Below are 57493 nucleotides of genomic sequence, written 5' to 3' on the forward strand. Positions count from 1 at the left end.
GATTGATCGAACTGCTGCTCAGCACACCGGCTGCAGCAATCACCAGAACAGCAACCAAGCAGATGATGAAGATGGATCGCCGCCGGCGCCGAGACCGCCGACAGAGATCTGCATGCAGGGCGGCCACATCGGTTCCCAGCCGCTCGGCGACCGCACGGGCATCGGCGTCTGACAGCAGCAACCTCACGGCACCGCTCCGGGATCTGAAAGTGGCACGTCCACGAACGGATGAAGCGTCCACTCCTTCAACGCAATGCCATCGAACCAAAGCACACCACGCGGACACTCGCTGCCTTGATAGCCAATTTTCAGCGTATGGCTAGGCTTACGGCTACGTGGCGGCGCGATACTCAGTGCCAGTCCGGGAGCGCCGTCGCTGTGCGTGACCGGCTCTACCTGCACTTGCAGCGTCAACGAAAATTCGCTGATTTGCGATAGCCGCAGCGCACGCAATTGGCAGACCGGAATGGTGAGCATGGCCTCCGTTCCGGCCTTAGCCGTTTCCTCACCATCCACGCAGCGAACCTCCATGTCGCATGCGGCCGCCGCAGCATCCACCAGTGCGGCGTGCCGCTGGCGGCACCGCTGTTGCGCTCGTCGGACAGCCTGATCGAGCAGCTCCACAAAGGCGTCCAGCGAATAGGTCGCGCGTGCCATCTACGACTCCGTCAGCCAGATCGGCTTGCGCTTGAACCCGACGTGGTAGCACAACCATTGCAGCACTACCTGATGTTCGCCCAGCTGCAGGATATTGAAGCTCTTCTCGATCCCGACGATCGCCCCCTTGGGCGCTTCGCTGAGGCAGCGATTGAGCAGCTGCTGCGCGGCCTCGACCTGCTCGGCGGTCTGCATCTTTGCCGGGTTGTCGCTGCCGACGACGATGCGCTTGATGTAGCTCACTTCTGACAAATCGATCATCGGCAACGACTCGGTTGATGGAAAGGTGCAGGACTCAACAGCGACGCTTAGAGCACCGGCACAGGCGCGGCGACTTTGCGTGGCGCTGCGGCGGTCTGCAGGATGTCGAGCACGCGCGACAGCCCTTCGGGCGTGCCGCGATCTTCGGCGTGCAATGCGACGTGATACTTGGCCGAGTTATCCGAAGAGCGCGTGTTTTCCTTGTGGCTGGACACAGAGCCCTGCACGTTGACCTTGGCCTTGAACACGCCCCAGCCGACGCTTGCCTCCAGATCCACCTTGAGGCTCTTGTCTTCGGCTTCCTTTTCCGAGAACGAGGATTTGACTTCCATGTCGAAGGTCACATCCACGGTCTGAATGCTCAGATTGGGAACGTTGACCAAGGTCAGCAACGGCACAACGATCTCGACTTCCTCCTCGGCCATCCCGGTACCGCTGGGGTCTTCGACCGGGCGCTTGAACTTGAACTGCGCGGTCCGCGTGCCCCCGTTTCCGTTGGGATCGGCAGGGTCGGTCGGCGGCAGGAAGCCGATGACCTTGATGAAGTCGGCGGTGGCGCGGGCCAGCATGACCTGCGCATCGCAGGCTGCACGCAACGGGGCGCCGATCAGGTCCGCCATCGGCAGGCCCTTGAATTGGTCGGACATATTGACGATATCGCTCATGGTGTTCTCCTGAAGAGTGGTTGTTTGGTAAAAATCGATGACGGTCGGAATCAATCTCCCTTGACCGTTTTGAACACGCCTTGCGACTGCGCAAGGCGATTAATGAGACGTGCCACGCCTTCGGTCGGCTCGCTGCCTTCCACGCGCAACACGACATGCACCGCACTGTGACGCGCACTTTTTGCGTTGGAGCCGAGGTCGATGCCGATCTGGCCGGGCAGCGCTGGCGGCTTGGGATGCCAGTCCTCGACGGCGGCTGGAACCGCCAGCGACGCCGGCAACACGGTTTCGTCCAACTCGCTGAGTTCGCCGAGTTGTGCATCGAAGCTGATCTCTACGTCCTTGATGCGCAGGACGTTGGACGACACCAGCGGCAACAGCGGTGCGCGATACAGGTCTTCGTCGTTCTCGCCCGCTTCCGGGTGCTGCGACGGCAAGCGGATCAGGACGCTTCTGGGACGGTTGTCCTCGTCGAAGAACGCGCTTAGGTTGGCCATCTGGTGCTGTTCGATCCGGTCCTGGGCGTCGATGACCGCGCCGGCCAGTGCTTCGATCAGATCGTTGAGGGATATTTGCGCCATGTCGGGTTCGCTGGTCGGAGATGTCGCTGGGCCGGTACCGGCTCAGACCAAGTCGGGAAAGGAATCCACGCGTGCCAGCCATCCCTTCAGAAACTTGCCAAGCGCCGGTCGCGCGGCGACCAATCTCTGGTAGTAGTCTTTGCGGCCGGCCTTGTAGCGTGCATACAGGTCCTGCTGGTTACTGGATGCCAGCGCGGCGAAGGTCGCCGGTCCCATCCGCCCGTCCGCCACCAAGGCGCCGCCGGTCTGGCCATTGAGCACGGTCTGCAGCAGCTTGATCGCGTTGGCGCCGGCGTTGACATAGAAGTCGAACAGGATGTTGGCCAACGGCTGCAGTGCGATCTGGTCGGCGCGTAGCCGGTCCCAGTACTGCGTCTTGTAAATGATCCCGGCCTGGGCATCGGTCAATGCGCGCAGGTTCGCCAGGCTTGGCTCCACGCCCAACAGGTTCTGGGCGCAGGCCTTGAAGGTCAGTAGCGTGATGCCCTTGTTGGTGGCCCCGCCCGGATCGGCGGGATCGTTGACGAAACCGCCCTCGTGCTTGAGCAGGGTCGGAAAGAACGCGTTGAAGTCAGCCATCGGCGCCACCTGTTGAGTTGATCGGTGGCGCCAGTTTCCGCATCGGCGCAATGGCCTGACATCGGCCGTTCACCGATACTACCGAGCCTGAAAGCTGATTCATCCCGGCCCCCGGCAGGGGCCACCACGATCGCGTTTTCTGGAATACTGCCCCCCATGAACGAGCTCAACCATTTACTTGAAAACAACCGTGCCTGGTCCGAGCGCATCCACCGCGAGGATCCGGAATTCTTTTCCAAACTGTCCACCCAGCAGACGCCCGAGTACCTGTGGATCGGCTGCTCGGACTCGCGCGTGCCGGCCAACCAGATCATCGACATGGCGCCGGGCGAGGTGTTCGTCCATCGCAATATCGCCAACGTGGTGGTGCACACCGATCTGAACTGCCTGTCGGTGATCCAGTTCGCCGTGGACGTGCTCAAGGTCAAGCACGTGCTGGTGGTCGGCCATTACGGTTGCGGCGGCGTGTTTGCCAGCCTGACCCAGAAGCGCATGGGCCTGGTCGACAACTGGATCCGCCACGTCACCGATGTGGCCGACAAGCACGAGGCCTGCCTGCACGATGCCGGCGACCTGTCGCTGCAGCACGCGCGGCTGTGCGAGCTCAACGTGCTCGAGCAGGTGGTCAATGTGTGCCGCACCACCATCGTGCGCGATGCCTGGGACCGCGGCCAGCAGCTCTGCGTGCATGGCTGGGTCTATAGCCTGCGCGACGGACGTGCGCATGACCTGGGCATGTCGATCGACCGCCCCGAGCTGCTGCAGGAACGCTACGACGCGGCACTGGTCCAGATCCAGGCCGATCACGCCGAACGCTGAGCCGCACCCGCACACCGTCTCACCGCGGCGCCCATCGGCGCCGCAGGTTGGCTATGCTGGACGCCTTCTTTGCCGAGGAACGTCGATGCTGGTCCCGCCGATCAACCTGCATGCCTGGATCGAGCAACACCGCCACCTGCTCAAGCCGCCGGTCGGCAACAAGTGCATCCAGCAGGACGGCTTCATCATCATGGTCGTCGGCGGGCCCAACGCGCGCACCGACTATCATTACGACGAAGGCCCGGAGTGGTTCTTCCAGCTTGAAGGGGAGATGGTGCTCAAGGTGCAGGACGAAGGCGTCGCGCGCGATATTCCGATCCGCGCCGGCGAGATCTTTCTGCTGCCACCGAAAGTGCCGCATTCGCCGCAACGCGCCGCCGGCTCGATCGGCCTGGTGATCGAGCGCGAGCGTCTTGCGCACGAGCAGGACGGCTTGCAGTGGTATTGCCCGCAGTGCAACCACAAACTGTACGAAGCGATGTTTCCGCTGCACAACATCGAAACCGATTTTCCGCCGGTGTTCGATCACTTCTACCGGTCGCTCGCGTTGCGCACCTGCGCACAGTGCGGACACCTGCACCCCGCGCCGGAGCGTTATGCCACGCTTGACGCCTGAATCGGCGCTGGCATGCGCCCGCAACGAGCCGGTGTAACGCGATGCGATTGACCTGGGTTAGCGCGCCATCGGTGTCATCAGTGCTTGCCGGCGCCACTGGCTTGCATTGGCTGGGCGCTACCGGACCCAAGGCGCCGCAAACGGCATGACCGGCACATCGCCAGCAGATGTTTGCAGCAACCGCTCGTCGCGGATGCGCCGGTCCGATGCGCCAGTCGGCCCTCGTGGTCTGCTGGGCCGTTCGCGCGCACCGACATCTGCACCATGCTGCGCACCCTGATCGACCTCAAACCGCGCGACGTGCCGCTGCGCGTCGCGCTGCGCAATACCGCCGCAGTAATGTTGCCGTTGGCGCTCGGCGTGGCGACCGGGCAGGTCGCGGCCGGTCTGGCCGTGTGCACCGGCGCGCTCAACACCATGTTCACCGACCAGCCCGGCCCATATCGTGCACGCCTGCAACGCATGTTGATGGCCGCGCTGGCAGCAGGGCTGGCCGCGCTGCTCGGCATCTGGGTCGGCCACCACACCCCTGCGCTGGTCGTTGCCGGCTTGTTGCTCGGCCTCGGCGGCGGCTTGCTGGTGGCGCTCGGCCCGGTGGCGGCGCGGGTCGGGCTGACCAGCATGATCCTGTTGGTGATCAGCGCCGATATGCGCCTGCCGGTGGAACAGGCACCGGGCGTGGCAGCGTTGATCTTCGCCGGTGGCTTGCTCCAGGTCGTATTGGCATTGGCCGCATGGCCGCTGCAACGCTATCGCCCGGAGCGCTTCGCACTTGCCGATCTGATGCGGCAACTGGCGGGCATCGCACGACAACGCCCGGAAGCCAGCGCAGCGCCCCCTGCAACGCAGGAAGTGCTCGATGCGATGGTGATGCTGCACGGCGAGCATCGCTCGCGCGCGATCGCCGTACAGAGCTTTCGCATCATCGCCGAGCTCTGCGATCGGGTGCGGCTGGAGCTGCTGTCGCTGGCCGATGCCGACACCCGCCTGACCGACTCGCAGGCGCGCGCTGCGATCGAGCGCGTGCTCGAACGCAGCGCGATCGTGCTGGAACAACTCGCGTATGCGATGACGATGGGCGAAGATCCGGTCGCCGCCAATGCCTCGATGACCGGCTTCGACGATCTGGTCGCTGCGCTGGCGCACCTGCAACACGACAATGCCGATACCCGCGAGCGCCGGCTGGTGCGTGTGGCGGTGGCGCGCGCGCAAGGCCTGGGCGGCCAGTTGCGCGCACTCATCCGCAACGCGCATTGGGCCAGCAGCCGTGGCGAAATCCAGGCGCAATTGGCCGAAGCGCGCCTGCCTGCGGCACTCAGGCCCGCAGCGACCTGGGCCACGCTGCGCGCCAATCTGGATCTGTCGTCGGTGGCGTTCCGGCATGCGGTGCGCTGTGGCGTCTGTCTGGCGCTGGCGATCGCCTTCCAGCGCTGGCAGCAGATTCCGCACGGCTTCTGGATTCCGATGACCACCGCCATCGTACTCAAGCCGGATTTCGGCGGCACTCTCAGCTTCGGCGCCTTGCGTGTGGCCGGCACCTTCGTCGGTTTGCTGGTCGCCACAGTGCTGGCGCATCTGGCGATGGATGGCGCCAGCATCCGCATGCTCCTGCTGGCAGTGTTCTGCCTGGGCTTCCGCTTGTTGACGCAGGTGAACTACGGCATCGGCGTGGCGTTTTTGACCGGCATGCTGGTGCTGCTGTTGTCCTTCGAGGGCGTGGCCCCGGGCGAGGCCGTCGGTGCGCGCCTGCAGGCGACGGTCGCCGGCAGCGCATGGGCGTTGATCGCCTACGCGCTGTGGCCCACGCGCGAGCGCCGGCATATCCGCGCTTCGCTGGCGCAGCTGTTGACCGCCTACCGCGACCATCTACGCAACTTGTTGCTCGGCCAGATGGAGGATCTGAGCGATACCCGCGCCGCCGCGCGCGTGGCGCGCACCAATGCGCAGGCCTCGATCGAGCGCCTGCGCGGCGAGCCGCGCAGCCGGCGCAATCTGCACGAACTCACGCTCGCCGAATCGCTGCTGGCCAACGGTAACCGGCTGATTCGCGCCACCTTGTCGCTGGAAGCGGTGCTGCGCGATGGCCACGCCTTGCCCACGCTCGAAGCGCTGCCCGCCTTTGCTGAACAGGCCGACCAGGCATTGTCGGAACTGATCGACTGCCTGATCCACGGCGGCATTCCCGCAGCAGCCACCTTGCGTAGCGCCGAGCGCGGCCTCTCCGATGCATTAGCCGCCTTGCCCGATGGCTCGCCCAGCACCGCTGCACTGGCCGACACCGTCGACCGCATCACCGACATTATTGGCACGTTGACCCATCTATTACGCCCTGCCCGACCAGCCTCCGCCGATGCCTCGGCCGAGCCACCAGCCGTGCATGACGGTGCACACGATGCCGGCAGGTAAACTGCGCCACTAACCTGCGTTGCGAGCCTAGTGATGACCGACCCGCTGTCCCGCGCCCATGCCGTTGCACTGGATGCCGCCGACCCGCTGCGCCACCTGCGCGATGCCTTCGTGTTCCCGCAGCATGGCGGCCAGGACCAGACCTATTTCGTCGGCAATTCGCTGGGCCTGCAACCGCGTGCCGCACGCGCGATGGTGGCCGAGGTGCTCGACCAGTGGGGCGCACTCGCAGTGGAAGGCCACTTCACCGGCCCCACCCAGTGGCTGACCTACCACCAGCTGGTACGCGATGGACTGGCACGCGTGGTCGGCGCGCTGCCCGGCGAAGTGGTCGCGATGAATACGCTGAGCGTCAACCTGCACCTGATGATGGCCAGCTTCTACCGTCCCACGCCAGAGCGCGGCGCGATCCTGATCGAAGCCGGTGCGTTTCCCTCCGACCGCCATGCGGTGGAATCGCAACTGCGCCTGCGTGGTCTGGATCCGGCCACGCAGCTGATCGAAGTGGAAGCCGACGAACCCAATGGCACGCTGTCGATGGACGCGATCGCCGCTGCCATCGCGCAGCATGGTCCACGGCTTGCGTTGGTGCTGTGGCCCGGCATCCAGTACCGCACCGGCCAGGCGTTCGAGCTGGGCGACATCGCGCGGCTGGCACGCGCACAGGGCGCGGCGGTGGGCTTCGATCTGGCGCACGCGGTCGGCAATATCCCGCTGACGCTGCACGACGATGGCGTGGATTTCGCGGTGTGGTGCCATTACAAATATCTCAACGCCGGCCCCGGCGCGGTGGGCGGTTGTTTTGTGCACGAACGCCATGCCAACAGCGATTTGCCGCGCATGGCCGGTTGGTGGGGGCACGAGCAGCAGACCCGTTTCCGTATGGACCCGCAATTCGTGCCCTCGCCCGGCGCCGAAGGCTGGCAGCTGAGCAATCCGCCGGTGCTGGCGCTGGCGCCGCTGCGGGCGTCGCTGGAGCTGTTCGATCAGGCCGGCATGCCGGCGCTGCGTGCGAAATCCGAACAACTGACCGGGCATCTGGAGCAGCTGATCCATGCCCGCGTGCCGCAGGTGCTGCAGATCCTCACCCCGGCCGAGCCAGCGCGACGCGGCTGCCAGCTGTCGTTGCGGGTGGCCGGTGGACGTACGCAAGGACGTGCTCTGTTCGAATATCTGCAGTCGGTCGGCGTGCTTGGCGACTGGCGCGAACCGGACGTGATCCGCATCGCACCGGTGCCTTCCTACAACCGTTTCTGCGATCTGCACCAGTTTGTGGAGCAGGTGGAACGCTGGGCTGCCGGCTGAGCGCGACGCGTACACAGCGGCGCGGTAAGGCACAGGCACCCACAGATTTCTCACTTTCACTCAGCTGACCACGCCTCGCACCGGCGCTGGTCGCGCCACTCTCATTTCCTGCCGGCATTCGCGTCCGGCCGCTGCTGGATATCGCATTGAACGCAGTCTCTCCTCGTTCCCTGACATTGATCGGTGCCGGCCTGGCCGGTTGCCTGCTGGCCATCCTGCTGTCGCGTCGCGGCTGGCAGGTCACTGTGTACGAGCGCCGCGGCGATCCGCGCATCAAAGGCTACGAATCCGGCCGCTCGATCAACCTGGCATTGGCCGAACGCGGCCGCCATGCGCTGCGCCAGGCCGGCGCCGAAGAGGCGGTGATGGCCAAGGCGGTGATGATGCGCGGGCGCATGGTGCATCCGTTGGTTGGGGAGCCGCAGCTGCAGCGCTATGGGCGCGACGACAGCGAGGTGATCTGGTCGATCCACCGCGCCGCGTTGAATGTCGCGTTGCTGGATCTGGCCGAACAGTCCGGCGCACGCGTGCATTTTTACCGCCGCCTGCACACCGTGGACTTCGACGCCGGCTACGCGCGCTTCATCGACGACCGCGACGACCAGCCGCACGAAATCCATTTCCAGAGCCTGATCGGCAGCGATGGCGCCGGTTCGGCGTTACGCGCGGCGATGCAACGCAAATCGCCGCTGGGCGAGCGCACCGAATTCCTCGATCATTCGTACAAGGAACTGGAAATTCCGCCGCTGCCGGGCGGGGGGTTTCGCATCGAGCGCAATGCGCTGCACATCTGGCCGCGCGGGCGCTATATGTGCATCGCACTGCCCAACGATGGCGGCACCTTCACCGTCACGCTGTTTCTGCCCAACGCGGGTGAGCCGAGCTTTGCCACCACGCGCACCGGCGACGAAGCGCTGGCCTTGTTCGCGCGCGATTTCCCGGATGCCTTGCCGCTGATCCCGCAACTCAAGGAACATTGGGAAGAACATCCGCCCGGACTGCTCGGCACCTTGACGCTGGACCGCTGGCATCTGGATGGTCGCGCCCTGCTGATCGGCGACGCCGCGCATGCGATGGTGCCTTTCCACGGCCAGGGCATGAATTGCGCGTTCGAAGATTGCGTGGCGCTGGCACAGCAACTGGACACGCACGACGACCTGGAAACCGCGTTCGCCGCGTTCGAAGCCGCACGTCGCGACGATGCGGCCGCGATCCAGCAGATGGCGCTGGAAAACTACCTGGAGATGCGCGACCGCGTCGACGATCCCGACTTCCTGCTGCAGCGCGCGCTCGAACAGCAACTGCAGGCGCGCTGGCCCACCCGTTTCGTGCCGCATTACACGATGGTGACCTTCCTGCGCACGCGTTATTCGATCGCCCTGGCGCGCAGCGAGATCCAGCGCGAGATCCTGGTCGAGGCCACACGCGGGCATACCGACCTGTCGCGCATCGACTGGGCAGCGCTGGAAGCGGTCGTGCATGCGCGTCTGCAGCCGCTGGAAGGCGCGCACTGATCCGCCTGCACAGGCCGGCGTCAGCGTGCCGGCGTGCGGATGAGAGATACTAGGCAGCACCGGCGGCGCGCTCCACAGCGCGCCGCAGATCTGGATTTCATACGGCATGGCTGACAGCTTTCTCTTCTACGACCTGGAAACCTTCGGCCAGGACCCGCGCCGCACGCGCATCGCGCAGTTCGCCGCGGTGCGCACCGATGCGCAACTGCGCGTGATCGAAGAACCGATCAGCTTCTTCGTACAGCCGGCCGACGATCTGCTGCCCTCCCCGTACGCGACCATGGTCACCGGCATCACCCCGCAACACGCACTGCGCGAAGGCGTGAGCGAGGCCGAAGCGTTCGCGCGCATCTCCGAGCAGATGAGCCGGCCGCAGACCTGCACACTGGGCTACAACTCGATCCGCTTCGACGACGAATTCGTGCGCTGCGGGCTGTTCCGCAATTTCTACGACCCATACGAGCGCGAGTGGCGCGGCGGTAATTCGCGCTGGGATCTGCTCGACGTGTTGCGGCTGGTGCATGCGCTGCGCCCGGATGGCATCGTCTGGCCGCAGCGCGAAGACGGCGCCACCTCGTTCAAGCTCGAACACCTGGCCGATGCCAACGCGGTGCGCGAGGGCGATGCGCACGAGGCGCTGTCGGACGTGTACGCCACCATCGGCATGGCGCGCAAATTCCAGCAGCATCAACCCAAACTATGGGACTACGCACTGCGCCTACGCGACAAGCGCTTTGCCGCCACGCTGCTGGACGTCATCGCCATGCAGCCGGTGCTGCATATCTCGCAGCGTTATCCGGCCTCGCGCATGTGCGCCGCCGCCGTGCTGCCGTTGACGCGCCATCCGCGCATCGACAGCCGCGTGATCGTGTTCGATCTGGACGGCGACCCGGACGTGCTGTTGCGCTTGAGCCCGGACGAGATCGCCGACCGACTGTATATCCGCGCCGCCGATCTACCCGAAGGCGAGCAGCGCATTCCATTGAAGGAAGTGCATCTGAACAAGTCGCCCGCGCTGGTGGCCTGGCAGCATCTGCGCGAGGCGGATTTGCAGCGCCTGGGCGTGGACCGCGACGCCGTGCTGGCCAAGGCCGCACGCCTGCGCGAACTCGGCCCCGAGCTGGCTGAAAAGGTCCGCCAGGTGTATGGCAGCGAGCGCGCTGCGGCGCCAGCGGTCAACGATGCTGATGCATCGCTCTACGACGGTTTCCTCGCCGAAGGCGACAAGCGGCTGCTGGCACAGGTGCGGGCCAGCGCACCGGCCGAGCTTGGCGCGCTGGAATCGCGCTTTCGCGACCCACGCCTGATCGAGCTGCTGTTCCGTTACCGTGCGCGCAACTGGCCGCAGACGCTTTCGTTCGACGAGCAGGAACGCTGGAACGCGTACCGCCGTCAACGCCTGCTCGAAGACCGTGGCCTGGGCGAAGTCACGCTCGATCAGTTCCATGCGCAGATCGCGGATTTACGGCTTGCTCACTGCGACGATGCTACCAAACAGACCCTGCTCGATCAGCTCGCCGCCTGGGGTTCGGACCTCCAACGCACGCTATGACCACTTATTTTTCCGACGCCAGCTTCAAGTTCTTGCGCGCCCTGGCGCGCCACAACGACAAGACCTGGTTCAATGACCACCGGCATCAGTACGAGGCGCATGTGCGCCAGCCGTTTCTGCAGCTCATCACCGATCTGCAGCCGGCGCTGGCCGAGGTCAGCGAACACTATCGCGCCGATCCAAAGACCCAGGGTGGCTCACTGTTCCGCATCTATCGCGATGCGCGGTTTTCCAACGACAAATCGCCCTACAAGAACTGGCAGGGCGCGCGGCTGTTTCATGCACGCCGTCGCCAGGTGCCGGCGCCCTCGTTCTATCTCCATCTGCAGCCGGGCGAGAGCTTTGTCGGCGCGGGGCTGTGGCATCCGGAGCCGGACACCCAGCGCAAACTGCGCCAGTTCATCTTCGACAATCCCGCCAACTGGAAAGCAGCCGCGTACGAACCAAAACTGCGCCGCAAATTTGCATTGGACGACAGCGAGAAACTGGTGCGTGCACCGCGCGGGTTTCCCAACGATTTCGAATTCATCGACGATCTCAAGCATCGCAACTGGGCCTATCTGCGCCACCTGGACGACGCCACCATGACCGGCCCGCGCCTGCGCCAGACCGTCGAAGCGGATCTGGTGGTACTGGCGCCGTTTGTCGATTACCTGTGCGCCGCGCTGGACCTGGAATTTTGATGCAGCGCAGCGCGCGCGGAGCGATCGAAGCTGCGCCGTCAGTCAACGGCCGGTGGCGGTGTTTCGCTGCGCATTCGCAGCCATCGATATCGTCGCCGCCATCAACCGCACCGGAAGGGGAACCATGAAAAAGCGCTGGCTGCTACTGCCCTTACTGGCCGTGCTGTTAGTGGCCGGTTACGTGGTTGCCGGCCCGTACCTGGCCATTCGCGGGATCAGCCAAGCGATTGCCGATCGTGATGCCGGGCAACTGGAGCGCCACGTGGATTTCCCCAGTCTGCGGGTCAACCTCAAGGCGCAGCTGGACGATTACCTGATTCGCCAGGCCGGCAGCAGCCTGCAATCGAGCCTGTTCGGCGGATTCGCCTTGCAGCTTGCCAGCGGCATCAGCGGTGCGGGCGTGGACACCCTGGTCACGCCACTGGGCATCGGTGCGCTGCTGCAGGGCCATAGCGTCTGGAATCGCGTCAGCGGCGATACCGTCAATGCCGATACCTATGCAGCGCCATCGCCTGCGCGCCCGCTGCAGGCTGCCGAACAACGCTTCGAATCCAGCCGCCGCTTCACTGCCACAACGCACACTGCGACCGGCGCACCGGTGGTCTTCGTGCTGACCCGGCAAGGCCTGCGCTGGCGACTGACCGACATCCAGCTGCCGCTGGCAGATACCGCGCCGCCGACCCGGTAACAGCGAAACGCAGTGCCGCCGCGCATGTCGCGCAGCGCAGATCTCGCAACAAGACGCTGCCGGCAGCCGCCTGACATCCGGCCTCAGGCAAACCGCCAGGCCCGCTCCATCCATGCCGCCTGCAGCCGCGACATCGGCGCTCGCAACTGCCGGCGCGCCGACCATGGCAGCGTCGCCAGCACCTGCTCGGCCGTCTGCGGGGTGCGCTTGCCATTCCAGGCGTAAAGCACCTGATTGCGCGGATCCGCCTCGGCAAGCAACAGCACGTGGCCTTCGAAGAGCGCACGCAGCTGCGCCAGATGATCGGCCACCGGCACGGCGTAGAGATTCAGCGCCAGCACACCGCCCGGGGTGAGTGCAGCGCGGCAATCGGCGTAGAACTCGGGTGTGCGCAATGCCGGCGGAATGCCGTGCGCATCGTAGGCATCCAGCAACAACAGGTCGTAGCGGCCGACGCGGGAGCTGATCCACTGCGCACCGTCGCCGTGGGTGACCTCCAGCCGTGCATCGTCACGCGGCACGCCAAACGTATCGCGCAACGCCAGTACCTGCGCATCGGCGTCCACCGCCTCGGTGCGCGTGGTGCGCAGATAACGGTGGCAGAACGTGGCTTGCGCGCCGCCGCCGAAGCCGATGATGCCGATGCGCGCGGGCTGCGGCTGCAGCCACAGCGCGGCCAGCATGCTGCGGGTATACGGCAGCAGCAACCAATGCGGCGCCCAGCGCGCCATGCGCGTCTGCACGGTGTCATCGGCGAAAGACAGCTCCAGCGTGCGCCAGGTGGCGCGCACCGCGGCGGCCCCGGGCGTGCGCGGTGTATCGCTCATCTGCTCGGCGGGTCGTTGGCCACGCCATGTGGCACATGGCCGGCCGCCACGTGCTGGTGTTGCCGCGCGCTATCGATGTTGTGCTGCGAATCGTCAAAGAAGATATCCGCGCCAAACGCTTCCAGGAACGGCCCCTTGTGCCGCCCGCCGAGGAACAACGCCTCGTCCAGACGCACGCCCCACTCGCGCAGGGTACGGATCACCCGCTCGTGCGCCGGTGCCGAGCGCGCGGTGACCAGCGCGGTACGGATCGGCGACGCCTCGCCGGGCGGAAACGCCGACTGCAGCGCATGCAGCGCCGACAGGAAATTACGGAAGGGCCCGACCGATAACGGTTCGCGTGCGCGCTCGCGCTCATGGCGTCCAAACGCCTCCACGCCCTGCTCCCGCGAGATGCGCTCGCTCTCGTCGCCGAAGATCACCGCATCGCCGTCGAAGGCGATACGCAGCTGCGTGGACAAACGGCTTTCGTCGTTGTCCACGATCGCCGCCGCAGCCTCGGCACGCTCGCCCGGTGCGCGCGGCATGATGGTCGCCGCCGCGATGCCATGGGTGAGCGCTCGCCGCACCGACTCCGGATTGGCCGACAGAAACAGATCGGTACCGAACGGCTTCACATACGGCCAGGTCGGCTCGCCGGAGGTAAAGGTCGCGCGCACGATGCCCAGGTTGTAGTGCTGGATCGAATTGAAGATGCGCAAGCCTGTATCGGCAGAATTGCGCGACAGCAGAATCACCTCCACGCGCGGGGTGTCTTCGGGCACGTCATGGTTGAGCGCCAGCAGCTTGCGCACCACCGGAAAGGCCACGCCCGGCTCCAGGATGTCGTCCTCGTGCTCGCGCTGGAACGTCGAATACGCCTCCACGCCGTCGGCCTCGAACAGCGCATGGCCTTCTTCGAGATCGAACAGCGCACGCGAGGTCACCGCGACGGTCAGGAGCCTGGGGGAGTTGTCGGTCATTTGGGGGCCGGGATTCGGGAATCGGGAGTGGGGAATTGGTTGAAGCAGTAACCGGAAGTCGGGACTTAATCGCGCATCCGCGCAGCATCGTAGCGCGTGCGCGCGATTCTAAAGACTACGTGCCGTGCTGCTGCCGTTTCCAATCCCGAATGCCCAATGCCCAATCCCCGCCCCTCACACCGCGAACTGCTCGCTGAAAATGCGTTCTTCCAGATTGTGTTCGGGATCGAACAGCAGCGTCACCTGGCGCTGCGTGGATTCGCGGATGGTCACTTCGACCACGTCGCGGATCTCGTGCGAGTCGGCGGTGACGCTGACCGGGCGCTTGTACGGGTCCAACACGCGGAAACGCACCTCGGTATCGGCCTTGAGGATGGCGCCACGCCAGCGACGCGGGCGGTAAGGGGCGATCGGAGTCAGCGCCAGGGTATGCGAACCCAGCGGCAGGATCGGCCCATGTGCGGAATAGTTGTACGCGGTGCTGCCGGCCGGGGTGGCGACCATCACGCCGTCGCCGATCAGCTCGGCGATGCGGGTCTGGCCGTTGAGGTCCACGCTCAAATGCGCGGCTTGACGGGTCTGCCGCAACAGCGAGACCTCGTTATAGGCCAGCGAGCCTGCGCTGGTCCCGGACTCGGTCTGCACCAGCATTTCCAGCGGACGCAGGTAGGCGGGCTCGGCACGTTGCAGGCGCGCGAGCAGATTGTCTTCGTCGTCGCGGTAGTGGTTCATCAGGAACCCGACCGAGCCCAGCTTCATGCCGAACACCGGCTTGTCGGAAGCACCATGCCGATGCAGGGTCTGCAGCATGAAGCCATCTCCGCCCAGGGCGCACACGATGTCGGCAGTGTCCAGCGAATGGTCGCCGTAGCGCTGCACCAGACGTGCGCGCGCGGTCACTGCCGGTTCGGCAGGACTGGCAAGAAAGGCGATGCGAGGTGGTGCGTTCATCGTTGACTCCAATACATGCGAATCAGCATACCCCAGCCCTGTGCCGGGCTTGTTGGGGGCCGCCCCCTGCCCTCGTATACCTGTCCGCGCCTGCGCCTGCGCGATCAAGGGAGACCGACGAGCCGGCGTGCGGCAGCCAAGCGGCGCGGACACGACCGATAGCGCAACGCGCACCCCGGGCCGGCAGACGCGACCCGGGCGACCTTACGCCGTCAACCGCCACGCCCGATGAATCCGCGCATGCCGTTCGAAATCCGGATCGATGGTACGCGGGCTGATTTCCTCGCACTGCGCGAACTCGGCCACCAGCTCCTCGTCCAGCTTGAAGCGACGGAAGTTGTTGGAGAAATACAGCACCCCGCCCGGCGCCAGCCGCGCCACTGCCGCACGCAGCAGGCGCACGTGCTCGCGCTGGATGTCGAAGTCTTCGGCGCGCGCGGAATTGGAGAAGGTCGGCGGGTCGCAGAAGATCACGTCGAAATGCGCGCGCTCGGCTTCCAGCCAGGCCAGCGCATCGGCCTGCACCAGCTTGTGCTTGCTGCCGGCCTGCCCGTTCAAGGCCAGGTTGTCGGCGCACCACTGCAGATAGGTGCCGGACAGATCCACGCTGGTGGTGGAGCTGGCGCCGGCCACCGCCGCCTGCACGCTGGCCACGCCGGTGTAGCAGAACAGGTTGAGAAAGCGCCGCCCCCTGGATTGCGTGGCCATGGTGCCGCGCAACGGGCGATGGTCCAGAAACAGGCCGGTGTCCAGGTAATCGAACAGATTCACCCGCAGCAAGGCGCCGTGCTCGCGCACATTGATGACCTCATTGCGCTGCTCGAAGCGGCCGTACTTGCTGCCGCCCTTGCCACGCTCGCGCGATTTGAGCGCCACGCGCTCGCCCGGCACCTCGAACACCTCGCGCGCGGCGGCCAGCAGTTCGCCCAGACGACGGCGCACATCGGCTTCGGGAATCGTCGCCGGCGCGGCATATTCCTGCACATGCAGAAACACGCGGCGATCGCCATCGGCTTGCTGATAGACGTCGATGGCAGCGGAATATTCCGGCAGATCGGCGTCGTAGGCGCGGAAGCATTCGATGCCTTCGCGCGCGCGCCACTTCTTGAACTTCTGCAGATTCTTGCGCAAACGGTTTGCGACCATCTGCGCACCTTCGCTGAGCGCGGTCGGTGCGGCCAACGGGGTGCGCCGCGGCACCGCGATCGGGTCGCAGACGATCAACGCGCATTCGATCGCGCCGTTGAACAGCTGATACTTCTTGCCCGCGCGCAGCCCGGTGGCATAGGCCAGCTCGGCATTGCCGCACAGCAGGCTGGCCCGCCATTGCGGCACGGCGCGCTGCAAGGTGTCGCCCAGGCGGCGGTACAGCGCCGCGTCGGCCGCCAGACGCTCGTCGTAAGGCGGATTGCACACCACCACGCCGGTGGCCTGCGGCGGAGTCTGCAGATCGCCCACCTCACGCACGCCGAACCAGATCGCCTCGGCCACGCCGGCCACATGCGCGTTCTCCTTGGCCGCGCGGATCGCATGCGGATCCATGTCGCTGCCGTGGATCACCTGCTTGAGCGCGGCGCGGCCGAGACTGTCGCGCTCGCGCGCGTCGCTCACCAGCTGCTGCCAGCCCTCGCGGTCAAAGCCGCGCCAGCGGCTGGGGAGATCACTGCCATAGCGCTGCAGCCCGGGCGCGACGTCGGCGGCCATCAGCGCGCCTTCGATCAACAAGGTGCCGCTGCCGCACATCGGATCCAGCAGGCCACCGCCCTCGGCGTACGCGCGCGGCCAACCGGCGCGCAGCAACACCGCTGCGGCCAGGTTTTCCTTCAGCGGCGCTTCGTTCTGCGCCATGCGCCAGCCGCGCCGATGCAGCGGGCCACCGCCCAGATCCACCGAGATGGTGGCGCGGCCCTTGCGCAGCGACAGGTTCAGGCGCAGATCCGGGCTTTCCACATCCACCGACGGGCGCTCCAGGCCCTGCCGGCGCATGGTGTCGACCACGGCGTCCTTGATCCGCTGCGCCGCGTAACGCGCGTGCGTGATCGCAGTGCCGGAGACATGCGCATCCACCGACAGCGTGTGGCCGACGGACAGGTGCTCGTCCCACGGCAACGCGGACACGCCGGCATACAGCGCGTCCTCGTCCGGGCAATCGAACTCGCTCAACGGCCACAGCACGCGACTGGCCAGGCGCGACCACAGGACGGCGCGTTGCGCGTCACGCATGTCGCCCTCGACGTTGACGCCGGAGATGGTGGCGGTGGCCTTGCTGGCGCCGAGCGACAGCAGCTCGTCGGCAAGCAGGTATTCCAGGCCCTTGGCACAGGATGCGAAGAATTTCACGTAGGCAGGTATCGATGGAGACGCCGGCCGTCGTGGCGAGCGTGAGAGCAGGACGCTGGGCCGGCGCCGTGGAGGGCAATGCCGTGGCCGCTGCGGGCGGGGCGCAAATGGTCGGCCATCGGCGCCGGCTTTACCAGCCCGGCGGCCGCATCGCCCGCTGCGCGGTTCACCACGGTGCCAGCCGCCACTGCGCTTGCGCGGTATCCAGGCGCTGCCGCAGCCCCAGCCGCTGCAGGAACGCGGCATCGTGCGAAGCGACGATCAGTGCACCGGCATAGCTGCGCAGCAGCGCTTCGATCGCGTCCACCGAGGCCAGATCCAGGTGGTTGGTCGGCTCGTCCAGCAAGAGCAACTGCGCCGGCTGCGCCCGGTACAGCGCGCAGGCCAACGCCGCCTTGAGCCGCTGCCCGCCGCTGAGCTGGCCGGTGGGCAGGTCGGCGCGTGTCTGATCCAGTCCCAGCAACGCCAGGCGCAGCCGCTGTGCATGGGCCTGAGCGCCCGGGTCTGCATCCTGCAGGTGTGCAGCGGCCGAACGCGCCGGATCCAGCAACCCCACGTCCTGGTCCAGATACGCCACCGGGACATGCACCTCGCACCGCCCTGCGCTGGGCTGCAGGCGCCCGGCCAACAGCTGCAGCAACGCCGACTTCCCGCTGCCGTTGGGGCCGACCAGGCCAATCCGCAGCGGCCCATGCAACAACAGCTCCAGCCGTCGCCCGCCCAGTCGCCCGTTTGCAAGTTCCACCTGCTGCAGCGCCGCCAACCGCCGCGATGCGACGCCGGCTGGCGTTGCCGGCGCCAGCAACGCGATTGTCGAATCGATCTCCACCTGCGCTGCGGCCTGCACCACCGCCTCGCGCAGCCGCGCCTGTTCGGCCTGATGGTGCTGTTGCAGCCGGCCGGCGCTGACCTCGCTGCGCTGCTTCTGCCCGCCGAGCAGGATCGATGCCTGATTGGCCTGCCCGGCGGCACGTGCGCCCCGCGCCTGGCGTTGTTGTTGACGCCGATGCTGCTCGCGCAGCGCCTGCTCGCCGCGCGCGCGTGCGTGCTTGCGCTGGGCCAGCAGATCGCCGGCCGCCTGCTGTTCCAGCGCGCGCTGCTGCGCATAGAACGCGTAATTGCCGCCGTAGCTGCGGAGCCCGTGGGCAGACACTTCGACGATGCGCTGCATCGTGTCCAGCAACAGGCGATCGTGGCTGATCACCAGCAAGCCAGCGCTCCATGCCTGCAATTGATCCATCAGCCGCTGGCGTTGCGGGCCATCCAGGTGATTGCTGGGCTCGTCCAGAATCAACAGGTCCGGCTGGGTCACAAACGCGCCGGCCAGCGCCACGCGCATCGCTTCGCCGCCGCTGAGTTGCGCGGACGGTGCTCGCGGATCGCGCCCTCCCAACCCTTGCCGTTCGAGTTCTGCGGCGAAGTGTTCGTGTGCCGTCCAGCGCTCGCCGACCAGTTCGAAATCGTCTGGCGCAACGCTACCGGCGGCGATCCTGTCCAACGCATCCAGCAGCGGCGCAATCCCGGCCAAGTCGGCAATGCGCTGCCCCGGCGCAACGCTCACCCGCTGCGGCAGGTAATGCACGCTGCCGTTGCGCACGCAGCGCCCGGCGCTGGGCAGCAACTCGCCGGCCAGCAGGCGTCCCAGTACGCTCTTGCCCACGCCATTACGCCCGACCAGGCCAGTGGCGCGTTGGTCGATGTGGATACTCAAATCGGAAAATAGCGGGCTGCCATCGGGCAGCGCATACGCCACGCTTTGCAGCGTCAGCGACGGACAGGTCATCAGCGTCTCCATTGCATGCCAGCACACGCACCGATCCAACCGGATCAGCAGCGGGTCAGGCCGTCATCACGACGGCGGCATCAATGGCGCATTGGACCGATCCTCAGGCAGTTGCTGTGCGACCAGTCTAACCCTGCAGGTGCTGCGACAACACCCGCGCAGTGAACGGCCACCGGGTGCACTCAGCCCAAGCCGAATGCCGGGTGATAGGACACATCGGCGAGCGGCAGCAGGCGGTCGCCGAATGCCAGCGCCTGCAGCTCGGAGACGGGCACATCGGGCACTACCAGCCCCGGCTCCACCGCAAAGCCCAGCCGCTGGAAGAACGCCGGCTCGCCAAGCGCCAGACAACCGGCTGCGCCCCGCTCGCGCAAGCTGGCCAGTGCGGCCTGCACCAACCGCGTGCCCAGCCCTTGCCGTTGGTGTCCCGGCCCCACTGCCAGCGGCCCCAGCGCGTACCAACCGGGCGAATCGTCCGACAGCGACACCGGTGACACTGCCACATGGCCGACGACATAGCCGTCATGGTCGGCCACCAACGACAACGCCAGTGCGCCGTCGTCGCGCAAGGCGGCGATCACGTGCTGTTCGTCATGCCGGCTGTGCTCGGCGGGCATGAACGCGACCATCGTCAGGATCTCGATGGCGGCTGCATCGCCTTCGCTGGCTTCGCGGATCAGGACGTTCATCGGCAATCCTGCAGGCACCAGTCGATCGGGCGGCGGCGCATCACAGGCTCTGCAACAGTTCGGCGAACGCACGTGCAGAGGCATCCACATGCGCCGCGAGGCGATGATCGTCATCGACCAACAACAGGCGCGCACCACGCGGCTGCGCCCAGGCGATCACATCAACGGCAGGAATCAGTTCGTCGCGCCAGGCATGCACGATCGAAATCGGTATCTGCGCCGCATCCAGCGCCGGCAAGGGCCCCATCCGGGTTGGCGGCACCATCAGAAACAATCCGCGCGTGGGCACCTGCAGCGACACCTGCGCGGCGACATACGAGCCCAGGCTGGAACCGACCAACACCAGCGGGCCCCTGTCGGCGGCCGCACGCGCGATCTCCAGCAAGCGTTGCAGGCGGCCACGCACATCGCCGAGCGCACTCACCTCGCGGCGCGCATCCAGGTCGGTGTAATCCGGGCGCTCGTGCGTCCAGCCCAGCTGCTCGGCGACATTGGCCAAGGCAGTGACTTTCAGCGCGTCGGGACCGCTTTCGAACCCGTGCGACAGGATGCAGTGACCGCGACTCATAGCGCCTGCACCGTATCGCCAAGGCGCAGCACGCCGCCACGCAGGATACGGGCGCACAGCCCACCATGGCCGCGCATGGCGTTATAGCCACCGGCACCCAATGCATCTTCCATGCGCGAACACGGATCGCACGGATCGGTGCCTTCCAGCTCGACCTCGCCGATGCGAAAGCGCCGCCCTTTCAAGGCGATCAACGGAATGCCCGAGACCATCAGATTGCGCCGCAACATGGCGGCCGCAATCGTTGCGTGACCAGTCAGTGCCGCAATCACCGGCAGGTGCTCGGCCTGGATCAAGGTCACGCCGCGCTTGCCGCTGCCGCCCTTGTAGCGATCACCGACCAGGCCAATGCCGGTGGTGGCCTGCGCCGCGTCCACCTCGATCATGTCCACATCGCGCGCCGGGCGCACGCCGATCCAGGTCAGCTGACCGGTCTGCGGGAGCGTTGCCATCAATTTGCCCAATGGGCTGTCGGGATTCAAAGCCATCGTCGAATGCTAGCATTCGTCCCATGTCCGATGCCGTCCTGCCGTCTCCGCCGATCACCTACGCACCGTTGTCCTACGAATCGCGGCTGGCGCGCCGCGCGCTCACCCAGATCGACATGGTGGTCATCCATTGCACCGAGTTGCCGGACATGGCGATGGCGCGCGAATACGGCGAGCGCGTGCTGTACGACAGCGGCACTGGCAACAGCGGGCATTACTACATCGATCGCAACGGCAGCATCCAGCAATACGTCGCCCTGGAGCGCGTCGCCCACCACGTGCGCGGCCACAACCCGCATACGCTGGGCATCGAACTGGTCAACAGCGGCCGTTATCCGCATTGGCTGGATTCGCGCCACCAGACGATGACCGAGCCGTATCCGCCGGCGCAGATCGCCGCACTGATCACGCTGCTGCAATGGCTGCAACAACAGCTGCCGTCGGTGCGCCGGATTGCCGGGCACCAGGCCCTGGACACCACCCAGGAAGCGGCCAGCGACGATCCGTCGCGCAAGATCCAACGCAAGCTCGACCCCGGCCCGCTGTTCCCGTGGCCGCAGATCGAAGCTGCGGTGAGTTGGTCGCATACGCCGCGCTGAGCGCGTTACCTGACGCGTGCGCGTGGTGTCGGTGCGGCAAGCCGCCGCCTGTCGACGCAAGCTGGCGATGCGGTCAGCAAGCCCTGCAACGCTCCCCCGCCCTGCACAGCGAGTGTCTCGCCGACATGCGGCCTTCAAGCAGCCCTGCGCACTCGTGTTGGCCGCGCTTGCATGCCGCAATCAACGCGCATCACAGAGGTCGGGGTCACTCGCATCGCGCTCAGCGCTCCGCTGCGCGATACGTCATCTCGCCTGCATTCACCGCCACATCCAGCCGGTTTTCTGGTGGGGCGATCGGGCAAACCACATGCTGCGTCAGCGCGCAGGGAGGGTTTTCTGCCAGATTGAAATCGAGCGTGACGCGGCCATCGCGTGGCAGCGGCGTGTAGAGATAGCGTGCGCCGCCATAACTCTCCTTGCCACTGGTGCGATCGGCAAACAGGAAAAACAGCCCTTTCCCGTCCTCGCGCAACAGCGGCTGCAACCGATATTGCTGGCCATTGCGCGAAAACACCGCTTCGCCGAGCAGCTCTACCGTCAGCGGTGTACCGATCGAGGTCAGCAAGATCGTCGTACGCGGTGTGGCATAGGGCTGCCACTGCGCCTGGATACGCCAACGCGGGTCGGTCGGGAAATATTCCAGACCATCGAACTGCTTCAGCGCCGCCGCCGTCGGGTCGCGGAACCGCCAGCCGAACAGGCTGCCGGTCTGCACCACATAGAACTCCCGGCCGTCGATATCCAGGCGATCGCCGCGCTGCCCTGCCCGTTCCGAATCCAGGGTGACCTGGTCGACGCGCCGGCCATTCAAGGTAACCACTGCACCGGCGGCGGCCTTGAAGTAGACGTAGCCGTGGTTGTCCAGGCTCAGCCTCCCCAACTGCGCAGGACCGGCCGGCAACACGATATCGCTGTGCGGATCGCTGCCCACGCGATACTGGCCCGCACGCACGCGACCGGAGCCGGTGTAGCTCAGCCAGCCGTCGGGCGCGCGCAACTGCTTCAACCGCTGTGCACGCGTGTGCGCCAGCTCGAGCTGGTACGCCACCCCGGACCCATCGCCTTTTCGATGATCGGCAACCCGCGCATCGCTGGCGCCAGTCGTCGACCCTGCCGAACACGCAGTCATCAACGACGCCGCGACGCATAACGCGCCAACTTGCAACTGCAACCGCATGCATTCACCCAGCACTGCGAGAAACTGCGCTCCGCGCAGCGAGTCTGCGTCCCCCACAGACCACCGTTCCTGCGGCTATTGTGCCTGCAATCAGGTCGTGGTCGCGACCGGTCGCGACCGATCCTGCAACCAACCACTCCAGGAACCGGCGTAAACACGCGCACCCGACAACCCGGCAACTTCCAGCGCCAGCAGCAGATGGCAGGCGGTCACGCCGGATCCGCACATCACCACCACCTGCTCGGGCCGATACGCACCCAGCAGCGCAGACAGCTCAGTACGCAATTCGTCGGCCGGTTTGAAACGCCCATCGCGCAGGCTCAGACCCAGCGGGCGACTCAGCGCACCCGGCACATGCCCGGCCACCGGATCGATCGGCTCCACCTCCCCGCGAAAGCGCTCGCCCGCGCGCGCATCCAGCAACCAGCCCGGCGCCTGATCCAACCGCGCCAGGATCTGCTCGGCCTCGACCACGGCGTCGTGATCGAAACTGCCCGGATAGGCCGGACCGTCGCTCAGCTCCGAATGCTCGGTGGTTTCCGGCAATCCGGCAGCGCGCCAGGCGGAAAACCCGCCATCGAGCACCGCCACACGGCGATGCCCCATCAGTCGCAACATCCACCATGCCCGCGCGGCGGCCATGCTGCCGTCGCCGGCGTCGTAAACCACCACCTGGCTGTCAGGATCGATGCCCCACGCGCCCAGACGCTTGGCGAAGGCAGCGCTCTGCGGCAGCGGATGGCGCCCTTGCGCAGGCCGCGACAGATCGGCCAGATCGGTATCGAGATCGGCGTACTGCGCGCCTGGCAGATGCCCCTGCGCGTATGCCTTGCGTGCGGCGTCCGGGTCCGGCGCGGTCGGCGGCGCTGCGCGCGCGTCCAGCAAGCGCAGTTGCGGATGCTGCAGGGCGGCCGCCAGCGTGGTGCTGTCGACCAGCGTGGTCCAGTTGAGCTCAGTCCTCATGCAACCTGCTCCAGGCGACGACGAAGATTCAGAAGGATGGCCGCAGTGGCGCCCCAGATGCGCTGCCCGGGCCAGTCGTATTCCAACACCTGGCGCGGCCGACCGCGAAACTCCAGCGCCACGCTGCGTAGATTATCCGGGTCCATCAGGTAGGCCAACGGCACCTCGAACACCTCGGCCACTTCGTCAGGCTGCGGTACCGGCACGAATGCCGGGTCGATCACCGCAACCACCGGCGTCACGCGAAAACCGCTCACGGTCAGAAACGGATCCAGATAGCCCAGCGCATGCACCTGATCGGCGCCAAGCGCGATCTCTTCGCAACTCTCACGCAAGGCGGCGGCGGCCACATCCGCATCCGACGGCTCGATCCGCCCACCCGGAAAGCTGACCTGTCCGGCGTGGTGGCGCAGGCTGTCGGTACGCCGCGTCAACAGCACCATGGTGCCCTGCGCGCGCGGCACCAGACCGCACAGCACAGCGGCCTCGGCGGACGCACCCGCCTCGGTCAGATCGATCAATTCGGCATGATTCCAGCCCGGGCCGGCAGGCGCGGTCTCCAGCGGATACAACGCCCGCCGCAGTTGCGCAGACTCGGGCAAGCGCGCAGCCAGGGCGCGTGCAGGCAGCACCGTGTGCAGATACCGCTGGCGTTCGGCGTCGCTCATGCTCATCCAACGTGCAATTTCATCAAGACTGCGCAAGCAGCCGACGCAGTGCGACTGCGCGTCCAACGAACATACACCGATACACGGGCTGGGCAGACTGCTGGGATCGGAATCGGTGCCTGTCATCGCTCGCTCCTGCCACCGCTGCGTCGCGCACCGGTCCATGTCATCGGCCACCGATGCGATAAACGACAACGCCGGCCTGGTGGCCGGCGTTGTCAACGCACCATCAAACGCAATTACTTGACGCTGACCAGCTTGATCTCGAACTGCACAGCCACGTTCGGCGGGAACGGCGTCCGCGGATCGGCACCGTATGCCTTTTCCGGCGGCAGGGTCACTTCCCACTTCGAACCGGCCGGCATCTGCAGCAGCGTGTCGCGCATGGCCTGCATTTCGACTTCGCTGACCTTGATGGCCGGGATCTGCTGGGCCGGACGTGCCTTCTCGCGGTCGCCGAACGGGAACGGACCGGCCACTTCCAGCTGCACGGTGCTGGCCTGGGTCGGCTTGGCGCCCTTGCCTGCCTCGATCACGCGGTACTGCACGCCGCTCGGCAGCGTCTGCACGCCAGCGGTGCCCTTGTTCTTGGCCAGGAACTGGTCGCTCTTGGTCTTGTTGGCGGCAGCGGCCTTTTCGTACTCGGCCTTGGCTTGCTGGGCACGGCCCTGCTCACGCTTCTGGAACGCTTCGACGGCCGGCTTCAGCTGGTCGGCGGTGATTGCCGGCTGCTTCTTGGCATAGGCGTCCTGCAACCCCTTTACCACCGAGTTGATGTCGAGCTGCTCGCCGCGACCGGTGAGCTCGGCAAGGTTGTTGCCGTAGTCATAACCGAAGTAGTAGCTCAACTTGCCCTTCTCGGACGTCGTGTCCTGGGCCAGTGCATTGCCCGTCAGGGCCAGGGCCGCCACAGCGACCGCGATAGAACGCAACTTCATCAAACAATTCTCCAGGGTGGTGGCACAGGACGGGTCTGCCGCCTGAGATGACGCGCTAGGATAGCGGCCGCGATACCGAACCGCTACTTATCACGAAAGCTATGACCAGCAAGGCTTTCGGAAGTTCCGCATTTACTAATTTTTTACGTTCGCAAGGATTTCCATGTCCAATCACGTCATTCTGATCGCCGACCACGCCAGTGTACGGACGATCACGGTCAATCGACCGGACAAACTGAACGCCTTGAACCAGGAAACGCTGCGGGCACTGGACCAGGCGTTCCTGGACGCCGCAGGCGCGGACAACGTACGCGCGGTGATTCTCACCGGCGCCGGTCCCAAGGCGTTTGTCGCAGGCGCCGATATCGCTGAAATGTGCGATCTGTCGGCGATGCGGGGACGCGAGTTCTCGCTGCTCGGCCAGCACCTGATGCGCCGCATCGAACGGATGCCCAAGCCGGTGATCGCGATGGTGAATGGATTTGCGCTCGGCGGCGGGCTGGAGCTGGCCATGGCCTGCCATCTGCGCATCGCCGCATCCACCGCACGCCTGGGACAGCCGGAAATCAATCTCGGCCTGATCCCCGGCTTCGGCGGCACGCAACGGCTGTTGCGCCTGACCGGGCGGGCGGCGGCGCTGGAGCTGTGCCTGCTCGGCCTGCCGATCGATGCGGCGCGCGCATTGCAGTTGGGTCTGGTCAACCGCGTGGTGGAGCCGGAGGCGTTGCAGGAAGAAACGCTGGCGTTGGCACAGCGCCTGGCCAATGCCGCACCGTTGGCCCTGCGCGGCATTCTGGATGCGGTGGTGTTCGGTGGCGAATGCGCCATCGAAGAAGGCCTGCAGCTGGAAACCGCGCAATTCGCGTTGCTGTTCGCAAGCGACGACATGCGCGAAGGCACCCGCGCGTTTCTCGACAAGCGCCCCGCGCATTTCCGCAATCGCTGATTCATCGACCATGACGTTCGACCCCACACCGGCAACGCGTCCGCTACCGCTGCAATTAGTCGACTGCGTGCAAGCCGACGATCTCGATCGCGCGCTGACACTCGGTTTGATGGAGTACCAGCCCGATCCACGCGACGACCTGCTGGACCCGGCGTGCCCGCATGTGCGCGCGATCGTGATGGCCGCACAGCACCGCCTGCGCGATGCCTGGGCGGCACGTGAACGCTACCGCGCACGCGCCGCACGTCTGCAACGTCGCGCCGCCGAACGCGATGCACGCCGAGCACCTGCACCCGTCCCAAGCCAACCGGCAACACCGGCGTTGCCGCCGCTGGCCGCCGCGATCCTGGCCCGCGCCAAGGCCAAGGCTGCCGGTGGAGCGCAGCCATGAACGAGGCACGTCCCGCTGCGCCGAGACGGCGCGGCAGCAATATGCGCAAAACCGACGTCCAGGAAATGTTCGAGCGCCTGCGCGAACTCAATCCGCACCCGACCACCGAGCTGGAATACACCACGCCGTTCGAGCTGTTGATCGCCGTGCTGCTATCGGCGCAGGCCACCGACGTCGGCGTCAACAAGGCCACCCGCAAGCTGTATCCGGTGGCCAACACGCCAGGCGCTATTCTGGAGCTTGGCGAAGAAGGCCTGAAGCGCTACATCGCCACCATCGGCCTGTTCAACGCCAAGGCAAAGAACGTCATCGCCACCTGCAAGATCTTGCTGGAGCAACATGGTGGCGAGGTGCCGCGCGATCGCGCGGCACTGGAGGCGCTACCGGGCGTCGGTCGCAAGACCGCGAACGTGGTGCTCAACACCGCGTACGGCGAGCCCACCATGGCGGTGGACACGCATATCTTCCGCGTCGCTAACCGCACCGGTCTTGCGCCGGGCAAGGACGTGCGCGCGGTCGAGGACACGCTGGTCAAGGTCATTCCTGCGGACTTTCTGCATGACGCACATCACTGGCTGATTCTGCATGGCCGCTACGTCTGCAAGGCACGCAAACCCGATTGCCCAGGCTGCGTGATCCACGATCTATGCCGCTACCGCGACAAGACCCCGGCGCCAGCCGAACGGCCGACAATTCCCAAAAGCTGACGCAATCTGAATCAACATGGCTGACACGCCTTAGAGCGGCTAACAAAACGACTTCGCGTCAGCCTACTGCAGGCCGGCTATCTGCGGCCTGGCTGCAGGGCCCTTGCCCGCCCAGCGTCGCGGGACACGCTGCAAGTACGTCCTTGTAGCTCTTACGCGGCATCCATGCCGCGTAAGGTCCCACGACGCTGGACGGGCAAGGACCAGTCGAGATGGTCGGCATGCATGGGTTTAAACCAAGCAACCAGCGGAGTCTCTGGTGCGGTGTCCTCACCGCTGGCGGGACCGTGTGGCGGCATGGATGCCGCCACCGAGCCTCCAGGGACGGGTTCACGGCGTGTCCCGCCAGCGGTGAGGGCACCGCGCATTCGACCCACTCCGTGTTTGATCTGGACTTCTGACTGCATCCACCAAGATACGACCGACAAAACCACTGCACTCACTGACAGGCGCTCGCTCGCCAGGTTTTGTTAGCTGCTCTTAGCAAAACCGTCGCAACACCTAGCCAGGCACCAGGCGTCTCGTACCAGCACGGCCAATCCCGGCGTTTCCGACTCCCCAATCCCGATTCCCGATTTCAGATTCCCGGCCAAAAAAAATCGTGACCGGATGATGCGTCTTGCGGCGCCATGCATCACCCGGTCACGACAGAGGTCACCCGGCGCGGACGCCGGGCGCTTGCAGCAGGTTTACGCCGCCTTGGCTTGTTCCACGCGCTGTTCGACCAGCACGCTTTCCACCTTCGGCTGGCCTTCCACGCGTCGATCCAGCTCGTTCCAGTCCACTACCAGTTCGCAGCCGCGCGATGCCGCATTCCGGCTCCAGTCGCGCAACAACTCGATGCAGGCGTGGTCGACGTGATGCAGCTTGGCCACGTCCAGATGCAGTGCGGTATTGGGCGGCACACTTTCCAGCGTCCGCGCCATCGCCGGCACTTTCAGGAACGTGGCCGAGCCCTGCAGGGTCAGATGCATTTCGTCCTTCTTGTGCTCGTGCTCGCGCACGTCCACTTTCAGGCGCGACGAGTGCAGGGCCAGACGGAACAGCGACAGACCGAAGCCGATCAACACACCGGTCAGCAGGTCGGTCGCCACGATCGCAAAGGTGGTCGCCAGGTAGATCGCCGCAGTGCCACGACCATAGGTCGCCAGCTCCTTGACCTGCCCGATCTTGATCATCTTCACGCCAGTGTAGACCAGGATGCCGGCCAGACACGCCACCGGCGTCATCCGCAACAGCCACGGCAGCAGCATCGCGAATACCAGCAACCAACTGCCATGCAGGATGGTCGATGCACGCGTGGCCGCACCTGCCTGCACATTGGCCGCGCTACGCACGATCACACCGGTCATCGGCAGTGCGCCCAGGAAACCGCACAGCATGTTGCCCACGCCCTGCGCCGCCAGCTCACGGTCGTACTGGGTGCGCGCGCCCTGATGCATGCGATCCACTGCCGCCGCCGACAGCAAGGTTTCCGCGCTGGCGATGAAGGCAAAGGTCACCGCGGAGACCAGCAAGGTGGCATTGAACACCCCGAAGATGTCCGAAAAGCTGGGAATGGTGATCGCCGAGAACAGGTTGGTCGGGACATCGACCTTGTTGACGTTCAGACCCTGCAACTGCACCGTCGCGGTCACCACGACCACTGCGATCAACGCACCCGGCAAAAACCGCAGGCGCTGCGGACGCAGCTTGTCCCACGCCAGGATGATGCCGATGGTGGCCAGACCCACGAACAACGCAGTGCGTCCGGTCCCTTCGGTGATCGCCTGCCATACGACGGCGGGCAATGCAGCGAAGTTTTCCAGACCGCGCGCCTTGGGAGCGGCGTCCATCAGCACGTGCGCCTGCGATGCCACGATCAGGATGCCGATACCCGACAACATACCGGCCACCACGGCCGGCGAGGTCATCCGGAACCACACGCCTGCGCGGCACAGACCGGCAACCAGCTGGATCGCACCGGCCAGCAGGATCACCGGGCCGAGCGCCGCGATGCCGTGCTCGCGGACCAGTTCAAACACCAACACAGCCAGGCCGGCGGCCGGTCCGCTCACCTGCAAGGGAGAGCCCGCCAGGAACCCGACGACCAGTCCACCGATGATGCCGGTGATCAAGCCTGTGGCAGGCGGCATGCCGGAAGCGATCGCAATGCCCATGCACAGCGGCAGCGCGACAAGAAAGACCACCACAGACGAAAGCAAATCACGTCCAAACAGTCCTTGACGGAAATATCCGCCGATACCTGATGTGTTCATGGTCGGCTCCGGTCAGGCAAGTTCGGCACGGACTGCTTGCTGCAGTCGCGGGCGCGGGGTGGCTTCGGGTGTGTTCTCGCCCAGCAAAGAGCGGAAGCCACCCTTCTCGGCATCGAAGGCGCTGATCTCGCCATGGGCGATGTCATAGATCCAGCCATGGATGCGCAGGGTGCCGGCAGCCAGACGTGCTGCAACCACTGGCTGCGTACGCAGATGATCCAGCTGCGAGACCACGTTCTCCTCGGTCATGCAGTTCAGTGCTTCCTGACTCTGCGGATCGTGACCGTGGTGTTCGGTAACGTGACGCGCAGCATCGGTGTGCTTGAGCCAGGCCGCGACGGTGGGCACGGTTTCCAGCGATTCCGGCTTGAGCACCGCCTTCATGGCGCCGCAATCGGTGTGGCCACAGACCACGATATGACGCACACCCAGCACGGCGATGGCGTACTCGATGGCGGCAACCACGCCACTGACGTGCTGCGAATAAGGCGGCACGACATTGCCGATGTTGCGATAGACGAACAACTCGCCCGGCTGCGCGGAGAAGATCAGCTCCGGCATGACGCGTGAATCGGCGCAGGTGATGAACAACGTATGCGGCTTCTGGCCGGCAGCGAGTTCATGAAAGCGCGCGCTCTGACGCGGATACACTTCCTTGCGGAAATGACGAAAACCATCAAGCAAACTTTCCATGGGAGATACCTCTAGGCAACGAAAAGGCCATCCGCGGCGCAAGCCGCGAACTGCAAAGACGAACAAATCAAAAAGGAGTCCGGTGCGTGGCACCGGTTGACGCGACGAACGAGGGATCAGGCGCGCAGTGCGTTAGGAGGACGCAGTTGCGGGATCAGGTCGCGTTTTTGAGATGCTGGCGCGTAATGCGCGTACCAAGAGGGAAAATACCGCGCGACCACCGGCCATGCTTGGGAGAGCAAGGGGATGTCGTCTGCAGAGTGCGTATCGACCTGGGACTGTGCGTCCGCGTCGTCCTGCAGATCTTCGGCTGCGTCGCGTTCTTCGCCAGCATCCACCATCACCGCCACGCCATCGCTCACCAGCGCATCGTGGATGCGGGTGTGCGCATTGGCTGCCGACCACGCCGTGAGCGCGAGCAGGCAGACCAACAGCAAGTGGAGGAATCGAGGAAACATGGCCTCGAAACTAACAATTTAGACCGCCCCAGTGCAAGTGGTGCGACGCACCAATGCGGGGATAAGTCGCCGCGCGGAAACTCCGGTTCAGGTCACAGCATGGTAGAGCTCGGCGGCACCGGCGTTTCAGGCAGTGTCATAGTTGTCATAACCCACCGCCTCGTTCAGACTTCTGACACATTCTGACAAGATCTAAACACACGTAAATCATTGTCTTGATTGGCAAAAATAAAATAACGACGCGATCTCAAGTTGTCACATTAACGCAACTTTCACGCCATAGCCTGCGCTCACTTTCTCTCAGGTTGCAGCGCACCCATGAAACTCTCTCCGACCCTGCTTGGCTCCGCCCTATTGCTGGCGCTGGCTGCGCCTGCTGCACATGCTGAAATCGCCATCGACATGATCGGTGGCTCGGAGATCTCGCTCGAAGGCCTGGTCCAGGCCGACGGCAACTGGTTCCACAACGATGTGCAGGACCTCAATGGTCCGATCGGCGCCAATGGCGACAATTCCGAATTCAGCATCCGTCGCGCCGAGTTGGTGCTCAAGGGCAAGGGCCCGGGCAACGTCGAATGGGTGGCCGGGTACGACCCGAGTGTGCTGAAGGAAGTGACCATCCGCGGCACCACCATCCGCAGCACCGGCCGTTTTCTGGACAACAACATCAAGTACAAGTTCGGCGGCAACGCCAACAATTACCTGCAGATCGGTCAGTTCAAGCAGCCCAACAGCCTGGAAGAACTGTCCAGCACCAAGAACAACGACTTCGTCTCCAAGGCGTCGGTGACCAATACCTATGGCATCTCGCGCCGGTTGGGCGTGGCGTACGGCATGGGCGACAACAACTGGAGCGTGACTGCCAGTGCCTTCGGCCGCGAACTGACCCGTAACCAGGCCCATGGCAGCGGCTACGGTGCACGCGGCACCTGGGCGCCGATCAACGAGAGCGGCAATGTGCTGCACTTCGGCCTGAGCTACCTGGGTTACGACACCGACGACGACACCCTGCGCCTGCGCGCACGTCCGGACGCCGACCTCACCACCATCCGTCTGATCGACAGCGGCGCCATCACCAATGTGGATCGCGTGGGTGTGGCCGGTGCCGAGGCGATGTGGGTCACCGGGCCGTTCAAGCTGCAGAGCGAATATTTCCAGGAAAACGCCAAGCGCATCGGCAACAACGCGCAGGACTACAAGAGTGACGGCTGGTACGTCAGCGGCGTCTGGAACATCACCGGCGAGACCTGGGGCTACAAGGCCGGCGTGCCGACCACCCCGCTGCCGAACGAACCGGCATCGGGCCTGTGGCAGCTGGCCGTGCGCTACGACACCCTGGACCTGAACGATGGCCACCTGATCGCCAACGGCAACACCCCGTTCGTGGACGGCGTGCTGGGCGGCAAGATGAACGTGTGGACCGTCGGTGCCAACTGGTACTGGCGCTCCAACTTCAAGTTCGCACTCGACTACGCGAAGGTAGACAGCACCCGTTACAACAGCGCCACGCGTGGCCTGGTGGACGACAACCCGTCGATCATCGAGGCACGCGCGCAGTTCTATTGGTAAGTGATCGCCGGGTCGGTCGCCGCATGATGCTCGGTCGAGCGCGTGCGGCGCCGTCACCGCCCAGCCGGCGCGCCCGATCCGGCCACGCGCGCCTGGCGTCCTGCCGTCACTGCCCTGTCATGTTCGCGACACCGCGCGGTCATACCCTTGCCCTGCAATGGCTTCCGTGCGGGACGTCTTTCCTTCTTCGCTACAGGAGTAGTTCCGTGATCCATGCATTCAAGACCCGTCTGGCCGTCGGCGTGCTCGCCGCGTCGCTGGCGCTGTGCGCCCAGGCTGCCGATGTCACCGGTGCCGGTGCATCCTTCATCTATCCGGTGATGTCCAAGTGGTCGGCCGATTACAACGCGGCCACCAAGAAGCAGGTCAACTATCAATCGATCGGTTCGGGCGGCGGCATTGCCCAGATCAAGGCGGCCAGCGTGGACTTCGGTTCGTCCGACGCCCCGCTCAAGCCGGAAGAACTGGCCGCAGCCGGCCTGGCGCAATTCCCGTCGGTGATCGGCGGCGTGGTGCCGGTCGTCAACGTGCCAGGAATTGCACCCGGCGCGCTCAAGCTGGATGGCAAGACACTGGGCGATATCTTCCTGGGCAAGGTCAGCACCTGGAATGATCCGGCGATTGCCGCGCTCAACCCGGGCGTGAAGCTGCCGGACGGCAAGATCACCGTGGTGCACCGCTCGGATGGCTCGGGCACCAGCTTCAACTTCACCAACTACCTGTCCAAGGTCAACCCGGACTGGAAGAGCAAGGTCGGCGAAGGCACCGCCGTGCAGTGGCCGACCGGGATCGGCGGCAAGGGCAACGAGGGTGTGGCCGCGTATGTGAAGCAGATCAAGGGCGGCATCGGCTATGTCGAGCTGTCGTACGCGCTGCAGAACAAGATGGCCTACACCGCGATGAAGAACGCCTCCGGCAAGTTCGTGCAGCCGTCCGATGAAACCTTCGCCGCCGCGGCCAACAGCGCCGACTGGGCCAACAGCAAGGACTTCTACCTGGTGATGACCAACGCCGCCGGCGACAACGCCTGGCCGATCACCGCCACCAACTTCATTTTGGTGCAGAAGAAGCCGAAGAATGCCGCGGGCCTCAAGAACACGCTGGAATTCTTCCGCTGGGTCTACAGCAAGGGCGATGCGCAAGCCAAGCAGTTGGACTACGTGCCGCTGCCGGACAGCCTGGTGACCCAGATCGAGACCTACTGGGCCAAGAATCTGCCCCACTAAGGCGGCCGCGTCACGGCTGTGCTCGCCACCGAGGCGGGCGCGGCCGGCGCCTGGAATCGTCATATCGCACCCGTACACTCGGGTCCGGCGCTCGTCCGGCACCGCTGGCTAGGTGGTCGTTGTTGCTCTTAAAACGTACAGGAACGACGCCGCTTCTCTCCCGGCGTCGGCACCGGGACGCGGATCCTCTGGGGTCCGCGTTTTTTTGTGATGGCTTGCCAGAAGGCACTGTCATGCACGTGTAACAAAAACATCATTTCATAGCGTGGTCTGCCGGACCCACCGGCCAATCCAGCCTCGGAGCTTCCATGAAACTGCAGTCGGCCAGCCTGACCGCCCTGTCTCTCACCATCGCCCTCGCCCTGGCCGCTTGCTCGCCAGGCAAGGACGCGCAGTCCGGCGATGCCGCCAAGGGCGCCCCCACCGCCGGTGCGTCTGCCGGCGACAGCAAGAGCGCCGAGATCTCCGGTGCCGGCGCGTCCTTCATCTACCCGCTGGTGTCCAAGTGGTCGGCCGACTACAACGCCGCCACCGGCAACAAGGTGAACTACCAGTCGATCGGTTCCGGCGGCGGCATTGCGCAGATCAAGGCCGGCACGGTGGATTTCGGTTCGACCGACAAGCCGCTGGACAGCGCCGAACTGCAGCAGGCCGGCCTGGGCCAGTTCCCGTCCGCGATCGGCGGCGTGGTGCCGGTGGTCAATGTGGAAGGCATCGCACCGGGCAAGCTGCGTCTGACCGGCGCACTGCTGGGCGACATCTTCCTGGGCAAGGTCACGATGTGGAACGACGCGGCGATTGTCGCGGCCAATCCGGGCGTGACCCTGCCGGCCACCAAGATCAACCTGGTGCATCGTTCGGATGGTTCGGGCACCACCTTCAACTTCTCCAACTACCTGTCCAAGGTCAGCCCGGAGTGGAAGAGCAAGGTCGGCGAAGGCACCTCCGTGCAGTGGCCCGGTGGCGTCGGCGGCAAGGGCAACGAAGGCGTGGCCTCGTACGTGCAGCAGATCAAGGGCTCGATCGGCTATGTCGAGCTGGCCTACGCACTGCAGAACAAGATGCCCTACACCTCGCTGCAGAATGCAGCCGGCCAGTGGGTGGAACCGAACGCGGACAGCTTCGCCGCCGCTGCCGCCAGCGCCGACTGGGCCAATGCCAAGGATTTCAACCTGGTGATCACCAATGCACCGGGCGAGAAGGCCTGGCCGATCACCGCCACCAACTTCATGCTGATGCACAAGCAGCCCAAGGATGCGGCGCGTAGCAAGGCGACGCTGGACTTCTTCAAGTGGGCGCTGGAAAACGGCCAGGCGCAGGCCAGCGAATTGCATTACGTGCCGCTGCCGCCGGAGCTGGTGAAGCAGATCGAGTCCTACTGGGCCAGCGAGTTCAAGTAATGCCTGCATCCCGCCACACGGCGGGCTGCTCGGCGGTGAGGTGCCTGCGGGCGCCTCGCCGTTCCTGATGTCTCACGCTCCCGCCCTTGCGCGGGTGACGAGTCCAATCGAATGAATGCCTCCGCCATTCCCGAAGCGATGACCGCACCACGCGGCCGCGACCTGCGCGATGCGCGTGCCGACCGCCTGTTCAAGCTCGCGTTGGCCGCCACGGTCGTTTTCGTCCTGTTGGCACTCGGCAGCGCTGCGCTGTCGATGCTGTGGGGCGGACGCCATGCCTTGCAGATGCAGGGCCTGAGCTTTTTCTATTCCGCCGACTGGAATCCGGTCGAAAACAAATACGGCGCGCTGGCGCCGATCTACGGCACGCTGGTCACCGCCTTGATTGCGATGGTGATTGCGGTGCCGGTGAGTTTCGGTATCGCGTTCTTCCTCACCGAAGTGGCGCCGCGCTGGTTGCGTGGCCCGGTGGGCACGGCCATCGAATTGCTGGCCGGCATCCCGTCGATCATCTACGGCATGTGGGGCCTGTTCGTGCTGGTGCCGGTGATGACCGAGCACGTGACGCCATGGCTCAACGATCATCTGGGCACGCTGCCGGTGATCGGCCCGTTGTTCCAGGGGCCGCCGCTGGGCATCGGTCTGCTGACTGCTGGTTTCGTGCTGGCGATCATGGTGATCCCGTTCATTTCATCGGTGATGCGCGAAGTGTTTTTGACCGTGCCTACGCGCCTGAAGGAATCGGCGTACGCACTGGGCTCGACCAAGTGGGAAGTCAGCTGGGACATCGTGCTCCCATATACGCGCTCGGCGGTGATCGGCGGCGTGTTTCTGGGCCTGGGCCGTGCGCTGGGCGAAACCATGGCGGTGGCGTTCGTGGTCGGCAACACGGTGCGGCTGTCGCCGTCGCTGCTGGAGCCTGGCACCACCATCGCCGCGTTGATCGCCAATGACTTCGGCGAAGCCACCGAGACCTACCGGTCGGCGCTGCTGTTGCTGGGCTTTGTGCTGTTCATCGTGACCTTCATCGTGCTGGCGATTGCGCGCTTCATGCTGATGCAACTGTCGCGTCGGGAGGGCAACTGATGTCCTCGGCCTCGCAATCCCTCTACAACCGCCGCCGCGTGACCAATGTGGTGGCGTTGTTGCTGTCGTGCGCCACCGCGCTGTTCGGCCTGTTCTTCCTGGCCTGGATCCTGTGGACCTTGCTGTCCAAGGGCGTGCCGGGCATCGACGTCAATCTGTTCACCAAGATGACACCCCCGCCGATGCAGGAAGGCGGCCTGCTCAACGCCTTCTTCGGTAGTGCGGTGATGTGCGGCCTGGCGCTGGCGATCGGCACGCCATTAGGCATTGCCGCCGGCACCTGGCTGGCCGAGTACGGCAATGCGCGCAAGGCCGGCGTGGTGGTGCGCTTCGTCAACGACATCCTGCTGTCGGCACCGTCCATCGTGCTGGGCCTGTTCGTCTACACGCTGTACGTGATGCAGACCGGCGGGCGCTTCTCCGCGTTTGCAGGCGCGCTGTCGCTGGCCTTCATCGTGCTGCCGGTGGTGGTGCGCACGACCGACGAGATGCTGCGTCTGGTGCCGGCGCAGATGCGCGAGGCGGCGTTGTCGCTGGGTATTCCGCAGTGGAAGGTCACCGTGCAGGTGCTGTATCGCGCCGCTTCGGCCGGCATCCTCACCGGCATCCTGCTGGCCCTGGCACGCATCAGCGGCGAGACCGCACCGCTGCTGTTCACCGCGTTCGGCAATCAGTACTGGAACAGCAACGTGTTCCAGCCGATGGCCAGCGTGCCGGTGATCATGAATCAGTTCGCCGGTAGCCCCTACGAGACCTGGCAGACCCTGGCCTGGTCGGGCGCGCTGGTGCTGACCGTGTTCGTGCTGCTGGTGAGCCTGGGCGCCCGTGCCCTGCTATTGCGCAACAAGATCTCCAATGACTGACCTTTCCCTCCGGACACCCGACATGAACGATCTCCAAAACGCCAAGCCGATGCATCGCATCGCTGTTCCGGCCGCCAAGGGGGCGCCAAGCGCGCAGGCGCCGGTGAAGGTGGCCGCACGCAATCTGGATTTCTATTACGACAAGTACCACGCGCTCAAGAGCATCAACATCGAGATTCCGGAAAAGCGCGTCACCGCGCTGATCGGGCCGTCCGGTTGCGGCAAGTCGACCTTGCTGCGCATCTTCAATCGCATCTACGCGCTGTACCCGAAGATGGAAGCGCGTGGCGAAGTGTTGCTGGATAACGAAAACATCCTGTCGCCGAAGTACCCGATGAACCGCCTGCGCAGCAAGGTCGGCATGGTGTTCCAGAAGCCGGTGCCGTTTCCGATGACGATCTTCGAAAACGTCGCCTACGGTATCCGTCACCACGAGAAACTCTCCAAGGCCGACATGCAGAATCGTGTCGAGCACGCCCTGCGTCAGGGTGCGTTATGGGACGAGGTCAAGGACAAGCTCGGGCAAAGCGCGCTGGGCCTGTCCGGCGGCCAGCAGCAACGTCTGTGCATCGCACGTGCGGTGGCGCTGCGGCCGGACGTGTTGCTGCTGGACGAACCGACCTCGGCGCTGGACCCGATTTCCACCAGCCGCATCGAGCAGTTGGTGGAAGAGCTCAAGTGCGACTACACGATCGTCATCGTGACCCACAACATGCAGCAGGCCGCGCGCGTGTCCGACTACACCGCCTTCATGTACCTGGGCGACCTGATCGAACACGACCGCACCGAAACGATTTTCTCGCAACCGTCCAAGCAGCAGACCGAGGACTACATCACCGGCCGCTTCGGTTGATGTAGTCCACTACGCAGCAGCGCCCGACTGAAGAAGTAGCACCGTCACACCCTGCCCTGCACGCTCTTTACATCGCGTGCGATGCTGCCAACACAGCGGCGGGCTTCCACCATTGCCACGAATCGAGACCACGATGAACCAGCACCTCAACGACCACATCGTCAAAAGTTACGACGAGGAGCAGCACCGTCTTGTCGCCGAGATCGTGCGCATGGGCGACACGGCAGTGGCGCAGCTGGAAGCCGCACTGGATGTGGTGGAGCGCCGCGACGACAGCGCGGCACACCGCATCGTGGTCAACGACGAGGCGATCGATGCGCTTGAGCATGCGATCAGTCACGACGTGATGCGCCTGGCGTTGCGTGGGCCGATGGCGCGCGACCTGCGCGAGATCCTGGCCGGCCTGCGGATTCCTGCCGACATCGAACGCATCGGCGATTACGCGGCGAACGTCGCCAAGCGTTCGATCGCACTCAATTCCGCACCGCCGCTGCCGCAGACCGTGGGCCTGCGCGCGCTCGGCCAGATGGCCGCCAGCGCCGTGCGCGACGCCGTGCTGGCGTATCGCGACAAGGATGCCAATGCCGCCATCCGCGTGCGCGACGAAGACGCCCGCCTGGACGCGCAGTACACCGCCCTGTTCCGCGAGCTGTTGACCTACATGATGGAAGACCCGCGCAACATCACCCCGTGCACGCATCTGTTGTTCATGGCCAAGAATCTGGAGCGCATCGGCGACCATGCCACCAACATCGCCGAGAACGTGTGGTTCCTGGTGCATGGCGAACAGCCGCTGCCACCGCGCGTGAAGCGCGACGACACCAGCACCACCGGAGTGATCTGACGAATCCGCGTGCCGGCAGCGCCTGCCGGCACCCTGATGAGCAGGCTGAAAGGCCTAATATCATTACGTATTCATCTGATCGCACCTAGGTTGCAGTGGCACAGGCCGTTCCTGTGACGCAGGGTAGGCAGATGACGCAGATCATTGGATCGCTCGTGGTTTTGTCGCTGCTGACCTCTGGTGCAGCGTTCGCTGCGCCCCAGCAGCAGCACGACGATCATGCTCGCATCGAACAGCGGCATGACGCACATGGCCCTGACCGTCGCGACGACCGCCACGATGACAGGCGCGCAGATCGGCGCGACATCCGTCACGACGACCACCGCAACGACCGTCATGGACCTCCATTCAAACGCGGTGAGCGCCTGGCGCCGGGCAATCGCGGCAACCATGTCGCCGATTACCGCAGGCATCATCTGAAGCAACCACCGCGCGGGCATGAGTGGCGCCGTGTGGACAATCAATACGTGTTGATTGCAGTGGCCACCGGCCTGATTGCCAGCGTGGTGACCGGCCGCTGATCTGACGGCCAGACTGCCAACAACATGCGGAGGGCTGGCCCGATCTGCGGCGACGCGGGTCGGGCCTTCTTTTGCGCAGGGCCTGGACCAACAATGCGTAACGCCAGGATCGAGCCGGTGATGCGACCTGCTAGGCTATGCGGATGAACGAACCGGTCGACCTGCAGCCTGCCCCCTCCCTGATGCCCATGTCGCGGCGTTTCCGCGGCTATCTGCCCGTGGTGGTGGATGTGGAGACCGGCGGGTTCGACTGGAACAAGCACGCGCTACTGGAAATTGCCTGCGTACCGATCGAAATGGACGCCGAAGGACGTTTTTTCCCTGGGGAAACCGCCAGTGCGCATCTGGTACCGGCGCCGGGCCTGGAGATCGATCCCAAATCGCTGGAAATCACCGGCATCGTGCTCGACCACCCGTTCCGCTTCGCCAAGCAGGAAAAGGACGCGCTGGACCACGTGTTCGCGCCGGTACGTGCGGCAGTGAAGAAATATGGTTGCCAACGCGCAATCCTGGTGGGCCACAACGCGCATTTCGATCTGAACTTTCTCAATGCAGCGGTTGCGCGCGTGGGCCATAAACGCAATCCGTTCCATCCGTTCAGTGTGTTCGACACGGTGACCTTGGCAGGTGTGGCTTACGGGCAGACCGTGCTGGCGCGCGCCGCGCAAGCGGCAGGCCTGGACTGGAACACCGCCGATGCGCACAGCGCGGTGTATGACACCGAACAAACCGCACGGTTGTTCTGCACGATCGCCAATGCCTGGCCGGGGCCCCGCGTCGGCTGAGTGGGCTGGAATTGGGGATTGTTGGCAAACGCGCGATGTTGCTCGAGCTAAAAGCAGGGTGACCGCGACAACCGCGCCCTCATCCGCCCTTCGGGCACCTTCTCCCGCAAGCGGGAGAAGGGAGCGGCGGCGGGTTGCAGGGACGCGAGCGCATCGCGCGCCGACAGCCTAACCACAGCGAAAAGCTCCCTTCCCCCGCCTGCGGGGGAAGGTGCCCGAAGGGCGGATGGGGGCAGGCTTGAACCTGTAGCCGCACTCCCCTCATCCGGCGCTACGCGCCCCCTTCTCCCGCAAGCGGGAGAAGGGAGATGCGCGCGGCTGGCTTTGCCGTCTCACCTAGCACCAAGCTCGATTCCCGATTCCCTATTCCCAATCTCCAATCCCGACTCCCCCATCCCGCCCTAGCCCACGCAAATCCGGTCGCGCCCTGCGCTCTTGGCCTGGTAGAGCGCATGGTCGGCGCGCTGCATCAACGATGCGCCGGTGTCGTCATCGCGTAATTCGGCCACACCGGCGCTGAAAGTCACCTGCAGGCCGTCCACACCGCCCCAGTCGTGGCGGGCATGGAATAGCGCGCGGATGCGCAGACAGAGCGCCTGCGCTTCATCCAGGGTGGTATCGGCAAGCAGCAAGGCGAATTCTTCGCCGCCCATGCGCGCCGGCAGATCCGAGGCGCGGGCAGCGGCGGTCAGCAGCACGCCCACTTCATGCAGGACCGCATCGCCACTGGCGTGCGAATAGTGATCGTTGATGCGCTTGAAGTGGTCGATGTCCAGGATCGCCAGGACCAATGGCCCACCACTGCGCCGCGCTCGGCTGATATCGCGCGCCAGCGCTTCGTCGAAGTGGCGGCGATTGGGTAGCCCGGTCAGTGCGTCCTCGTGCGCCTGGCGCTCGAACACATCGGACTTGATACGCAGCCGCGTCAGCAGGTCGGTTTTTTCCTGATTGGCCTGCAGCAGCCGCTGCGCCTGCAGTTGCAGGTCTTCGGTCCGTTTGCGTACCAGTTCGGCCAATCGTGCGTTATGGGTGGTGTAGCGGCGCAACAGGAATCGATACACCAGGGCCAGCGCAAGAATCGCAGCCAGCACCGCTGCAAAACGCACGTCCTGCCGTTGCCACCACCACGGCAGGATCTCGAACGCCCACACCGCTTCACGCCGGCTCCACGCGCCGCCCGGGTGGCGGGCGGCCACATGCAGGCGGTAACGCCCCGGCGGCAAGCCGATGAATTCCACGCTGCGCTGCCGGCCACGTTCGGTCCAGTCGCCGTCCAGTCCTTCCAGGCGCGTGCGGTATTCGATCCGCTCGGGCAGCAGAAAACTCATGCCGACGTAGGACACATTCAGGCGATGTCCACCGGGCAATCTTGCCTGCTGCCGCCACGCCAACGGGCGGCCATCCTGCTGCACGCTCTCGATCAGCGCAGGCGGTGCGCGGCGTTCGCGAAAGGATCGCAGACGCGACGGGGCAACCGAGCTCACGCCGCCTGCAGTGACCACCCACACCGAGCCATCGGCGCGTTCGATCAGGCTCGGGCCGGAGCTGCCATTGGCTTGCGCATTGCCCATGCCGTCGATCTCGCCATAGCGTTCGATGACGAGCTTGCCGCGCCCATCGGCGACGGCGTTGAGCGTGTCGAGTCCGGTGCGCAGCATGCCGCGATTGCTGCTGATCCACGCATTGCCGAGGCGGTCGACGACCAGCTGGAACACCGTATCCACCGGCATGCCCTGCTCCAGGCCCACGCGTGCGATCGTCCCGTTGCGCACCCGATACAGACCGCGATCGGTCGAGATCCAGACAGCGTCGCCGATGGCCTGGAAGCCGAAGACGCTGCGCGCACCACCCAGGCGCTGCAGGTCCAGCTGGTGCAGCTTGCCGTCGCGCAACACCGCCGCACCATCGACCGACCCGATCCACAGCGCCTTCCCAATCGCGGCGATCGCAGTCACCACGCTGGCGGGCATGCCGTCGATCGCCAGTGGCACGGGCGTACCGTCCACCAACTTCACCACACCGCGCTGGGTGGCCAGCCACACCACGGCGTGGTCGTCGATCACGATGGCGCGGACATGCCCGCTGGGCATGCCCTCGGCCTCGCCGTAGTGCCGCAACACGCGTCCATCGCGCAGCACGAACACGCCGTCGGCAAAGGTACCGACCCACAGATCGCCTTGCCGGTCCAACGCCAGGCTGAGCACCGAGAGCCGACGCCCGGACGGCGTGGCGACCGCCACCGGTACGATGCGCCCATCCGGCAACATGCGATCCAGCCCGGCGCTACCGGCGATCCACAAACTGCCATCGCGGTCTTCCAGCATGGCGCGGCTGTAGTCGCCGCTCAGGCCATCGCGTTGGCTGTAACTGCTGAACAGGGTTTCGCGCAGCCGGAACAGCCCGCCATTGGTGCCGACCCAGATGCTGCCTTCGGCATCCTCGCGAAAACTGACGATGCGTCCGCTGGGCAGGCTGCGACCGGCCGGCAGATGCTCCACGCCATGACTGCCGATACGCAGCAGCCCCTGATTTTCGCTCCCCAGCCACAGATCGCCATGACGATCCTGCAGCATCGCGGTGAAGCGGCCCTGCCCCGGCACCCGATGCACCAGCTCGGCGCGCTCGCCCTGCAGCCGATACAGTTGCTCGCCTGCGACCACCCACAGCGTGCCGTCCGTCGCGCGATATGGCCATGCCAGCCCCGATGGCAGGCCGAATGCCGCCGGCGCACGATGCATGTGCCCATCCGGCTCGCGGTAGACCAGCCCATCGAGCGTACCGATCAGCAGCCTGCCCTGATCGTCGAACGCCATGCGCGGAAAACTGCTCTGCAGCGGCACGCCATCGCGCGGCGGGAAATAGTCGAAGCGCCCATCCGGCCACAGGCAGCCAAGCCCGTGGCCTTCGAACAGCAACCACATACGACCGTCGGCATCCATGGTCATCGCGTGGATCAGCGCCTGCGGCCACTGACCTTGCCGCTGCCAGTGCCGCCACTGTCCATCGGCACTGTGACGCACCAGATTGCCGCGCGCATCGCTCAGCCACAGCGCGCCATCGCGATCCACGTACAAGGCGCCGACGCCGTTATCGGGCAGGCCGGGGCGCGTACTGCGATCGATGACGCTGAATTCCAGGCCGTTGTAGCGCACCAGCCCTTCCCAGGTGGCGAACCACAAATAGCCATCGCGGGTCTGGGCGATGTCGCGCAACGAGTTGTGCGGCAGACCGTTACGCGAGCTCCAGCTGTCGATGGCGTAGTCGCGCAATCGCGCGGTTCCTGCGGGTGCGGCGATCGCAGCGAACGAACACCATGCCAGCAGCAGCCAGCCACAGGCACCGATCCAGTGCAGCCAGCGCGACTCTCCCCTCAGCACTGCGCCGACTGCGTCGCTATTTCCGCCCGACTGCCGGGCGTCCACCCCATCGTTCATCTGACATGACGCGCCATTCACAATCCATATGGTAGGCAAAAAAGCGCACACGCGCCGAGGGGCGGCTGGCGTGCGCCCGAAAGCATTGATGCATAAGCGTTGAAGCTGCGAGCGGCAACACCGGAAGACCAGCATCTGCGCAAAGCTGCACGCACCTGACCGACTGTTGCCGGCACAGAGCACCGCTCTACCAGCCGATCAACGCTCGCCACACGCCAATCCTGACGGATGCGTCCCGACGTGGCGCGATTACACGCCCAGGCGCTGCCGCACCGCTTCAAACAAGGTCACGCCTGCGGCGACCGACACGTTGAGGCTTTCGATATCGCCCGGCATCGGAATCTTGACCAGGCCGTCGCAATGTTCGCGGGTAAGCCGACGCAGGCCATCGGCCTCGCCGCCGAGCACCAGCCCGACATTGCCGCGCAGGTCCACGCTGTACAACGACGCCTCGGCCTCGCCGGCCAGACCGTACAGCCACACGCCCTGCTTCTGCAGATCGCGCAGGCAGCGCGCCAGGTTGGTGACCGCCACCACCGGAATGCGGTCGGCCGCACCGGCCGAGGTCTTGCGCACAGTGGCATTCACCGTGGCCGACTTGTCCTTGGGAATGACCACCGCGGTGATGCCGGCCGCAGCCGCGCTGCGCAGACACGCACCCAAGTTGTGCGGATCCTGCACGCCATCGAGGATCAGCAGCAGCGCGCGCCCCTCGGCCGCGGCCACCAATGCTTCAAGCTCGTTTTCTGCCCACAGCCGTGCCGCTGCGTAGCGCGCGACCACGCCCTGATGGCGTACCTGCCCGCCCACGCCGTCCAGCGCCTGGGTGTTGACCCGGCGCACGTCGATGCCCTTGCGGCGCGCCTGCTCTTCGATCTCGGTAAGACGCGGATTCTTGCTACCGGCCTCGATCAATACCTCGCGCACATTGTCGGCGTCGTTCTCGATCGACGAGGCGACAGCGTTGACACCGACGATCCACTGATTCTGCTTGCTCATTGCGCGGACATACGAAGAGATAAAGGGGAATGGTAGGGCCTGTGGCCTGCCACGTCACGGCCGACCGATGTGCGGTGATGGGCACCCGCGATAGAGCGTGCCCACCGCAAGGCGTGTGCTTCGCGGCAGGCATGTGCTTCCGGCCCAGCGGCCATCACTGATTGCGATCAACCGGCAGGCGGCTGATCGCAACGCAGTATTGATGCGCCTCAGTAAGATTTCTTCTTGCGCTTGGGCGGCTGCGCGCGCGGCGGCAGCGGAGCGTCGGACGTATCGTCCCGATCCTCGGCCAGACGGAAGTCGATCTTGCGCTCTTCCATACTGGCCTTGAGCACCAGCACGCGCACCGGATCGCCCAGCCGGAACGCGCGACCACGGCGCTCGCCACTGAGCGTCTTGCGGATCGGATCGAACTGGTAGTAGTCCTGCGGCAACTGGGTGACATGCACCAGGCCGTTGACCTTGGACTGGGTCAACTCCACGAACAGGCCGAAGCCGGTCACGCCGCTGATCACACCATCGAACTGGCCGCCGACATGCTTTTCCATCCACGCGGCGCGATAACGCTCATCGACCTCGCGTTCGGCTTCGTCGGCACGCCGACCACGCTCGGAACACTGCAGCGACAAGGCGGCCATCTGACGCGGGGTGTAGATGTATTTTTCCGGGGAGGCGCCGGTCAACGCATGCTTGATCGCGCGATGCACCAGCAGGTCAGGGTAACGCCGGATCGGCGAGGTGAAGTGCGCATACGCCTCCAACGCCAGGCCGAAGTGGCCGTTGTTGTCAGGCGAATACACCGCCAGGCTCTGGCTGCGCAGCAGCACCGATTCCAGCAACGCCGCATCGGGGCGCGCACGCACCTTCTTCAGCAACTTGGTGTAATCGCCGGGACGCACCTTGCTCCACGCCGGCAGGCTCAACTGGAATTCCTTGAGGAACTCCAGCAGGTCTTCGAACTTGCTCTCCGGCGGCCGCTCGTGCACGCGGTACGGCGCCGGCACATGCATGCTCAGCAGATAACGCGCGGCCTCGACATTGGCAGCGATCATGCATTCTTCGATCAGCTTGTGCGCATCGTTGCGCACCAGCATGCCGGCCTGGGTGACCTCGCCGGTGTTGTCGAGCACGAAGCGCACTTCGGAGGTTTCGAATTCGATCGCGCCGCGATGCGTGCGCGCCTTCGACAGCACGTTGTACAGCTGATGCAGGCGCTGCACCTGCGGCAGCAACGGGCCGATAAACGCCTTGGTATCGGCATCGTCTTCGCCGACCGCCTTCCAGACCTGGTTATAGGTCAGGCGCGCGTGCGAGTTCATCACCGCTTCGTAAAAACGCGAGCCGGTCACTTCGCCATCGCGTCCTACCTGCATGTCGCAGACGAAACACATGCGATCGACCTTGGGCATCAGCGAGCAGATGCCGTTGGACAGGGTTTCCGGCAACATCGGCACCACGAACCCCGGGAAATACACCGAGGTGGCACGCTTCTGCGCTTCGTCGTCCAGCGGCGTGCCGGGACGCACATAGTTGGACACGTCGGCGATCGCCACCACCAGACGGAAGCCGTCTGCGTTGGGTTCGCAATACACCGCGTCGTCGAAATCCTTGGCATCTTCGCCATCGATGGTGACCAGCGGCATCTGCCGCAGATCCACGCGCCCGCCGATCATCTGCGGCTCGACCACCAACGGCACTGCCGCGGCTTCGTCCAGCACTTCCTGCGGGAATTCGTGCGGCAGTTCGTGGCCGTGGATGGCCATTTCCACCACCAGCGACGGGGTCAGCTTGTCGCCGAGCACCGCGATGATCTTGCCGATCGCCGGGCGGCGCGCATCCGGTGGCGCGATCAGTTCGCACACCACCAGCTGCCCCTCGCGTGCGTCGCCGATGCCGTCCGGTGCGATCTGCACGTTGCGTTGCACGCGCTTGTCGTCCGGGTCGACATAGGCCACGCCATGTTCGTAGAAGAAGCGCCCGAGCATGCGCGACATGCGGCGTTCGAGCACGCGGGCGATCGCGCCTTCGCGACGACCGCGACGGTCGATGCCGGTGACGTTGGCCAGCGCACGATCGCCGTGCATGACCTTGCGCATTTCGTACGGAGGCAGGAACAGGTCGTCGCCGCCTTCGTCCGGCTTGAGGAAGCCGAAGCCTTCCGGGTTGGCGATCACCACACCGGCGATCAGGCTGGTCTGCTGCACCGGCGCGTAGCCGCCGCGACGGTTCTGCACCAGCTGTGCTTCGCGCACCATCGCCGCCAGGCGCTTGCCCAGCGCATCGATGCGGTCGCTGAGATTGAGTTGTTCGGCGATTTCCTCGGCGGTCTGCGGGCCGTCGCAGGCGTCGAGCAGCTGCAGGATGGCTTCGCGGCTGGCGATCGGCTCGGCGTAACGCAGCGCTTCGCGATCGGCATGCGGATCCTTGAACTCCGCCGTCGGCGCAGACACTTCCGTCGCCGGCGCGGCCACTTCCGTCGGCGCGTGCTGGAGGCGTTCCGGCGGCGGCGCAGGCGGACCGCTCTTGCGTGGATGCGGCGCGCGTGGTGCCGGCGCCGTGGGCAGCGCGGGCGCTACCGGCAGTTCGGGCGAGGCGTTGGCGGCCTTGTCGGCAGCGCGTTTATTTGCGGACTTGGTCGACGCGCCAGCGGCGGCGCGGACCAGGAAGTCCGGCATCCAGCCCGGCAACTTCTGTTTTTCGGCGGTGGTGGACTCGCCCGGGCTGGTGGATTTGCGGCGACTGGGCCGATCGGAATCTGGGGTGTTTTTCTTTGTCATTGCTTACATGGTACCCCTTGCGGCCGCCACATGGGCAGCAAGGCTCGCCCAACCGGTTGCAATTGCGGTTCGACAGGCATTGACAAGCCCACCGGGAGGCTGCAAAATTCGCGGCTCACCTGCCCAGGTGGCGGAATTGGTAGACGCACTAGCTTCAGGTGCTAGCGGGGGCAACTTCGTGGAGGTTCGAGTCCTCTTCTGGGCACCAGTTTAAAAAGACCTCCGAGCGATCGGGGGTCTTCTGGTATCTGGGGTCTGGAAATCTTCAACGGCCGTGGGTACTCGCGTTGCTGGAACGGTGGATGGATCGGGCAGACGAAGCACCCGTCAGATGACGCCAGCCTTCGGTCATCGCGCAACGGAATATCACCACGCACGACAGCAGCGCCCCACGTGACGCCACTGCCCTATCACCTTCGCGGCGGACGCCCTTATGGCCGGGCAGCGATCCCTGCCTGGCGTAGCGCCTGTGCCCAGACGGCGTAACCGGCCTCGCTGGGATGGGTGCCGTCGGGCATCAGCGCCTCGGGCAATGTGCCGTCGGGCTGCAGCAACTGCTTGCCGATATCGACCAGGCGCACCGATGGATCCTTGCCATAACGCGCCATCAACAGCCGGTTTGTCTCGGCAATCGGTGCGCGCCGCGCATCGTCGGCATGGCGGCCGCGCGGCATGATCGCCATCAGGATCAGCTTGCTATTGGGCAGGCGGCGACGCACCTCGCTCACCACTGCCTCCACGCCCAGCACGGTCTCGGCTGGCGTGCTCGCGCGCGATTGCGCGGTGCCGGTGAGATTGTTGGTGCCGATATGCAGCACCACCCACTGCGGGTCCAGACCGTCGAGCTCCCCCTGACGGATGCGCCACAGCACATTCTGGGTGCGATCCCAGCCGAAGCCCAGATTCAGTACCGGGCGTGCGCCGTAGAGCCACTGCCAGGATTGCGCACCGCTGACGCGGGTGGCCAGCGGCAGGCCGGCCCAGAAGTGGGTGATCGAATCGCCAATCATCACCACCTCCGGCTTCAGCGCACGCGCAGCGGCCAGCGCTGCGTGGTGACGGGCGTACCAGTCGTAGGAATCCTGTTCCAGCCAATCGACCGGCAACAAGGACGTCGCAAAATCGCGGCCGAGCTCGGCCACCGGCTTGGCCGGCGGCTCGCCCAGCAACCGCGCCAGGGTCGGCTCGATCGCTTCGGCCAGCATGCGCTGGCCTCGCGTGTCCGGATGCAAGGCACCGGCTGGCGGACGGAGACGGGTGTCGTAGAACAGCTCGGTGCGCAGCTTGCCGCCACGAAAGAAGATCGAACCGACATCCAGATAGGTCACGCGCGGGTTGTCGCCGTAGCGCACCGCCAGGCCCTGATTGATCTGCGCATCACGGCGCGACTTCTCTGCGGAAATCGCGCTGGGCAGCACGCCGAGCAACAGAATGTGCGTCCGTGGCAGTTTCTGCTCGATCGCCGCGACCACCGCATCGATCCCGAGCTGGGCCTGCTCTGCGGTCTGGCCAAGATGGCCGGTGTTGTTGGTGCCGATCAGTAGCAGCGCAACCTTGGGTTGCAGGCCATCGACCTCGCCATTGGCCAGCCGCCACAGCAGGTTTTCGGTGCCGTCGCCACTGAAACCCAGGTTGAGCGCGCCGCGGCTACCGTAGAAGGCCTGCCAGGTCGGTTGGAAGTCTTCGTCCGGCGCCTTGGCCTGTTCGTAGTTCTGGGTGATCGAATCGCCGATCAACAGCAATGGCGTATCGGCATGTTGTTTCACCTGTTCCAGCACCTGCGCGTGGCGCTGTGCCCACCATGTCTCCTGCAAGCGGTCGGTCGGCACGATCGAAGGTGGCGGAGTCTGCGCGAGCGCGGGCAGCGTCAGCAGGCATAGCCAGATGGGCAGGCCGGTCACGACAAGTCGCCGGCCGAGGCTACGAAACAGGAAGGGGAACAGGATCATGCGCGGCCGGAAGGAGCGGAAGACCCCCGATTGTGGGCTGCACTGTTGGCGCGTCACAAGCTGATCCGAGACAGGCGCCCTCACCCTGTCCAGCTGGCGGAGGCAGGAATCACGATGCAACGACACACCCACACCCTTCTCCCGCCTGCGGGAGGAGGTGGCGCGCAGCGTCGGATGAGGGCGCTGCACATGCAACAAGACGCCTACGCCCTTCTCCCGCCTGCGGGAGAAGGTGGCGCGCAGCGCCGGATGAGGGCGCTCTGTGTGTATGCATGTATGTGTGTGCCGCCCCATCCGCCCTTCGGGCACCTTCCCCGCAGGCGGGGGAAGGAAGATGATCTCCGAAACGCCTTCGAGCAGGCGCCGTCATGGAGCTCACTGCTCCCGGCGTCGCCGAGCATGTTTCAGCAGAACGCTTCTGCGGCAAATCCTCAGCGCAGTCCGGTCTCGGCGCGCGCAATCACCAGGCGCTGGATCTCCGAGGTACCTTCGTAGATCTCGGTGATCTTGGCGTCGCGGAAGTAGCGCTCCATCGGCATTTCCTTGGAATAGCCCATGCCGCCGTGGATCTGCACCGCCTGGTGGGTGATCCACATCGCTGCTTCCGAGGCGGTGAGCTTGGCCACGGCCGCTTCGGTGCCGAACGGCTGCCCCTGCCCCTTCAACCAGGCCGCACGCAGCGTCAGTAGCAGCGCGGCATCCAGCTTGCACTTCATGTCGGCGATCTTGGCCTGGGTCATCTGGAACGTGCCGATCGCCGCGCCGAACGCCTTGCGCTCCTTCACGTACGCAAGCGTTGCTTCATAAGCGGCGCGCGCGATGCCGACCGCCTGCGAGGCGATGCCGATGCGCCCGGCATCGAGCACGCTCATCGCGGTCTTGAAACCCTGGCCTTCCACGCCCAACACCTCATCGGGCTGCGCGATGTAGTCGGCGAACTCGATCTCACAGGTGGCCGATGCGCGGATGCCGAGCTTGGGCTCGGTCTTGCCACGATGGAAGCCGGGCTTGTCGGTATCGACCATGAACGCGGTGATGCCGCGCGAACCCTTGTCCGGCTCGGTCACTGCAAACAACACGATGTACCTGGCCACCGGACCGGAAGTAATCCAGCTCTTCTTGCCGTTGATGACGAAGCGACCATCGGCTTGTTTGACCGCACGACAACGCATCGCCGAGGCGTCGGAACCGGACTGCGGTTCGGTCAACGCAAACGCACCGATCTGCGTGCCTTCCGCGATCGCGCGCGCATACAGCTGCTTCTGCGCTTCGCTACCGTTCTTCAGGATGCCGGTGCAGAACAGCGAGTTGTTGACCGACATGATGGTGGAATGCGCGCCATCGGCGGCGGCGATTTCGATCATCGCCAACGCGTAGCTGATCGGGTCCATGCCGGCGCCACCGTACTCGGCCGGCACTTCGATGCCCATCAGGCCGTTTTCGCCGAGCAGCTGGATGTTCTCCAGCGGGAACTCGCCGCTGCGGTCGAACCGCTCCGCGCTGGGGGCGATCTTTTCCTGGGCGATGCGGCGCGCCACATCCTGGATCATCAATTGTTCTTCGGTAAAGCTGAAATCCACGTCGCATCCCTCCAGGCCTAGGCTGAGCGCCCATTGTAGCCACAACCATTCGCATGCGTATGTAGTTGACCCCACACCCGGCCGGGCCGAAAATATCTCCATATCGCGATATAGAGATATTCATGGATCTGGAAGACTGGTCGGCGCGCCTGAAGGTGTTTGCCGATGCCACCCGCGTCCGCCTGCTGACCTTACTGGAGCAGGAAGAACTCACCGTGGCCGAGCTGTCGGCGATCACCCGTCTGGCGCAGCCGCGCGTGTCCACGCATCTGGCCAAGCTCAAGGAGGCCGGGCTGGTGCGCGACCGCCGCGCCGGCGTGTCGGCCTACTACCGCTTCGATGAAGTGTCGCTGGACCCGGCGCAGCGCGCCTTGTGGCTGGCACTGAGCACCGGCAGCGACGATCCGCTGCTGCGCCAGGACGCCGAGCGCGTGGCCGCCGTGCTGGCCAATCGCGCCGCCGACCAGAACTGGGCCGATTCGGTGGCCGGCGACATGGAACGGCACTACTCCCCGGGGCGCACCTGGGAAGCGCTGGCGCGCACCGCGCTGCCCCTGCTGGAAACCGGCGACGTGCTCGACATCGCCTCCGGCGATGGCGTGCTGGCCGAACTGGTGGCGCCGCACGCCACCCGCTACATCTGCATCGACACCAGCGCACGCGTGGTCGCCGCTGCCAGCGAGCGTTTGCGCAAACTGCGCAACGTGGAAGTACGCGAAGGCGACATGCATGCACTGCCGTTCCCCGATGCCAGCTTCGACCTGGTGGTGCTGATGCACGCGCTCACCTATGCCGCCAAGCCGGCGCAGGCGGTGGCCGAATCGGCGCGTGTGCTGCGCCCCGGCGGCCGGCTGCTGCTGTGCAGCCTGGCCAAACACGAACATCGCGCGGCAGTGCATGCCTATGGCCACGTCAATCTCGGCTTTGCGGCTAAGGAATTGCGCAAGTTCGCCGAGAAGGCCGGGCTGGAGGTGTCCAGCCTGGAGACGGTGACACGCGAGAAGCGCCCGCCGCATTTCGAAGTGATTTCGTTGATTGCGATGAAGCCGGGAATCGGAAGTCGAGAATCGGGAATCGTTGAAAGCAAGAGCAACGCGCCGCGGAGAACCAACGCATGACACATCTGCCAATCCCCCCTGCCGAATCCTCCATTCCGTTCACGCTGCCATGGCTGCACCCAGAGCGCGCGGCCAAGCTCACCGCCGCGCTGCGCGAACGCATCCTCATCATCGACGGTGCGATGGGCACCATGATCCAGCGCCATGACCTGCAGGAGCCCGATTACCGCGGCACCCGTTTTGCCGACGGCTACGACAGCGCGCATGTGCATGGCCCCGGCTGCGATCACGCCCACGCCCCGGAAGGACACGACCTGAAGGGCAACAACGATCTGCTGCTGCTGTCGCGCCCGGAGATCATCGCCGGCATCCATCGCGCCTATCTGGATGCCGGTGCGGATTTACTGGAAACCAATACCTTCAACGCGACCTCGGTGAGCCAGGCCGACTACCACCTGGAACATCTGGTCTACGAATTGAACAAGGCCGGCGCACAGGTCGCGCGTGCATGCTGCGATGAAGTCGAAGCGCTGACGCCGCACAAACCGCGCTTTGTGATCGGCGTGCTCGGCCCCACCAGCCGTACCGCCTCGATCAGCCCGGACGTCAACGACCCCGGCTACCGCAACACCAGCTTCGACGCCTTGCGCGAGACCTATCGCGAGGCCATCGACGGCCTGATCGACGGCGGCGCCGATACCTTGATGGTGGAAACCATCTTCGACACGCTCAACGCCAAGGCCGCGCTGTATGCGATCGAAGAAGTCTTCGAAGCACGCGGCGGGCGCTTGCCGGTGATGATTTCCGGCACCATCACCGATGCGTCCGGCCGCACCCTATCCGGGCAGACCGCCGAGGCGTTCTATGCCTCGGTCGCGCACGGACGTCCGCTGTCGGTGGGACTGAACTGCGCACTGGGTGCCAAGGACTTGCGCCCGCATGTGGAAACGCTGTCGCAGATCGCCGACGCTTACGTCAGCGCGCATCCGAATGCCGGCCTGCCGAATGCCTTTGGCGAGTACGACGAAACACCGGAGGAAATGGCCGAGACCTTGCGCGAATTTGCCCAGTCCGGCTTGTTGAATCTGGTCGGCGGTTGCTGCGGCACATCGCCGGACCACATCCGCGCAATTGCCGAAGCGGTAGCGGATCTGCCGCCGCGGCAGTTGCCGGGTGCGCAGGAGTTGGCGGCGTGATGCAGTACGTTGGCCCTCATCCGGCGCTGCGCGCCACCTTCTCCCGCACGCGGGAGAAGGACAGCGCATTGCTCGACTCGGGGACGAAAATTCCCTTCTCCCGCACGCGGGAGAACGACAGCACATTGCTCGGCACGGGGATGAAAGCTCCCTTCTCCCGCACGCGGGAGAAGGTGCCCGAAGGGCGGATGAGGGCCATCGCGATCCGCGCCCTGCCGACCGCCAACCATCATCGTCTCGCCTGGACATTCGCCACGTCCGCTGCCAACCAGAGCATCGCATGAGCACTCCCCGCCACACCCGCCTGTCCGGCCTGGAACCGCTGGTCATCACCCCGGACCTGCTATTCGTCAACGTGGGCGAGCGCACCAACGTCACCGGCAGCGCGCAGTTCCGCAAGCTGATCAAGGAAGAGCGCTACGAAGAGGCGGTGGAAGTGGCGCGCCAGCAGGTCGCCAACGGTGCGCAGATCCTCGACGTCAACATGGACGAGGGCCTGATCGATTCGGAAAAGGCGATGACGCGCTTTCTCAATCTGATCATGTCAGAGCCCGATATCGCGCGCATTCCGGTGATGGTGGATTCGTCCAAGTGGAGCGTGATCGAAGCCGGCCTGAAGTGCCTGCAAGGCAAGAGTGTGGTCAATTCGATCTCGCTCAAGGAAGGCGAAGCGCAATTCATCGAGCAGGCGCGCAAGGTCTTGCGTTACGGCGCCGCTGCGGTGGTGATGGCCTTCGATGAAGTGGGCCAGGCCGATACCTGCGCGCGCAAGGTCGAAATCTGCACGCGCGCCTACAAGGTGCTGACCGAGCAGGTGGGCTTTCCGCCGGAAGACATCATCTTCGACCCGAACATCTTTGCCGTCGCCACCGGCATCGAAGAGCACGACAACTACGCAGTGGACTTCATCGAAGCCACCCGCGAGATCAAGCGCACCCTGCCGCATTGTCATATCTCCGGTGGCGTTTCCAACGTGTCGTTCTCGTTCCGCGGCAACGAGATGGTGCGCCAGGCGATCCACTCGGTGTTCCTGTTCCATGCGATCAAGGCCGGCATGGACATGGGCATCGTCAACGCCGGCGGCATGCCGATCTACGACGAGCTGGACCCGGAACTGCGTGAGCGCGTCGAGGACGTGATCCTCAACCGCCGCAAGGACGGCACCGAGCGGCTGCTGGAAATCGCCGAACGTTACAAGGGCAGCAAGAGCGCGGCGAAAGTCGAAGACCTCGCCTGGCGCGAAAAACCGGTGCGTGCGCGTCTGGCGCATGCGCTGGTGCACGGCATCGATGCATTCGTGGAAATCGATACCGAAGAAGCGCGTCAGCAATCCACGCGTCCACTGGATGTGATCGAAGGCCCGCTGATGGATGGCATGAACGTGGTCGGCGACCTGTTCGGCGCCGGCAAGATGTTCCTGCCGCAGGTGGTCAAGTCCGCACGCGTGATGAAGAAAGCGGTGGCGTACCTATTCCCCTTCATCGAAGCGGAAAAACTGCGCACCGGCGATGTCGGCAAGTCCAACGGCAAGATCATCATGGCCACGGTCAAGGGCGACGTCCACGACATCGGCAAGAACATCGTCGGCGTGGTGCTGGCGTGCAACAACTTCGATGTGGTGGACCTGGGCGTGATGGTGTCCGCGCAGGTGATCCTGGACCGTGCGCGCGCGGAAAATGCGGATCTGATCGGGCTTTCCGGCTTGATCACGCCGTCGCTGGAAGAGATGTCGCATGTTGCACGCGAGATGCAGCGACAAGGTTTCGAGATTCCGCTGCTGATCGGTGGCGCCACCACTTCGCGTGCGCACACCGCATTGAAGATCGACCCGCATTACACCGCGCCCACCGTGTGGGTGAAGGACGCCTCGCGTGCGGTGGGCGTTGCGCAATCGTTGATCTCGCGCGACTTGCGCCAGGCATTCGTGGCCGCCAACGATGCCGACTACGCAGAGATCCGCGCGCGTCACCGCAACCGCGGCGACGCCAAGCGTCTGGTCTCGCTGGAAAAGGCACGCGCCCAGCGTTTCGACGGCGATTGGGACAACTACACACCGCCCCCCCCGCGCCAGCCGGGCCTGCATGTGTTCGACGACTATCCGCTACAGGAGTTGATCGAGCTGATCGACTGGACCCCGTTCTTCCAGGCCTGGGAACTGGCCGGCAAGTTTCCGGCAATCCTCAGCGACGAAGTGGTCGGCACCCAGGCCAGCGAGTTGTATCGCGATGCACGCAAGATGCTGCGCACGATCGTCGCCGAAAAATGGTTGACCGCGAAGGCCGTGTTCGGACTATGGCCGGCCAATAGTGTGGGCGATGATGTTGTGTTGCTCACCGAGCCTGCGGAATCGGGAATCGGGAATCGGGAATCGCAAAGCGATCCATCAGCGCCTGACCATTCCCGATTCTCCATTCCCCATTCCCTGCACTTCCTGCGCCAACAGGTCGACAAACCCATCGACCGCCCCGACTTCTGCCTGGCCGACTTCATCGCGCCCAGGAGCTGCGGCAAGCAGGACTGGATCGGTGCGTTCGCAGTCACCGCCGGCATCGGTATCGACCGACATGTGGCGCGTTTTGAAGCCGCGCACGACGACTACAACTCCATCTTGCTCAAGGCGCTCGCAGACCGTCTGGCCGAAGCACTTGCCGAGCGTTTGCATCAGCGTGTGCGTACCGAGTTCTGGGGGTACATCGAAGACGAGGGATTGGACAACGAGGCACTGATCGCCGAGCGCTATCGCGGCATCCGTCCTGCACCCGGTTACCCTGCATGCCCGGAACACAGCGAAAAACGCACCTTGTTCGACCTGCTCGATGCCGAGCGCCACACCACGATGACGCTGACCGAAAGCTTCGCGATGCTGCCTACCGCAGCGGTGTCGGGTTATTACTTCAGCCATCCCAAGAGCCAGTATTTCGTAGTCGGGCGAGTTGGCAAGGAACAGGCAGCCGATTACGCCAAACGCAAGGGCATCACACTGGCGCTGGCCGAACGCTGGTTGGCATCGAATCTGGATTACGACCCGGAGTGAGGGCAGCTGATCTGCCGCCTGGATGCTCTGCCGCCTGGCTGCAGGGCCCTTGCCCGCCCACCGTCGCGGGACACGCTGCAAGTACGTCCTTGTAAGCTCTTACGCGGCATCCATGCCGCGTAAGGTCCCACGACGGTGGGCGGGCAAGGACCAGTCGAGATGGTCGGCATGCATGGGTTTAAACACAGCAACCAGCGGAGTCTCTGGTGCGGTGTGCTCGCCGCTGGCGGGACCGTGTGGCGGCATGTATGCCGCCACCGAGCCTCCACGGACGGATTCACGGCGTGTCCCGCAAGCGGTGAGGACATCGCGCCCTCGACCAACCAGGCTTCTGACCTCAACGTCTGACTGCAGCTAAACGAAGACTCCGAATCGATATCTCGGCGTCTTGACGTCGTTGAAAGGTCGGCACACCTCACCGACCGTGTCGCATCACGCAGCCGGCCGCAACACGTTCAAGACCTCGTAGCACGCACCCATGGTGTGGTAATCGGTCTTGCCGGCGGGGCTCTTCTCGTCGCTGTACTTGCGGTTGTCCGCATCCAGGATGCGATACCACGCGCCATAGCGATGGTCGATCATATGCTTCCAGGAGTAATCCCAGAGCTTGTCGTACCACTGCCAATAGCGCTCCTCGCCGCTGCGCTGGGCCAGCAACGCCGCCGCCGCCAACGACTCGGCCTGCACCCAGAAATACTTGTCGTCGTCGCAGACCTTGCCTTCAGGATCGAAGCCGTAATACAGCCCGCCACGCTGCGCATCCCACGAACGCGCCACTGCCACATCGAACAGATGTTGCGCGGTCGGCAGCAACCAATCGGCAGGTGCATAGCGATCCAGCAACATCAGCAATTTGGCCCATTCGGTCTGGTGACCCGGCTGAAAGCCCCAGGGGCGGAACAGGTGTTTGGGATTGTCGCGGTTGTAGTCCCAGTCGATGTTCCACTGCAGATCGTAGTGCTCCCAGACCAGGCCATCGGCCTTGGCTGCCTGCCGCCGGGTCATGGTGTCGGCCAGCGACAGGGCGCGGTCCAGATAACGTTGCTCGCCGCTGGCTTCATACGCAGCGATCATCGCCTCGCACATGTGCATGTTGGCGTTCTGGCCGCGGTAGCTGGTGAAGTTGAACTGCGCATCGGCTTCGTCGCGGTACAACCCGAATTCCGGCTCCCAGAAATGTTTTTCCAGCAGCTGCCAGGTCTCGTCCATCCATGCGCGCGCTTCATCGACACCGGCCTTCAGGCCGCACGAATACGCCAGCAACACGAAGGCAACGCCGTAGCAGTGATTCATGTCGTCTTCGACCACACCATCACGCAAGGTCCATGCATAGCCGCCGGTGGCCGCATTGCGATGCACGTTGCGCAGATAGTCCAGGCCGTGACGCACCGCCTGCAGATAGTCGGCATTGCCGAATTCGCGGTAGGCCATCGCGTAATTGAAGACAAAGCGTGTACTGCTGACCAGGTGCCGGTGCCCGGCATCGTAGATCGAACCGTCGTCGCGGAAATACTGGAAAAACCCGCCCGCCGGATCGATCGCGCGCGGGTGGTAGAACGCCATGGTGTCGGCAATATGCTGACGCAG

53 protein-coding genes and 1 tRNA gene (2 of these 54 only partly in view) are annotated in these 57493 nt (G+C 65.0%); 26 read left to right on the plus strand and 28 right to left on the minus strand.

Features of this window, described 5'->3' with window-relative positions; genetic code table 11:
- The 6 genes in view from GGR61_RS21325 to GGR61_RS00305 are tightly spaced (at most 50 nt apart) and all read right to left on the minus strand, a layout consistent with a single transcriptional unit that may run on beyond the window.
- Window positions 1-187 carry the 5' portion of a hypothetical protein gene (locus GGR61_RS21325; RefSeq protein WP_326520615.1) on the minus strand. Its footprint begins 152 nt before the window's first position, so only the first 187 of its 339 coding nucleotides appear in the window; the start codon lies at window positions 185-187; its stop codon lies beyond the left edge, outside the window.
- Window positions 184-657 carry a hypothetical protein gene (locus GGR61_RS00285; protein WP_184406227.1) on the minus strand — a complete coding sequence of 158 codons (474 nt, stop codon included), beginning with the start codon at window positions 655-657 and terminating at the stop codon, window positions 184-186. The genes GGR61_RS21325 and GGR61_RS00285 overlap by 4 nt, the downstream gene beginning before the upstream one ends.
- The gene (locus GGR61_RS00290; protein WP_184406226.1) at window positions 658-918 is read right to left on the minus strand and encodes a hypothetical protein; all 261 of its coding nucleotides are present in this window, start codon (window positions 916-918) and stop codon (window positions 658-660) included. It lies immediately after the preceding gene.
- 47 nt (window positions 919-965) lie between these two features.
- A complete protein-coding gene (locus tag GGR61_RS00295; RefSeq protein WP_184406225.1) occupies window positions 966-1583 on the minus strand; it encodes a DUF2589 domain-containing protein in 618 nt (205 codons plus the stop codon).
- A gap of 50 nt (window positions 1584-1633) precedes the next feature.
- Window positions 1634-2164, minus strand: a complete 531-nt coding sequence (locus GGR61_RS00300; protein WP_184406224.1) for a DUF2589 domain-containing protein — start codon at window positions 2162-2164, stop codon at window positions 1634-1636.
- Between the two features lie 42 nt (window positions 2165-2206).
- Window positions 2207-2743, minus strand: coding sequence for an N-acetylmuramidase (locus tag GGR61_RS00305; RefSeq protein ID WP_184620079.1), 537 nt, complete (start codon window positions 2741-2743; stop codon window positions 2207-2209).
- A gap of 156 nt (window positions 2744-2899) precedes the next feature.
- On the opposite strand from GGR61_RS00305, the gene can reads away from it, so the two are divergent.
- The 8 genes from can to GGR61_RS00345 all read left to right on the plus strand — a co-directional run bounded on the left by can (window position 2900) and on the right by GGR61_RS00345 (window position 12326).
- Window positions 2900-3562 (plus strand): carbonate dehydratase, encoded by a 663-nt coding sequence (gene can / locus GGR61_RS00310; protein WP_184406222.1) that lies wholly within the window; start codon window positions 2900-2902, stop codon window positions 3560-3562.
- Window positions 3563-3647: 85 nt separating this feature from the next.
- A complete protein-coding gene (locus GGR61_RS00315) occupies window positions 3648-4178 on the plus strand; it encodes a 3-hydroxyanthranilate 3,4-dioxygenase (protein WP_184406221.1) in 531 nt (176 codons plus the stop codon).
- Between the two features lie 264 nt (window positions 4179-4442).
- Window positions 4443-6584 (plus strand): FUSC family protein, encoded by a 2142-nt coding sequence (locus GGR61_RS00320; RefSeq protein ID WP_184620080.1) that lies wholly within the window; start codon window positions 4443-4445, stop codon window positions 6582-6584.
- A 33-nt stretch (window positions 6585-6617) separates the two neighbouring features.
- On the plus strand, window positions 6618-7889 hold the full coding sequence (gene kynU / locus GGR61_RS00325) for a kynureninase (protein ID WP_184620081.1): 1272 nt from the start codon (window positions 6618-6620) through the stop codon (window positions 7887-7889).
- A 146-nt stretch (window positions 7890-8035) separates the two neighbouring features.
- Window positions 8036-9403 (plus strand): NAD(P)/FAD-dependent oxidoreductase, encoded by a 1368-nt coding sequence (locus GGR61_RS00330; RefSeq protein ID WP_184406218.1) that lies wholly within the window; start codon window positions 8036-8038, stop codon window positions 9401-9403.
- Window positions 9404-9509: 106 nt separating this feature from the next.
- Window positions 9510-10955: an exodeoxyribonuclease I gene (gene sbcB, locus GGR61_RS00335; protein WP_184620082.1), complete on the plus strand. Its 1446-nt coding sequence runs from the start codon at window positions 9510-9512 to the stop codon at window positions 10953-10955.
- On the plus strand, window positions 10952-11638 hold the full coding sequence (locus GGR61_RS00340) for a DUF2461 domain-containing protein (RefSeq protein WP_184620083.1): 687 nt from the start codon (window positions 10952-10954) through the stop codon (window positions 11636-11638). Before sbcB ends, GGR61_RS00340 begins: the two co-directional genes overlap by 4 nt.
- Before the next feature lie 124 nt (window positions 11639-11762).
- Window positions 11763-12326, plus strand: coding sequence for a DUF2939 domain-containing protein (locus GGR61_RS00345; RefSeq protein WP_184620084.1), 564 nt, complete (start codon window positions 11763-11765; stop codon window positions 12324-12326).
- Between the two features lie 83 nt (window positions 12327-12409).
- Here the strand turns inward: GGR61_RS00345 and GGR61_RS00350 are convergent, their stop codons facing one another.
- The 9 genes from GGR61_RS00350 to GGR61_RS00385 all read right to left on the minus strand — a co-directional run bounded on the left by GGR61_RS00350 (window position 12410) and on the right by GGR61_RS00385 (window position 20934).
- On the minus strand, window positions 12410-13153 hold the full coding sequence (locus GGR61_RS00350; protein ID WP_184620085.1) for a transferase: 744 nt from the start codon (window positions 13151-13153) through the stop codon (window positions 12410-12412).
- Complete coding sequence (locus tag GGR61_RS00355) at window positions 13150-14115, minus strand: 5'-nucleotidase (RefSeq protein WP_184406213.1); 966 nt, start codon at window positions 14113-14115, stop codon at window positions 13150-13152. The genes GGR61_RS00350 and GGR61_RS00355 overlap by 4 nt, the downstream gene beginning before the upstream one ends.
- Window positions 14116-14289: 174 nt before the next feature.
- On the minus strand, window positions 14290-15066 hold the full coding sequence (locus GGR61_RS00360; RefSeq protein ID WP_184406212.1) for an NAD kinase: 777 nt from the start codon (window positions 15064-15066) through the stop codon (window positions 14290-14292).
- Window positions 15067-15270: 204 nt separating this feature from the next.
- A complete protein-coding gene (gene rlmKL, locus GGR61_RS00365; protein WP_184620086.1) occupies window positions 15271-17406 on the minus strand; it encodes a bifunctional 23S rRNA (guanine(2069)-N(7))-methyltransferase RlmK/23S rRNA (guanine(2445)-N(2))-methyltransferase RlmL in 2136 nt (711 codons plus the stop codon).
- On the minus strand, window positions 17403-17594 hold the full coding sequence (locus GGR61_RS21330) for a hypothetical protein (protein WP_084217860.1): 192 nt from the start codon (window positions 17592-17594) through the stop codon (window positions 17403-17405). Before GGR61_RS21330 ends, rlmKL begins: the two co-directional genes overlap by 4 nt.
- On the minus strand, window positions 17573-19189 hold the full coding sequence (locus tag GGR61_RS00370; protein ID WP_184620087.1) for an ATP-binding cassette domain-containing protein: 1617 nt from the start codon (window positions 19187-19189) through the stop codon (window positions 17573-17575). Before GGR61_RS00370 ends, GGR61_RS21330 begins: the two co-directional genes overlap by 22 nt.
- Window positions 19190-19371: 182 nt before the next feature.
- On the minus strand, window positions 19372-19878 hold the full coding sequence (locus GGR61_RS00375; protein ID WP_184620088.1) for an N-acetyltransferase: 507 nt from the start codon (window positions 19876-19878) through the stop codon (window positions 19372-19374).
- Between the two features lie 40 nt (window positions 19879-19918).
- Window positions 19919-20446: a YqiA/YcfP family alpha/beta fold hydrolase gene (locus tag GGR61_RS00380; protein WP_184620089.1), complete on the minus strand. Its 528-nt coding sequence runs from the start codon at window positions 20444-20446 to the stop codon at window positions 19919-19921.
- Window positions 20443-20934: an MOSC domain-containing protein gene (locus GGR61_RS00385; protein ID WP_184406201.1), complete on the minus strand. Its 492-nt coding sequence runs from the start codon at window positions 20932-20934 to the stop codon at window positions 20443-20445. The genes GGR61_RS00380 and GGR61_RS00385 overlap by 4 nt, the downstream gene beginning before the upstream one ends.
- 23 nt (window positions 20935-20957) lie before the next feature.
- Between GGR61_RS00385 and GGR61_RS00390 the strand changes: the two genes are divergently transcribed.
- Complete coding sequence (locus tag GGR61_RS00390) at window positions 20958-21533, plus strand: N-acetylmuramoyl-L-alanine amidase (RefSeq protein WP_184406199.1); 576 nt, start codon at window positions 20958-20960, stop codon at window positions 21531-21533.
- Window positions 21534-21753: 220 nt separating this feature from the next.
- Here GGR61_RS00390 and GGR61_RS00395 read toward each other — a convergent pair whose 3' ends face one another.
- From GGR61_RS00395 to GGR61_RS00410, 4 genes are all read right to left on the minus strand, one after another.
- Window positions 21754-22710, minus strand: a complete 957-nt coding sequence (locus GGR61_RS00395; RefSeq protein ID WP_184620090.1) for a DUF1684 domain-containing protein — start codon at window positions 22708-22710, stop codon at window positions 21754-21756.
- Between the two features lie 90 nt (window positions 22711-22800).
- Window positions 22801-23673 carry a sulfurtransferase gene (locus GGR61_RS00400; protein ID WP_184620091.1) on the minus strand — a complete coding sequence of 291 codons (873 nt, stop codon included), beginning with the start codon at window positions 23671-23673 and terminating at the stop codon, window positions 22801-22803.
- Window positions 23670-24467, minus strand: a complete 798-nt coding sequence (locus GGR61_RS00405; protein WP_184406194.1) for a CoA pyrophosphatase — start codon at window positions 24465-24467, stop codon at window positions 23670-23672. The genes GGR61_RS00400 and GGR61_RS00405 overlap by 4 nt, the downstream gene beginning before the upstream one ends.
- A 113-nt stretch (window positions 24468-24580) precedes the next feature.
- A complete protein-coding gene (locus tag GGR61_RS00410; RefSeq protein ID WP_184406192.1) occupies window positions 24581-25279 on the minus strand; it encodes an FKBP-type peptidyl-prolyl cis-trans isomerase N-terminal domain-containing protein in 699 nt (232 codons plus the stop codon).
- Window positions 25280-25442: 163 nt separating this feature from the next.
- Between GGR61_RS00410 and GGR61_RS00415 the strand changes: the two genes are divergently transcribed.
- From GGR61_RS00415 to nth, 3 genes are read left to right on the plus strand one after another with little or no spacing between them, the layout of a single operon-like run.
- The gene (locus GGR61_RS00415; RefSeq protein ID WP_184620092.1) at window positions 25443-26225 is read left to right on the plus strand and encodes an enoyl-CoA hydratase-related protein; all 783 of its coding nucleotides are present in this window, start codon (window positions 25443-25445) and stop codon (window positions 26223-26225) included.
- Between the two features lie 10 nt (window positions 26226-26235).
- Window positions 26236-26616: a hypothetical protein gene (locus GGR61_RS00420; RefSeq protein WP_184406189.1), complete on the plus strand. Its 381-nt coding sequence runs from the start codon at window positions 26236-26238 to the stop codon at window positions 26614-26616.
- Window positions 26613-27323 (plus strand): endonuclease III, encoded by a 711-nt coding sequence (nth, locus tag GGR61_RS00425; protein ID WP_184406187.1) that lies wholly within the window; start codon window positions 26613-26615, stop codon window positions 27321-27323. Before GGR61_RS00420 ends, nth begins: the two co-directional genes overlap by 4 nt.
- A gap of 689 nt (window positions 27324-28012) precedes the next feature.
- Here nth and GGR61_RS00430 read toward each other — a convergent pair.
- The 3 genes from GGR61_RS00430 to GGR61_RS00440 form a co-directional block, all read right to left on the minus strand.
- Complete coding sequence (locus GGR61_RS00430; protein ID WP_184406185.1) at window positions 28013-29581, minus strand: SulP family inorganic anion transporter; 1569 nt, start codon at window positions 29579-29581, stop codon at window positions 28013-28015.
- 12 nt (window positions 29582-29593) lie between these two features.
- Entirely contained in the window at window positions 29594-30274 is a 681-nt protein-coding gene (locus GGR61_RS00435) for a carbonic anhydrase (RefSeq protein WP_184406183.1), read from the minus strand.
- A 116-nt stretch (window positions 30275-30390) separates the two neighbouring features.
- Window positions 30391-30711, minus strand: coding sequence for a hypothetical protein (locus GGR61_RS00440; RefSeq protein ID WP_184406321.1), 321 nt, complete (start codon window positions 30709-30711; stop codon window positions 30391-30393).
- Between the two features lie 339 nt (window positions 30712-31050).
- Here GGR61_RS00440 and GGR61_RS00445 point away from each other — a divergent pair, with 339 nt between their 5' ends.
- The 9 genes from GGR61_RS00445 to rnt all read left to right on the plus strand — a co-directional run bounded on the left by GGR61_RS00445 (window position 31051) and on the right by rnt (window position 39879).
- A complete protein-coding gene (locus GGR61_RS00445; protein ID WP_184620093.1) occupies window positions 31051-32301 on the plus strand; it encodes an OprO/OprP family phosphate-selective porin in 1251 nt (416 codons plus the stop codon).
- Between the two features lie 206 nt (window positions 32302-32507).
- Entirely contained in the window at window positions 32508-33527 is a 1020-nt protein-coding gene (gene pstS / locus GGR61_RS00450) for a phosphate ABC transporter substrate-binding protein PstS (protein ID WP_184406179.1), read from the plus strand.
- Between the two features lie 308 nt (window positions 33528-33835).
- Window positions 33836-34927 carry a phosphate ABC transporter substrate-binding protein PstS gene (gene pstS / locus GGR61_RS00455; protein ID WP_184406177.1) on the plus strand — a complete coding sequence of 364 codons (1092 nt, stop codon included), beginning with the start codon at window positions 33836-33838 and terminating at the stop codon, window positions 34925-34927.
- Window positions 34928-35038: 111 nt separating this feature from the next.
- On the plus strand, window positions 35039-36013 hold the full coding sequence (gene pstC / locus GGR61_RS00460; protein WP_184620094.1) for a phosphate ABC transporter permease subunit PstC: 975 nt from the start codon (window positions 35039-35041) through the stop codon (window positions 36011-36013).
- On the plus strand, window positions 36013-36876 hold the full coding sequence (gene pstA / locus GGR61_RS00465) for a phosphate ABC transporter permease PstA (protein WP_184406174.1): 864 nt from the start codon (window positions 36013-36015) through the stop codon (window positions 36874-36876). Before pstC ends, pstA begins: the two co-directional genes overlap by 1 nt.
- 22 nt (window positions 36877-36898) lie before the next feature.
- On the plus strand, window positions 36899-37729 hold the full coding sequence (gene pstB, locus GGR61_RS00470) for a phosphate ABC transporter ATP-binding protein PstB (RefSeq protein ID WP_184406172.1): 831 nt from the start codon (window positions 36899-36901) through the stop codon (window positions 37727-37729).
- Between the two features lie 133 nt (window positions 37730-37862).
- Window positions 37863-38573: a phosphate signaling complex protein PhoU gene (phoU, locus tag GGR61_RS00475; protein WP_184620095.1), complete on the plus strand. Its 711-nt coding sequence runs from the start codon at window positions 37863-37865 to the stop codon at window positions 38571-38573.
- Window positions 38574-38704: 131 nt separating this feature from the next.
- Entirely contained in the window at window positions 38705-39094 is a 390-nt protein-coding gene (locus GGR61_RS00480) for an RcnB family protein (protein ID WP_184620096.1), read from the plus strand.
- A gap of 137 nt (window positions 39095-39231) precedes the next feature.
- Window positions 39232-39879, plus strand: coding sequence for a ribonuclease T (gene rnt, locus GGR61_RS00485; RefSeq protein WP_184620097.1), 648 nt, complete (start codon window positions 39232-39234; stop codon window positions 39877-39879).
- Between the two features lie 401 nt (window positions 39880-40280).
- Here the strand turns inward: rnt and GGR61_RS00490 are convergent, their stop codons facing one another.
- The 3 genes from GGR61_RS00490 to rnr all read right to left on the minus strand — a co-directional run bounded on the left by GGR61_RS00490 (window position 40281) and on the right by rnr (window position 47089).
- Window positions 40281-43313, minus strand: coding sequence for a ligand-binding sensor domain-containing diguanylate cyclase (locus tag GGR61_RS00490; RefSeq protein WP_184620098.1), 3033 nt, complete (start codon window positions 43311-43313; stop codon window positions 40281-40283).
- Between the two features lie 249 nt (window positions 43314-43562).
- Window positions 43563-44312, minus strand: a complete 750-nt coding sequence (gene rlmB, locus GGR61_RS00495; RefSeq protein WP_184620099.1) for a 23S rRNA (guanosine(2251)-2'-O)-methyltransferase RlmB — start codon at window positions 44310-44312, stop codon at window positions 43563-43565.
- Window positions 44313-44521: 209 nt separating this feature from the next.
- A complete protein-coding gene (gene rnr, locus GGR61_RS00500) occupies window positions 44522-47089 on the minus strand; it encodes a ribonuclease R (protein WP_184620100.1) in 2568 nt (855 codons plus the stop codon).
- Between the two features lie 121 nt (window positions 47090-47210).
- Here rnr and GGR61_RS00505 point away from each other — a divergent pair.
- Window positions 47211-47297 (plus strand) — tRNA-Leu (locus GGR61_RS00505).
- Between the two features lie 223 nt (window positions 47298-47520).
- On the opposite strand, the gene GGR61_RS00510 is transcribed toward GGR61_RS00505, so the two are convergent.
- A complete protein-coding gene (locus GGR61_RS00510; protein ID WP_260286766.1) occupies window positions 47521-49038 on the minus strand; it encodes a platelet-activating factor acetylhydrolase IB subunit in 1518 nt (505 codons plus the stop codon).
- A gap of 431 nt (window positions 49039-49469) precedes the next feature.
- Entirely contained in the window at window positions 49470-50588 is a 1119-nt protein-coding gene (locus GGR61_RS00515) for an acyl-CoA dehydrogenase family protein (protein ID WP_260286849.1), read from the minus strand.
- 152 nt (window positions 50589-50740) lie between these two features.
- Between GGR61_RS00515 and GGR61_RS00520 the strand changes: the two genes are divergently transcribed.
- From GGR61_RS00520 to metH, 4 genes are read left to right on the plus strand one after another with little or no spacing between them, the layout of a single operon-like run.
- The gene (locus tag GGR61_RS00520; RefSeq protein WP_184406156.1) at window positions 50741-51736 is read left to right on the plus strand and encodes a metalloregulator ArsR/SmtB family transcription factor; all 996 of its coding nucleotides are present in this window, start codon (window positions 50741-50743) and stop codon (window positions 51734-51736) included.
- The gene (locus GGR61_RS00525) at window positions 51733-52872 is read left to right on the plus strand and encodes a homocysteine S-methyltransferase family protein (RefSeq protein ID WP_184406154.1); all 1140 of its coding nucleotides are present in this window, start codon (window positions 51733-51735) and stop codon (window positions 52870-52872) included. Before GGR61_RS00520 ends, GGR61_RS00525 begins: the two co-directional genes overlap by 4 nt.
- Window positions 52869-53156, plus strand: coding sequence for a hypothetical protein (locus tag GGR61_RS00530; protein ID WP_184620102.1), 288 nt, complete (start codon window positions 52869-52871; stop codon window positions 53154-53156). Before GGR61_RS00525 ends, GGR61_RS00530 begins: the two co-directional genes overlap by 4 nt.
- Window positions 53153-55906: a methionine synthase gene (gene metH / locus GGR61_RS00535; RefSeq protein ID WP_184620103.1), complete on the plus strand. Its 2754-nt coding sequence runs from the start codon at window positions 53153-53155 to the stop codon at window positions 55904-55906. Before GGR61_RS00530 ends, metH begins: the two co-directional genes overlap by 4 nt.
- Window positions 55907-56338: 432 nt before the next feature.
- Here the strand turns inward: metH and GGR61_RS00540 are convergent, their stop codons facing one another.
- A protein-coding gene (locus GGR61_RS00540) for an AGE family epimerase/isomerase (RefSeq protein ID WP_184406150.1) crosses the window boundary here: on the minus strand, window positions 56339-57493 show its 3' portion. It continues 51 nt past the right edge of the window; the window shows 1155 of its 1206 coding nt (coding positions 52-1206); its start codon lies beyond the right edge, outside the window; its stop codon occupies window positions 56339-56341.

It is taken from the genome of Xanthomonas sp. 3058 (genome assembly GCF_014199765.1).
In the GTDB taxonomy this organism is placed as follows: Bacteria; Pseudomonadota; Gammaproteobacteria; order Xanthomonadales; family Xanthomonadaceae; genus Xanthomonas; species Xanthomonas campestris_B.

Excerpts from the sequence above, each read along its gene's own strand:
- GGR61_RS00285 (WP_184406227.1), bottom strand. The coding sequence starts at position 657 with ATGGCACGCGCGACCTATTCGCTGGACGCCTTTGTGGAGCTGCTCGAT.
- GGR61_RS00290 (WP_184406226.1), bottom strand. The coding sequence starts at position 918 with ATGATCGATTTGTCAGAAGTGAGCTACATCAAGCGCATCGTCGTCGGC.
- GGR61_RS00295 (WP_184406225.1), bottom strand. The coding sequence starts at position 1,583 with ATGAGCGATATCGTCAATATGTCCGACCAATTCAAGGGCCTGCCGATG.
- GGR61_RS00300 (WP_184406224.1), bottom strand. The coding sequence starts at position 2,164 with ATGGCGCAAATATCCCTCAACGATCTGATCGAAGCACTGGCCGGCGCG.
- GGR61_RS00305 (WP_184620079.1), bottom strand. The coding sequence starts at position 2,743 with ATGGCTGACTTCAACGCGTTCTTTCCGACCCTGCTCAAGCACGAGGGC.
- can (WP_184406222.1), top strand. The coding sequence starts at position 2,900 with ATGAACGAGCTCAACCATTTACTTGAAAACAACCGTGCCTGGTCCGAG.
- GGR61_RS00315 (WP_184406221.1), top strand. The coding sequence starts at position 3,648 with ATGCTGGTCCCGCCGATCAACCTGCATGCCTGGATCGAGCAACACCGC.
- GGR61_RS00320 (WP_184620080.1), top strand. The coding sequence starts at position 4,443 with ATGCTGCGCACCCTGATCGACCTCAAACCGCGCGACGTGCCGCTGCGC.
- kynU (WP_184620081.1), top strand. The coding sequence starts at position 6,618 with ATGACCGACCCGCTGTCCCGCGCCCATGCCGTTGCACTGGATGCCGCC.
- sbcB (WP_184620082.1), top strand. The coding sequence starts at position 9,510 with ATGGCTGACAGCTTTCTCTTCTACGACCTGGAAACCTTCGGCCAGGAC.
- GGR61_RS00340 (WP_184620083.1), top strand. The coding sequence starts at position 10,952 with ATGACCACTTATTTTTCCGACGCCAGCTTCAAGTTCTTGCGCGCCCTG.
- GGR61_RS00345 (WP_184620084.1), top strand. The coding sequence starts at position 11,763 with ATGAAAAAGCGCTGGCTGCTACTGCCCTTACTGGCCGTGCTGTTAGTG.
- GGR61_RS00350 (WP_184620085.1), bottom strand. The coding sequence starts at position 13,153 with ATGAGCGATACACCGCGCACGCCCGGGGCCGCCGCGGTGCGCGCCACC.
- GGR61_RS00355 (WP_184406213.1), bottom strand. The coding sequence starts at position 14,115 with ATGACCGACAACTCCCCCAGGCTCCTGACCGTCGCGGTGACCTCGCGT.
- GGR61_RS00360 (WP_184406212.1), bottom strand. The coding sequence starts at position 15,066 with ATGAACGCACCACCTCGCATCGCCTTTCTTGCCAGTCCTGCCGAACCG.
- GGR61_RS00370 (WP_184620087.1), bottom strand. The coding sequence starts at position 19,189 with ATGACCTGTCCGTCGCTGACGCTGCAAAGCGTGGCGTATGCGCTGCCC.
- GGR61_RS00375 (WP_184620088.1), bottom strand. The coding sequence starts at position 19,878 with ATGAACGTCCTGATCCGCGAAGCCAGCGAAGGCGATGCAGCCGCCATC.
- GGR61_RS00380 (WP_184620089.1), bottom strand. The coding sequence starts at position 20,446 with ATGAGTCGCGGTCACTGCATCCTGTCGCACGGGTTCGAAAGCGGTCCC.
- GGR61_RS00385 (WP_184406201.1), bottom strand. The coding sequence starts at position 20,934 with ATGGCTTTGAATCCCGACAGCCCATTGGGCAAATTGATGGCAACGCTC.
- GGR61_RS00390 (WP_184406199.1), top strand. The coding sequence starts at position 20,958 with ATGTCCGATGCCGTCCTGCCGTCTCCGCCGATCACCTACGCACCGTTG.
- GGR61_RS00395 (WP_184620090.1), bottom strand. The coding sequence starts at position 22,710 with ATGCGGTTGCAGTTGCAAGTTGGCGCGTTATGCGTCGCGGCGTCGTTG.
- GGR61_RS00400 (WP_184620091.1), bottom strand. The coding sequence starts at position 23,673 with ATGAGGACTGAGCTCAACTGGACCACGCTGGTCGACAGCACCACGCTG.
- GGR61_RS00405 (WP_184406194.1), bottom strand. The coding sequence starts at position 24,467 with ATGACAGGCACCGATTCCGATCCCAGCAGTCTGCCCAGCCCGTGTATC.
- GGR61_RS00410 (WP_184406192.1), bottom strand. The coding sequence starts at position 25,279 with ATGAAGTTGCGTTCTATCGCGGTCGCTGTGGCGGCCCTGGCCCTGACG.
- GGR61_RS00415 (WP_184620092.1), top strand. The coding sequence starts at position 25,443 with ATGTCCAATCACGTCATTCTGATCGCCGACCACGCCAGTGTACGGACG.
- GGR61_RS00420 (WP_184406189.1), top strand. The coding sequence starts at position 26,236 with ATGACGTTCGACCCCACACCGGCAACGCGTCCGCTACCGCTGCAATTA.
- nth (WP_184406187.1), top strand. The coding sequence starts at position 26,613 with ATGAACGAGGCACGTCCCGCTGCGCCGAGACGGCGCGGCAGCAATATG.
- GGR61_RS00430 (WP_184406185.1), bottom strand. The coding sequence starts at position 29,581 with ATGAACACATCAGGTATCGGCGGATATTTCCGTCAAGGACTGTTTGGA.
- GGR61_RS00435 (WP_184406183.1), bottom strand. The coding sequence starts at position 30,274 with ATGGAAAGTTTGCTTGATGGTTTTCGTCATTTCCGCAAGGAAGTGTAT.
- GGR61_RS00445 (WP_184620093.1), top strand. The coding sequence starts at position 31,051 with ATGAAACTCTCTCCGACCCTGCTTGGCTCCGCCCTATTGCTGGCGCTG.
- pstS (WP_184406177.1), top strand. The coding sequence starts at position 33,836 with ATGAAACTGCAGTCGGCCAGCCTGACCGCCCTGTCTCTCACCATCGCC.
- pstC (WP_184620094.1), top strand. The coding sequence starts at position 35,039 with ATGAATGCCTCCGCCATTCCCGAAGCGATGACCGCACCACGCGGCCGC.
- pstA (WP_184406174.1), top strand. The coding sequence starts at position 36,013 with ATGTCCTCGGCCTCGCAATCCCTCTACAACCGCCGCCGCGTGACCAAT.
- pstB (WP_184406172.1), top strand. The coding sequence starts at position 36,899 with ATGAACGATCTCCAAAACGCCAAGCCGATGCATCGCATCGCTGTTCCG.
- phoU (WP_184620095.1), top strand. The coding sequence starts at position 37,863 with ATGAACCAGCACCTCAACGACCACATCGTCAAAAGTTACGACGAGGAG.
- GGR61_RS00480 (WP_184620096.1), top strand. The coding sequence starts at position 38,705 with ATGACGCAGATCATTGGATCGCTCGTGGTTTTGTCGCTGCTGACCTCT.
- rnt (WP_184620097.1), top strand. The coding sequence starts at position 39,232 with ATGCGGATGAACGAACCGGTCGACCTGCAGCCTGCCCCCTCCCTGATG.
- GGR61_RS00490 (WP_184620098.1), bottom strand. The coding sequence starts at position 43,313 with ATGAACGATGGGGTGGACGCCCGGCAGTCGGGCGGAAATAGCGACGCA.
- rlmB (WP_184620099.1), bottom strand. The coding sequence starts at position 44,312 with ATGAGCAAGCAGAATCAGTGGATCGTCGGTGTCAACGCTGTCGCCTCG.
- rnr (WP_184620100.1), bottom strand. The coding sequence starts at position 47,089 with ATGACAAAGAAAAACACCCCAGATTCCGATCGGCCCAGTCGCCGCAAA.
- GGR61_RS00510 (WP_260286766.1), bottom strand. The coding sequence starts at position 49,038 with ATGATCCTGTTCCCCTTCCTGTTTCGTAGCCTCGGCCGGCGACTTGTC.
- GGR61_RS00515 (WP_260286849.1), bottom strand. The coding sequence starts at position 50,588 with ATGATCCAGGATGTGGCGCGCCGCATCGCCCAGGAAAAGATCGCCCCC.
- GGR61_RS00520 (WP_184406156.1), top strand. The coding sequence starts at position 50,741 with ATGGATCTGGAAGACTGGTCGGCGCGCCTGAAGGTGTTTGCCGATGCC.
- GGR61_RS00525 (WP_184406154.1), top strand. The coding sequence starts at position 51,733 with ATGACACATCTGCCAATCCCCCCTGCCGAATCCTCCATTCCGTTCACG.
- metH (WP_184620103.1), top strand. The coding sequence starts at position 53,153 with ATGAGCACTCCCCGCCACACCCGCCTGTCCGGCCTGGAACCGCTGGTC.